This window comes from Geodermatophilus sp. SYSU D00814, assembly GCF_054050055.1.
The window spans coordinates 1-48,927 of record NZ_JBJGYP010000034.1 but is presented as its reverse complement, the minus strand read 5'-3'; the positions used below and the strand labels follow the sequence as shown (position 1 = coordinate 48,927).

Sequence of the window (48,927 nt, the reverse complement as noted above, 5' to 3'; positions counted from 1 at the left end):
CGTCGACGACGAGCATCGCCGCCTGCCGGCGGAACTCCTCGGAGTACTTGCTGACCCTCCCCAACCGGGGCCTCCTCCCTGGCTGCTGCCAAGTCTGGAGGTGTCCGGCCCACGGGGGTCACTTCACCCGGCCGTGCATGGCCGCACCGGCCGACCCCGCACCTCCGATCGGGACGTGCCGGAGGGCATCGCCTTCGTGCTGTCCACCGACCTCGGCTGGGCCAAGCTGCCGGTCGAGCTCGACTACGGCTCGGGCTGGACCTGCTGGCGGCGGATGCACGCATGGGCCGACGTCGGCGTCTTCGACCGGCCGCACACCGCCGTGCTCGACCGCGTGGGCGAGCAAGGCCGGCTGGACTGGTCCCGGGCCAGCCTCGACAGCGTCAGCATCCGAGCCAAGAGGGGGTGAGCTGACCGGGGCGAACCCCACCGACCTGGCCAAGCGCGGCACCAAGTACGACCTGCTCGTCGACGCGCACGGACTGCCGCTCAACGTGCTGGTCAACTGTGCTAACCGGCACAACAGCCTCTTCGTCGCACCCCTCCTCGACGGCATGTCGGCCATCTGCCGCGGCAGCCGCGGCCACCCGCGACGAAAACCGGTCAAGCTGCACGGGGACAAGGGCTACGACATCCCGCGGGTCCGCCGTTACCTGCGCCGCCGCGGGATTACCGCGCGGATCGCCCGCCTCGGCCGGGACCCCAGCACTCGTCTGGGTCGGCACCGCTGGGTCGTCGAACGCACGCTGGGCTGGCTGCTGTCCTACAAACGCCTGGCCCTGCGCTACGACCGCAGCGCCTCGACGATCACCGCGCTGGCCCGCCTGGCCGTCACCCTCATCTGTGCTCGCAGGCTCCCGACGAACTCACACAACGTCTTCCAAAGCTTGCCGACCGAGCCGACAGCCCTGGGTCCGTCGGCCGGGGATGGCAGGAGCCGGTGGAAGATCGAGCCGTGAGAGCTATAGCCAGCTGCTCCACTACCGCTCGACCTCATGAGGAGCCAAGGACCTTGATGCACGACAGGGAACTAGCCGCCTGGCATGAGGCCGGGCACGCTGTCGCGGCGGTGATGCGCGGGGACTCCCGGCTGATCACCGTCGGCCTCGGCGACCGCCACGGGGAAGGCACGACCTGGCGGCGGGGAGCAGCCTGGGATGGGCCCTTCGTTGCCTACGCCGGCCCCTGGGCGGAAGCCCGTCGGACGTGGGGCGACCGCGACCTGGAGGACGAGGACGACGACGGCCTGACGTTCGACGACTACCTGCTGGGTGTGCTGCTTGAACAGAGGGACGATGCGGCAGTGCTCGATGCCGCCAGCCTGGAGGCGCGGGCCACCGGGCTGGCACCCGAACGAAACCGACAGACAGAGATGGTCTGGCGGATGGAACTGGAGCGTGTCTGGCCCACCATCGCGGCAGTGTCCAAGGCGCTACTCGCTGGCGCCACGGTCACGCATGAGCATGTGGACCGTCTGCTGGATGCCTCCTGGGAGGGCGTCGACCAGCTCCCATGAGGCTTCTTGCTGAGCCAGGCTCCTCCCCCACTGCAGTTCAGTTGCCTGCGGCGCGGAACTGGTCGACGACGCTCTGCGGGATGCGGCCGCGCGGCGAGACGTCGATCTTCTTCGCCTTGGCCCAGGCGCGAACGGCCTGCGGGCTGTAGTCCACGGGTGCGGCCGCCTTCGCGCCGGTGGCTGTGGCCCGGACCCGGTTCTGCCGGCCACCGACCTTCCGGGCGGCCCGGACGTAGCGGTCGAGCGTCGCCCGCATCTCGCTCGCGTGGTCGTTGGTCAGGTCGATCTCATACTGGCGGCCGTCGAGAGCGAAGTTGACAGTCTGACCGCCATCCTGCCCGATCTCGGTGTCGTCCAGGTCGTCGACAAGACGGATAACGGTACGCTGCGCCATCGGTACTCCCTCATTCGGTGAATGCACCGACAATACCGCAGGGAATAGGCTCGAGCCTCGGATAGTGCCTCCAAGGAGTGAATGGATGCATGCCGCCCGCGACGCTCTGAAAGAGCCTTAGCGGCGCTAGGAGGCTGCGGCGATGTCCCGTCACCCAGCGTTCACTCAATTGCTGACGAGCTCGGCCTCGGCGGCTGGCTGCACTCCCATTGAACACTGCCTTGCCTGACCGGAATCAGTGGCGTGATGCAAACCGGCGGCCGCGGTCGCCGTGGCTAGCACTACCGCCAGCGAGACGAAGGGCCATCAAAGGGGCCCGCCCAGAATCCAGAGGAAGACAGCCACTCGGCTGACAGAGGCACTACTGGCAACCCGCCTCCCACTTGGTGGCGCCAGAGCCTAGAGCCGGCGTCACGTCCGATGCGGGGCTGCCGCGAGAAGCCGCGTCCGCGCGCGAGGCGACCGGACACTCCAATCGACGCGGAGGGCCTGGCCGTCGGCGTGGATACGGAGCGCCAGGTTTTGCGACGCGCATCGGGCGGCGCGCAGCGGCCGAGGCCAGCGTAGGCGTGGTGCGGAGCGGACGATCACTGAGGAGTCCAATGCCGTGCCCCCGGCCGGCAGCCCGAGGAACGGAACCTGGTGGAAGGTCAAGCGGAGCTACCCGGGTCGGCCGAGAGCGTTCTTCACCTTAAAGGCTACTCGCTGACGGCTCTCAAGAACGCGCCCCAAAGTGGCCCGTCAAGGACATTGGCCGCCGCATGGGCCAGCCTGATCAATGAGCGAGGAAGCTCGACAGTCATCCAATCTTGAATCCCCTCTCATTGATGTTCTTCGTCAAGCGGGCTTCGCACCCGGCTCTGCAGATCCACCGTCAATTCAGTTCGAAGCGAGGAGAAAGCAGTGTATAGCCGTTCGTAGTCCGCTTGGGCGCTAACCCACATCTCCCCGGGGCCATCGTTCTCTGCAACAGATGCAAGCTCCTCTTGCAGTCTCCGATAGGCCAATTGCGCCTCCTGGGAGAGATACATTCCTCCCTGGTCCGAGAAGTACCAGTCTTTGAGCTTTAAGGCCAGCGCTCGTGCATCGTTGTACGTAAAACGGGGGTTGGGAGGATAGCGCGACAGTTGCTTTCCTAGCTCCCACAGTGGGCGATACGCCGAGTCGCGCTTATTTCTAAGGTCGAGGTCGACCTGCATCAGCCGGTCAAGGCGCCTCGCCAACGCCGCCTCGGCCTGAGATAGTTCGCTCCTGACCGTATCCTCAGATGACCGCAGCGAGCTCTCCACCTTCCTTTCCGAGACGTTCAGGGAACTTTGAAACTTCCTCTCGACACCGCCCACTATCGCCCGCTGCACCAAGAAAAAGGCGAGAATGATGACGATAGTCCAAGCGCCAGTCAATCCGGCATACCCCAAGAGATCTGGCAATTCCTCGCTCCGTTCCTTGACGCGGCCTGCAGGACGAATAGGCTGGCGGCGCGTGTGGCGATGCGGCCGCAGCTCAGTCGAGGCTCACTGGGCGCCACCTTCCTGGCTTCTTGCGTGCCCGGGCAGCAGGCGCCACTCTGTCGTCTCTTCGACCTCTGCTGGGACTTCCGCAACGGGCGCGAAGTCGGCGGCGGCCCACATCGGCTTCTGGTCGGCGGGCACGTCACCCACATCCACCAGCTTCGATGAAGACGGGGCGAAGTCATTCAACTGAGTTTCGATGAACTGCAACTCGCTGACAGATGCCCGGCCCACCCTCCAGCAGATCCGCACCCTGCCCGCGACGTCGAATGGCCAAAGAAGCGCCATGCGCCCATGGAACATCTTCGCTTCGTACGGCTGCTGACCGTCCACCATTCGCTCGAAGCCGAAACCCTTGGGAAGCAGAGCAACGAGCACACACTGGGCGCCGGTCGCCAGTCCGCCCTCGGTCCAGCACAGCACCAGGCGATCGCTCATTCGTCGAGGACGAGCCGTATACTGCGCGGGTCCAGTGGCATGAGGAGGCGCGGCAACGTAGACCACCCCACCGGCCACAGGGTGATATGCCGGGTCATCGGCGCGCTCGGCACTCCAGGAGACTCTCAGCGGCTCGGGACCAACAGCATCCCAGTGGTCAACGAGACAGAAGAATCCGGCTTCGTCCTCTCGGAAGTCCAGCACCACGCAGTGTGAGACAGTCTCTGGCGCCATGTTGCCCCCTTCGTCGCTCAGGCGGGACGGACCTCCGCCCACTGAAAGGGTGACGGGGCCGAAGTCCCCCCGCCAGGGGCTCTGCACGCTCCGTACCAGCGGGAACCGCCGAGACACATCTGACGCTCAGTGATTGCGGACGCGCGACGCTGCGTGTGTCCGAGCGGCCACTTCCGGAGGAAGGCTGCCAATCGCAGCACTGCCCGAAGCTCACACTCAGCCTGCAGATCGCCCGAACCCCTTTCGGGGTGCAGGCGGTCGCAAGTCCCCCAGGCGCCTGGCCGGGCACATCGTCAACGCGGCTCCGCTAGACAGCCCCACCGAGCCTGTCAGGGCTGGCGGAGGCGAGGCCAGCGCTCCGGGTGTCCCGCCCACCAGGCCACGATGTCGACCGCGCGGAGCAGCGAGATCGGCGGATCCACTGCAAGCGCGGCGACGTCCTCGAAGAACCCGCGGTCGGCCTCGATGTCCGCCCGGACGGCGTCGGAGAAGACGAGATAGAACTCCCCCCAGGACCGCCCCGGCAGCGGCGGGATCCGTGGCGCCGCCCCGTACTGGTACACGTTCTCGACGTGGCGGTCCCACAGCGGAATCAGGTGCGGCCGCTTGCGGTGCAGCACCTTGGACAGGATGGTGCCCTTGACACCGGGAATGCCGCGGCGGTCGAGCAGCGTGAGCATGTGGCAGACGCGCGCGCGCTCGTCGTCGGTCGCGTCGAAGATCGAGGCGGCCGGCCGGATCTGGTCCAGGGACTCCTGCAGCTGTGGCCTGACCGCTTGCAGGCTCTCGTAGACGCCCAGGTCGAAGTGCTGGACGTTGAGCAGTGGCGGGCTCAGCAGATCGGCGTCGGTCAGCGGCCCCAGCGCCCGTCCGGCCTCGTACCGCTCATAGGCCGGGTAGCCCCACCCGGACCCGTCGGTGAGGTAACTCCGCGCATGCTCGAGCACCTCGGCCTTAAGGACCCGGATCCCGCCCACGCGCACTGTTGTCACGGCCCGGCAGCCTGGCATGCGGGAAAGCCTAGGGCCGTGATCCCCCGTCCTCTGCGTGTCCGGGACGCGTCCGGTACACCCGAGCTCCTGCGGCCATGCCAGGTTCTCGGTTTGATCATCTGGCCAGGCGCTGCACTGCGTTGAAGCGGCCACTCACGCTCAGGGGTCGATGAGGAACTGTGCGATCAATTTCTGCCCGTCCTTGGAGAATGGGGTCATGCTTAATCTGAGACCCCCGGGGCTGCGGCCGGTGCGTGCGGGACCTTTCGTTCCCAGCTCATTACGGCGCCATACCGGCGCGATGGGCGAGGTCCCCTGGCGTCGCGGTCCCGCCCAGGGTGAACTGCTCAAGAGGTCAGGTGAGTTCCGCACGTGCACCGGAATCCTTCTCTGCTCCGCCGTGCCGGTCCTCGATGTCGCATGGCCGAGCTCGCGGTGCCGTATGCGGCGTAGCTCGAGCAACGAGCCCAGCAGGACTTGCAAGATCTTGCAGCCTCGGTGGCGGGCAGGGGGGACTTCCTGACTGTGCTGCGCAGGAGTTGGGGCTGTAGCGCACCGGATGACTGGCCCATGAGGCGTCTCCTCGAGGCAGCCGCGGTCTCGATGCCAAAGATGGCCCTGTAGATCCACTACAGCAGTGGCTCAGTCGAGTCGGCTTTCAGCGTCGTTGCCACCCCGCATCGAGCTGCTGTATCGGATCACCCGTTCTAGGTGTTCGGTCATCCGATGGCTGGGGCCGAGCACGCGCCGGCAGCGTCGCAGGGTGTCCTCGCCAAGGGCGCGGGCCGGTTCAGCCTGATCAAGCAGCTTGTGGACTTCGGTGAGCGCAACCGCAGTCCAGAGGGCGATTGCGTGGTCGGGGCCAAACACCCGGCGGGCACGCTGCAGCGTGTCCTCACCGAGGACCTGAGCTGACGCCACTTCACCTAGCTGGACAGATGCGTGCATCAAGGCGACCGCCCCTACCACAGTGGTGGCGTGGTTCGCGCCGAGCAGCTGGCGGCTGCGCTGCAGGGTGTCCTGTCCCAGGACACGAGCTGACTCCGCCTCGCCCGCCTCGGTAAGGGCGATGCTCAAGGTAGCCGCCGCCCAGAGGGTGAGGAAGTGGTCCTGACCATGCAGCCGACGGCAGTGCTGCAGAGTGTCCTCACTCAGGACACGAGCCGACTCCACCTCACCCATGAAGGTTTGGGCGACTGCCAATGCATCCGCCGTCCACAAGGTGAGGAAGTGATCCGGACCGACCACCCGACGACAGCGCTCCAGCGTGTCCTCGCCCAAGTGCCGGGCGGCCGCCAACTCGCCTATCCTGGCGAGGGTGCCAGTCAAGGCGGCCGCCGCCTCCAGGGTGGTGGCATGGTCCGGACCAAGCACCCGGCCGCAACGCTCCAGGGTGTCCTCGCCCAGGGCACGAGCCGGCTCGACTTCACCGAGTGAGGCATGCAGGCCGGTCAGGGTAGCCGCCGCCTCCAGGGTGGTGGCATGGTCCGGACCAAGCACCCGGCGGCAACGCTCGAGCGTGTCCTCCCCAAGGTGCTGGGCGGCCACCGTCTCGCCTAGTCCGATCAGGGCCAAAGCAAGGGCGATGGCTGCCCGCAAGGCAGTCGCGTGATCCGGACCGAGCACCCGGCGGCAGCGCTGCAGAGTGTCTCTGCCCAGGACGCGGGCCTGGTCCGCTCCCCCCACAGCGACCAGAGAATGCGTCAGAATGCTGGCAGCGGTCAGGGTGTCGGCATGATCGGGGCCAAGCATCGATTGCCAGCGGTCGAGTAGCTGCTCGCAGACGGTCCGGCTGGCCGGACTATCGCCCTTCGCGCGCAGATATCGAGCGGTTTCCAGGACAAGCTGCCGACCGGCGGATGAGGTGTCCCCTAGCGGCGCAGCGGTGAGCACGTGCGGAGCTAGCTGAGCATGGAGAGCCCAGTTGACCGGATTCTCTGCGTCGCCTGGGGCTGCAGCGGTCAGCAATGCCACCACCTGCTGGGCGATGACCCGCTGCCGGTCGGAAGGCAGTTGCTGGCGGATCACCGCTTGGACGAGCCGGTGAACCTGGAAGCCGTCCGGGTGGCGGCGGGCCAGGGAGTAGCCAACGAGCGCTCCGACAGTGTCGGCGAGAGCATCGGGATCTGCAGCGGCGCTACGGAGCGGCTCGACGAGGGACTGCGTGTGGCTGCCGATTAAGGCCAGCGGGATAGGTTCCGGGGCGAGATAGGCAGCCAGTTCCAGCAGCTGAATCGCGGCCGGGTCCTTGCCGCGCAGCCGCTCTAGCGACAGGGCCCAGGTGGTGTCAACCCGCCCCTGATAGCCGAGCACCTCTCCGCGAGCAAGCAAGGTCGCACGGTGAGTACGGAACCGGCGCAGATAGTCCGCCGCAGGCAGACCGGTCTGCTCGAGAAAGGCGGCAGCCTGGGCAGCAGCCAGCGGTAGATCGCCGAGCTCGGCGGCGAGCTCGGCGGCCGCCTCCTCAGTAAGCGCCGAGATCCGGGCTTGCAGCAGTGCCACCGTCTCTGCCCGCGTGAGGACGTCGACCTCCAGCCGCCCGCCGAGCGCTCCCCAGCCGGGCGAGCGGGAGGTGATCAGCAGGTGCCCGCTCCCATCCGGCCGATAGGCAGCGACGTCCTGCGGTCGTTCGGCGTTGTCGAAGATCAGCAGCCAGCGGTTCCGGCCACGCAGCTCGGCGAGCAGCCGGTCCACAGCGTCAGTCACCGTGGGTCCGGTCGGCAGCCTCAGCCGGGTCGCGAGGCCGGCGAGCTGCTCAGGGATCAAAATCGGCTGCCCGGCGTCGATCCACCACACCACGTCGTAGTCGGCGGCGAACCTGTGCGCGTACTCAATGGCCAGCTGGGTCTTCCCCACTCCGCCCAAGCCGAAGAGCGCCTGAGCCATCAGGCTCTTGCTCGCGTGCAGTCGCTCATGCAGGCGGGCCAGCTCTCCCTCACGGCCAATGAAATGCGGATTCCGTCCCGGCACGTTCCAGGCCTCCAGTTGGCCAGCACCTTGACCCGGCGCTCCTCCTGTCGGCCCTCCAGGTCTCCGCGGCTCATTCGCCCGGGCCGAGGAGCCTACGGACGGTGGCGTCCAATCCAGTCCCGGATCGTGCGCCAGGATTGCGGCCTCGAGCTCCTGCAAGGGTCGGCTCGGATCCACGCCCAGGTCCTGGGCAAGGTCACGTCGGGTTCTTTGGTACTCCTGGAGGGCCTCGGCCTGCCGCCCGGACCGGTAGAGGGCCAGCATCAGCTGTGCGCGTAGACGCTCACGCAACGGAAACTGCGTCACCAGCTCAGACAGCTCGGCGATCAGGTCGCTATGTTCGCCTAGAGCCAGATCCGCCTCGACTCGGGCCTCGAGCGCGGCCTCCCGGGCCCTCTGCAGCCGGGTGGCACGCACCCGCAGCCCGGCCAGGTGGCCCAGGTCGCCGAAGGCTGGCCCGCGCCACAGTGACAGCCCACCCCGCAGCAGCTCGGCCGCCCGTGCCGCCTCACCCCGCGCCAGTGCGGCCCGTCCCGCGGCCGTGAGTGCGGTGAAACTTTCGGCGTCTAGCTCCTCGGGGTGCATCGTCAGGAGGTAGCCCGGCGGGCGATGCCGGATTCTCTGCGCATCCCGCATCTCCCGGCGCAGGTGATACACGTGCAACCGCACATTGTCCGCAGCCGTCCGCGGGGGGTTGCTCTCCCACAGCGCCTCGATCAGCTGATCCACTGGGACCGCCGTGTTGGCATGGCACAGCAGAACCGCGATGAGAATGCGCCGCTTCTCCGACCGAAGCTCTATGGGCCGCGCCCCATCGGCTATTTCGACAGGGCCCAGAACGCCGAATCGCATGGCCACTTCCCCCGGTGCCACATGCCTGCGTCGCACGACCGTGCAGCCTGAGCTGCGCAACCGACTGTATACCTTCAGTCAACACCGATATACCGCGGCGATATGCATCCTCAACAGAGTCCGTTCAGTCTTGACTTAGCGCTCGAAGACAAGGCGGGAAAGAGCGCCGGCTGGCCAGCTCATTACTGCCGCCCCCCGCCATGACAGAGGCAAGGAGACGCCATGACCGCCAAGCTGCGGGCCGAGGTCGGCCCGGTCGATGACGAAGGCTACCTGTACGTCGATGGACAAGAGGTGGTGGCCCTGAGCCTGAATGGATCCAAGACTCATCGTCAGGATCTAGAAGATGGTGAGCACGAGGTCCGTTTCGTCGCGCGCAACACAGGAGGTTTCGCGTGGAAGGCGAAGCTACGGCTCACCGTGGACGGACAGCTCATCTCCAACATCGACCGAAGCGGCTTCGAGGGGCCTCTCGGGAGCAACCCCGTGTACGAGAAAGCATGGCAGATCGGCATCGTGAACGGTCAGCTGGACACGTTCTGAGAGCGCCGATCGTGCTTCTGCATACCTCGACGGCCGTTGAATTCCGGCCTGCACCCCCGCGTCGTGCTGGGGCAAGCAGCGCCTGTAGTCCAGTGCAGGTGCGTCACACCTCAGAGGCGACGCGCTGAGCATCACACCACCCCAGGGCGGCACTGGGCCGCAATCATGCACTTGCGGCCCAGTACCGCCCCACTCGCAGGAATTGCAGATTGAGCGACTCGGCAGACATGAACCGAAGGCCCATGCTCAGCCGGTTGCGCCGACGTCGACGCGTCCGGGCTGTGGCCCGGCAAGGTCGTCGCCGAGGTGACGGCAGCAGGCCCGTTCTGGGAGGCCGAGGAGCACCAGGACCACCTGCAGAAGTACCCGTACGGCTACACATGCCACTTCGTGTGGCCCTGGCTGAGTGCTGCCGCGCCGCCGGGAGCTACCCGGTCGCCGCTCCTTCCAGGGTCTCCTCCGCGGGTCCTGGACGGGATCGCTCGCACCACCGATGCGCGGTCCCCGGGCACGGACGGGACGACCCTGTGCGGGGCAAGGTGGCGGGTGCTTTCCGGGCACCCGCCGCCGGCTGCGCAGGTCCCGGAGTCAGGGGCCGAGCCACACTCGCACGACCCTCAGCGGCAGCCGGCCACCCGTCCCTGGGCGTTCGCGACGGCCTGGTCGAATCCGCTGGACGCGGCGGCTCCGGCCTCGAGCGAGGGTCTCCCCAGTCTCGCGGCCTCCTGCGCGCTGATCTCCTCGCGCTCCAGCTGCTGCATGACCGCCAGGTGTGTTCGCATGGCCTCGCTCAGGTCCCGCGCGTAGCGGAGAGCGCTGATCCAGGCATCGGCGGCCCCGGTGCAGTCGGCCGCGGGTGTCCCCTCGGTCACCTCGATGGCGCTGCAGTCGGCGAGCACGGTGTCCGTGAAGTCGACGTAGACGCCGAAGGCGTCAGCCGCCGCCACGCCGTCCGCGAGAGTCGGCCCGTCGGGCACTTGGTCGTCGTCGGAACCCTGCATCTCGACCTGGTGCCGGAGGAACGCCCCCTTCATGTCGTTCACTCCCTGCGGGTCGTCGACGTAAAAGCCCATCAACGTGTCAGCCCACTCGAGCGCAGGTTTACACAGCTGGAAGGCGGGGCTGGTCAACGGGTGAACTTGCGGCGGGGCCGGCACCGTGAATGCTGCAGCCTCCTCGACGGTCGTAAGCGGGACCTCGTCTGAGGCCCCGGTGCGGGAGAGCCCATAAAACTGCGCCATGTCCGCCCCGTAGTCGGCTTTTTCCTGGTATTGGCGCTCGTAGTCGTTCGCTACAGCACCGTGCTTATCCGCGAGGGAGTACCACATCCCCGGACAAACGGTGGTCGGGTCACGGCGGATCTCCGAGTCGCGGTCCTGGCCCGCCAAGGTGCCGGCGGGATTGATGCACGTGACCAAGTCGATGAGTTCATATTCCATGAGGGCCGAGAAGTGCGGGCCGGCGAGCGCCGCACCCGGTGCCAGGGGGTTGTACGTGCGCATACTGAGCACTCGGACCGTGTTGACGACCTGAGAACCCGAGACAAGTCGGTGGACGGTGCTCAGGTCGGAGATCGGCCACTCGACCACGGTGTAGCGGTGCGGGTAGGGGCGTGGTGCAATTTCAGGCGCCGACAACCCAAGGGACGCTTCGTCGTGAGGCGTCGACATTGTGAGCCTCTGAAAGTACGCCACTCGCTCCTTCGCACTCACTTCTACGGTTTCCGAACCCACCTCCTCAGTTCCATCGATTTCGGCCGCTGCCACCCTCTCGGGGTCCATAACATCCCTCTGGGCTTGCGTGTAGTCACGGTATTCCTCGTTGCTCATGAGGGCCTCGGTAACCATCTCTGGCCCGTGGCTCGGAACCGGCTCGAGAGCAAGACGGGATCCCTCGGCAACAGTCAGTAGAGCCGATAGCTCCAGTGTCCTCAATTCATCCGGCCGACTCGCCCCCGCTTGCTCCGTCGGGACATGAACGAGCACGTTGTGCTCAAACTCCTCCTGGGGCTCGAGCCAGGAGCCGTCCCCGACGATCTGGCCCAGCTGGAGAATCTGGATCGCCGCGATTTGGCTGGTGCGGGAGCTTAGAGGATCGCTCGAGGCCCTCGGATCCTCGGCGCTGGACTCGCCGTACTCACGAATACCGGACTCGTTGCACTCCGGCGTCGTCACGGGCGCGATTTCCTCAAAGAAGCAAGCCATCGCCTGCCGCTCCGCGTCAACTGCGTTGATTCCTGCGGATTGAGCCCGAGGAACATGGGTCACCTTCGCTACCTGGTAGAGGGAGGCGACAATCAAGACCTTTACGGCACTGACATTCCTTACCGTGATGGTGCCCTCAAAAAGGTACGGGCTCGACGTGTCGCTCGAACTCGCCGCCGGCTGTAACTCGGTCGTGACCGTGAGTACCGCCGCGCTCATTCCAGGCTGGTACTGCTGCGTGTACCACCAGTGCACTCCACTGAAGAGCACGGTAACGGACAGGCCTCCGGCGACCAGGCGTCTACCCAGCGCAGTCCAGGTAACCTGTTCGTCGGCGTAATCCTTGGTGCTCCGCCATCCGAGGATCGCTCCTGCTACGGAGGCAACGACGATGCTGGCCCATGGAGCCCATGCCGGGAGCGGTGGCAGTCGACTCGGCGCCTGGGCAGGTGCCCGGTACTGCATCAGAAGCAGATAGCCACCAACAAGCGCGCCGGCGATGCCTGCGGCGACCGCCGCGACTCGCCCCGCTTTCCACCGCCACGGCTCCCGCAGAAGCACCGCGCACCCGGTGAGCAGGAGTATTCCGAGGACGGTGAACGCGAGACCGATCAACTTGTACCGAAGGCCAGCGGCGGACATGGTGTCCAGGAGACCCACCCAGAGGGCGAAGGTGCCGACTACTCCAAAAGGGACGGCGGCTGCTCCTGCGACAACGGGCACACGACGCCACGCGGCCCGCTGTCCGAGAGGACCACTGGCCGTCTGCTCCCGGGGAGTGGCAGAGGCTTCCTCATCACGATCCTCGGGGCCACGCTCAGAAGGCGGACCTGGAGTCACGGACCATCACCACTCCGCTCGGCCTTGTCACACACCCGGATCGGCGCGCCGCTGGCGACGCTACGTCCGCATCGTCACCGCGTCGTCACCCGACTGTCACCGGATGCCCTGCGCTCATCGGAGCACCGCCGCACAGGGACTGAATCGGTGACGCTCCCGTTGGTGGTGCAAGTCCAGGTCACCGAGCGCGTGGGTGATCATCATCGAGGGGCCATCGTGTGATGGTCAGCGAGACCACGCGAACGATTACCGCGGATGGACACAACACACGATGGCCCAGCGCGAGACCGAGCCAGGCCGGCGGCGGGCTGATGCACCTGTCCGACCGCGGTCTCGTCGGACCTCGGTGATGTCCTGCTCGGGTGCTCTCAGCGACCACCGGACGACAGCAGGCGATCGGCCGCGACCTCGTCCGGTCGTACGAGGCGTCCCAGGGACGGACCCTGCGGAGTATCGAACTCGGGTGGGACCCCACCACCCCTGGCCTTGGCGACTGGACGGCTGCCCACACCGACGGCAGGACGGCACCACGGATGAGCGCCGACTACGTCTCCTACCGGGCGGACGGGTCAATCGACCGGGTCATCGAGGTCAAGACCAGGCGCCGAGCGCACGCGTCCGGCATACGATGAAGGAGCGCCAGCTGACCGCGGCCAGAGGGCTAGGCGGGGACTTCTGGTTGTACGTCGGCTTTGGCTGCGCCGGACCGGAGCCATACCTCGTTGTCGGGCAGGATCCTGCCCGGCTGGGTTGGCGCCTCGTCTCGGATGAACCCGCTGTTCCGGGGGCGAAGAAGGGGTCGATCGGGGCGGCGCGGGCATTCTTCATCGGGCCCAGTGAGGCAGAGGCTGCCGACGAACGAGTCTGAATACCAGTAGCCCAGTACCCCTCTCACGCGACTCAAGCGGATGCCGCCCGCCCGCCCGGCGATGCGTGGCGGGCTATTCGACCTCCTTTGAGAGCATCGTGAGGTGTTGACGCGAACGGCTGAGGACGTCTGGTCAGAGATCCGCGCTCGAGCTTTGCGGCTGATGGAGACGCAGACTCCCCTGCCCACACTCAGCCGCGGCACAGCCAACCTGATCACCGCCGTCAACGAAGACGAGATCCGTCGGCGGTCAGAGCTCCCAAGGGGGCGTGACGACGACTCGGCCGTCTCCCGCTGGGAGGTCGAGCACCTGTGGGGCGAGCTCAGCCGGCAAGGCCTGACAGGTGAGGTTGTGGTCCTGCGGTTCGCCTACGCGTTGGTGGGCCACCTGGTGGACGGCATCCGGTTCGAGTCCGCTCCGTACCGGCTGGTGGTCGCCGACGAAGATCTGGCCGGCGTCACGTGGGAGTCCAGGTTGATGAGCGAACCTCAACTTGGGCAGGCCCGGGAACGGCTCCTGGACGCCATCCGGGAGCTGCGCGTGTATCAGGAAGGAGACGTCCGGGCTCCGCACAAGCCCCTCCTGCTGGCGCTGGTACTGGCTGGCTACGCAAAGGGGACGGCTAAGCGGTGGGTGACGTACTCGCAGGTTGAAGGTGGCCTGCGCTCACTCATCAGGCAGTTCTCCTTACTGAGCCCCGATATTGAGGCACAGGAGCCCTTCTGGCGTCTCAAGTCCTCCGGCGTGTGGACGCTCGGGGCGGACGGCGAGCTGGACTTCACACACACGTCGCCGCCAGCCATCCAGCAGCTGCGTACTCACAACGTCCGGGGTGGGTTTGACGACCTGACCGATCGGGCCTTATGGACCGATGACACGCTGGCCGCAGAGGCGATCAACGAGATCCTGCAGGTCCACTTTCCCTCCGAGCGCCATGAGGAATTGCGCGAGGCGCTCAGCCTGGTCGTCCCGGAATCTGCTGGTCTTGACAGATTGCTTGCCTCGGCCACGGGCCAGCCGGACTTACATGTGCTGCTTCGCTGGCAACCGTCGCAGAACCCCAGCACGGTCGCTGAGCACCGCGCCGTGGCCGACCGGGAGGGCTCGGTCTGGTGGGGAAAGATCGGTGACCCGGCCCGTGCGGCGATCTCAGCCGTCAATCTGAAGCGACTTCGCAATCAGATGCAGGCCGGGCGCGCTACGCATGTGTACCTGTACAGGCCCGGTGAGGTATGGAGGACCGACCTGCAGCAGGTGGAGACCGACAAGTCGGCCATCGATCCGGCCCTCGTCCCCGGATACTACGAAGCTCAGACGACGCATCACCTGTGGCTGCGGCTCGCCAACTTCACCCACCTCCCGGACACGGCGACCGGCGACCTCGTCCTCGCTTCCTCGGGTAAGGCGCTGAACTTTGCGGGGCAGAGCTCGATATTTCTGGTCAACGAGACCGCAGCTCGTGGAGATGGCGTCGCGGCCGCCTCTGATGACCGCTACTTCATCCTTGTCACCGGAGCGGACCAGCACAATGAACAGTACGGCGACCGCCTAGGGGAACGCCTTGGCTTCGACGCGGACGTGCCCGGCAGGAATCGCCTGCTAAGCGCCGGTCAGGGGCAGTTCATCTACTACCAGTCCGGCCGCGGAACGCCCGCGCATCCAAGCTGTTTCATCGGCAGCGGCCGTGTCTCCGAGGTGCTTGAGAGGGAGCCAGGCGAGGACGGCAAGAGACAGTGGGGGGCCGTTCTGGAGGGCTACATGCCCTTCCCGTCTCCGGTTCCGAGGACGGTGTATGCCCCGTCGCCGTGGAGCTTTCAGCACGGGATCGCCGAGATTACGAGGGAGCAGTTCGAGCACATCATCGCCCTGGGCTCGGGCAGCCCGGCGGCTTCGGGCGCTACGGCGGAGCTGACTGCCGCTGCTCTGGAGGCCGCTGCCCTAGGAAGGGGGCTGCGCATCGACCGCGGCGTGTATCAGGCCCTCGTGGCAGCACTGCGAAGCGGCAAGCATGTGATCCTCACCGGGCCGCCCGGCACCGCCAAGACCACCCTTGCCGAGGTAACCGCGCAGGTAGCGCGGCGCGCGGGCCTCTGCGCCGGCCACACCCTCACCACGGCGACCGCCGACTGGACGACGTACGAGACGATCGGCGGGCTGGCCCCTTCGGCGAGCTCCGGTCAGCTGGTGTTCCGGCCCGGGCACTTCCTCACCTCGGCCGTGGAGAACAAGTGGCTCGTCATCGACGAGCTGAACCGGTCGAACTTTGACCGGGCCTTCGGTCAGCTGTTCACCGTGCTCTCGGGTCAGAGCGTCGCCCTGCCATACGAGGACGAGACGATCCACAAGCCGATCGCCCTCGTTAGGCACGATGATGTGACCTACAGCGACAAGGACTACAAGCTGATCCGCATACCGGCGGACTGGCGAATTGTTGCGACGATGAACGTGTTCGACAAGTCGCTGCTCTTCGAGATGTCGTTCGCGCTCATGCGCAGGTTCGCCTTCGTGGAGGTTCCCGCACCAGAGGAGCAGGTCTTCAAGACCCTGTGGGAGCCGTACGTCGAAGACTTGGAGGACAGCCTGGCCGCCGATGTGCGGGATACCCTGGCGAGCCTTCTTGCGGTTCGCGCAATCAAGGACGTCGGCCCGGCCGTCTTTATCGATATGGCCCGCTTCGCCGCCGAGAAGCCTGGCTTCGCACGTGACCGGCTCGCCTACCAGCTCTTCTACAGCTACCTCCTCCCCCAGTTCGAGGGCATCGACAACAAGACCGGCCAGCGGCTCTACAGGCTGATCGCGCCCCTGGTCGGCACCGAACTCCGGCCCCGGCTACGCGCAACGCTCAGGGACGTCCTGGGAGTCACGGTCGCGGAGGCGCCGCCATCCAGCGAGGGCGAATTCCCGCCCGAGCCAGACGGTGCAGAAGCGTGAGAGACCTCCCTTGGCAGCGAGCCACAAGGATCTCAGAGATCGGCAGCCGGATCTGGCGCTACGTCACACCGTCCGCCCGGTTCGAGGACGACGCCCTGATCACCGCGGCTGCTCTCCTGGGCTGGCCCGCAGAAGACGTCACCCGGCTCGGCACCATCCACTTTCTGCTCAGCTCCGAAGTCGAGCAGTTCCTGACCGACGTCCCGGCCCTCCTTCGGCGCCTGACGACCTCGAGTAACCGCGAGGAGGAATGGAGCCACGAGCGCCTGCGCGGGCCGGTCATGTGGAACCGCACCCTCGCCATGCGGGCAGCGGGAGCCTCCCCCGGACTCTGGATCACCGCGCCGGCGCGCCGGGTGTATCAGACACCCGAAAACCAGATGCTCGTCCACCTGCTGGACGCCATCGTCGTGCTGGCACGAAGCACCGGCTGGGAGAACACCACGGGCAGAGCCGAGCTTGCGCGGCTCATCGACGCCCGCATGGACACAGCCGAGTACTGGCATCAGAGCCGGCTGCTGCAGACGGTCGAACGCGATCCCCTCACCCCTCGCGAAGTCATGCGAGTCCGCTCAGGCCGGGCACGCGTCAGGTACGCCTCGGTCATCGCCGCGCATGACCGCTACCAGTCACTGGTGAAGGAACTGGACCGGGAGGCGGTGCGGGAGGCCGTCGAGCGGCTTGCCCTCGTCTCCGCATCCGAAGGCACGCTGTTTGAGCTGCTCTGCTTGTTCGGCGTCATCGACGCGCTCAACGAGCTCGGCTGGCACACCTCCGCAATACGGCTCTTCCAGGGAACCCTCCTCGTCCGGGCCCGACGAGCCGACGGCAGGTCGCTGGAGCTTCGCTATCAAGCCGTGCCCACCTCTCTTACGGCGGCATCGATCTACGGCCAGGTGCTCCTGGCACATGGCTTCCCGAGTCAGGTCCCGCTGCGTCCTGACATGGTGCTGCGCTGGTTCGACATATCGGGCCAGGAACGACTGCTGTTGGTGGAGTGCAAGCTCAGCGAGACCGGCGGTGTTCGGCATGCTGCACGTCAGGCCCTGTTCGACCTGCTCGGCTATCGCCGTGCCTTCGAGCCGTCACTGTCAAGCCAGGCGCCTTACGGGCTAGGGCTGGCCTGGGGCGAGGGCTTGGTTCCCGAGCCCGGCAGCGAGGTGCTGCTGTGCACCCCGGAGCATGTCGGCTCCGCATTGGCGGCAGTCATCGCCTGAGGGCGACTCCGCCGTCTCTCGGGACGGCTGCCAACCTGCCATCAGCGGGCCGCCAACGCGCCCGGCGAGACAGCGCCGTCCTGTCCGGGCAGCCGTAGTGCCAGACATGGAGATCGGGGATGTTTTCGGCACCGTCGGTGAACCCCTCGGGGCCCTTGGCGATCAATTTGGCCCAGTCCGACGCACCCGCGTGACGGGCGTCAAAGAAGGCGTTGCATCAGTTGGTCGGTAGGCGTCGCGCGCAGATGGGGGTGACCGCGAATTGGGCCAGCGCGGTGATGGTCGCGGCGCTTCGGTCGTGGCGCAGGGCGAGGCGCTTGTAGGACAGCAGCCAGCCCAGTGTGCGTTCGACAACCCAGCGGTGCCGGCCGAGGCGGGCCCTGGAGTTGTGGCCGATGCGGGCAATCCGGGCAGCGGTGCCGCGCCGGCGCAGATAGCGGCGGACCCGCGGATTGTCGTAGCCCTTAGTGGGACAGCGACGCGTAGTCTGATGTTGAGTAGCCACGGCTCTACTTTCACGCCGAGTCGTGGCTACAAAGCATGGTGAGGACATGTGCTGCAGGATCGCGCTACGAGGCCTTGGCACGCTCCATAACGATGTGAGCAGCAGTGTTTGCGGCCGCGGGGACGCCCTGCCGATCGAACGAGAATAGGATCATGCCGTTAGCGTCCGCCCAGTCGACGGCCCCCGGGGTGTAGCCGGCCAGGGAGAAGAAGACTGGCTCCTTGCCTTGCGCCTGGCAGACCCCGAGGTGCTGCTGAATGTGGGGTCGCGTGGTTGGACTGGCCTGAGCTTTCACCTGAGCCAATGCCTGATCACTGTATATGTCGACTCCGCCGTCCGGCCCGATGGGCATAACCCCGACATTCGAATAGCCGAAGTAGCTCATCCACTCCGCCGCGACCCGCTCAGAGTCGTTGAAGTCCCGGATCAGCTGAGGCCGCGGACGAACCCGTCTGGTCTGAGCCCGACTCGGGCTCTTCTTCTCCTCTTGCAGCCGCTCTTGCAGCCAAACAGCCAACAACATGTTTCGAGACCAAGAGTTGCCACCTGCCAGCGGCAGCTGAAGGCGCGGCGGCCGAGGCCCGGTCGCCGCATCGTCGAGCCCCAGGTCGAGCACGGCTCGCGCTTCAGCCCGGTCCACGCGATAAGAACCACCTTGGTCGGGACTCACAAGGAAACCAAGATCCGTGACGAATACGAAAACCGAGTAGTACGTGAGGGGGCGGCCGCTGTTCACACGAACCTGCCCCCGGGTCACTTCGAAAGTCTCGAGTCCAATGATCTGCTCGCCCGGCCGACTTAGCTTCTTCACCATCTTCGTGAGCTCTGGTCGGATCACGGGACGGGGGTCCTGAAGGGGGACACCATTCCAAGACTCGGTGGGGAACTTTAGTTTCTTGAGCCAATATGATACTGATTCATCGATCGTGGTGCCTTGCGGTCGGAGGTTCTTCCGGTACTTCTGGAGCTCGGCTTCGAGGGCCTGTCTTTGCTTCTCGATCCGCCGCTGGTTCTCCTGCAGCTTCCGTTCCCGCGCCGCCTGGGCTGCGAGCGATGCAGCCCGCGCCTTTTCCCGCTCCTGCTGGAGCGCCTCCACCCGTCGCCGCTCCGCGTCCTCACGCTCAAGTTGCCGCCGCTGCTCTCGTGCGGCCTTCCAACTCTTCAGCACCTACGTCGTCCCCATCCACGCCGACTACATACCGGCCGCCATGATGAGGTGTCCCCGCGTCTGGGTGGGCGCGACGCGCGCCAGCGTGACCCGATGGTGGCGGACCCATGTAAGAAGCTCTGGGTCGTGTCACTGAATACTTGGTGGTCTGAGGACCCGGATCAACGCTACTGGATGGCGATCACTGATCGCCCTGGTCGCGCGGGCCCGGCAATTCGCACCTCTGGCGGTCGGCGACGAGTTTGGACGGACTGGACTCCCGCGGAGGACGCTCTTCAAGCTCGCAAGTTCGGTCACCTCCTGCCGACGTCGAAGGCGTAGCAGATTGCGCAAGACTGTTGCGCGGGGCTTCCGCTCGCTGAAGTCGGCTCGCGGCCACAGAGTGTCCGATCGACCGTGCGGACACGTAGGTCAACTCCCGCTGTGGACGCTCCGTGTCTCCCACCGAAGTTTCGGTCGGGGAAGACGGGCGCCCCACTAGGTCACAACGTGCGCGTGTGGGCCCGAAGGACCGCCTCGGGCGGAAGATACGCCTCGCCGAAAATGCGCGGAGGGTCTAGCTCGATGCGAGCACGCTGTCGAAATATGCGGCGCCCGAACCGCTCCATAGGCGGCTTTCTGCCATCCGGGCCGCTCTTGTAGGTGTCGTTCCTGACGAGGAGTTCCCAGCTCTCCCCTCTTGCCCAGAAGTCCGTGCGAAACAGAGTGTCTGCCAGTGGATGCATGCGAAGGTGAGGACGATAGCGTCGCAAGATCCCATATACATACAGTTCACGGAGGAATGAATAGTAGGCGCAGCCCAGGCGCCAGCGGAACGCCTTCTGCAGCAGCTCCTCCAGCTTCGCCCTGTCCTCCGGGTCCGTCTCAGTCGCCGCAAGCTCAGCGAAGAGGGCATCAGCGCTGTTCTCAAGCAACCGCTGCAGGGTGTCGTCTTGCTTGCAAGCCTGACGGAACTCTGGAAAAGTGAACAGCCGACCGTCAAACTGCTCGAGCAGGTAGTGGAACGCGTGATTGAAGGCTAGCGGCGGGCTCCAGTCTGCGACCCTCTTGGTGACTGATCCCTCTCGCGGCTTAACGTCTCCAGAAGCGATCCTCCCCAGCGGGTGAAGGGCCTCAGGATCTTGTGTTGGCCACGGCCCCCGCTCGCGCTTGAGGGAGTCGGACTTAATCCGACGGTTGAAAGCAAGCACGTCGTCGGGTCCGATAGCGTAGGCATGCCGAACTTCATGGCCAAGCACCACACGGTGCACTCCCTCGCGCCGCGAGTCCTGTCTCCATGCTTGGAAGGCGAGCAGCGCCTCATCCTGCCCTTGAAAGAGCTCAAGGACCTCGTCGCTGCGCGTCGTCATGCCAGGACCAGACACACAAATCGCCTTTCCGCCAATAAGCCTTCAGGGCCTGGCAAGCCCGCCATCTTTGACTCAGCAGCAGAGGCAGTAGTCGGCCAGGCTCAGGCGAGGGCACCCCGGCGCTCCGCGGCCTTACGGCGCTTGCGCTCGCGCTCGTAGCGGTTCACGGCCTCCTTCGGCCCCTCCGGCGGCCACGGCTTGGCCTCGATCAGCTCGTACTCGACGACAGTTCGTCGGCCCTCACGGCGCTTGCGCACCTTGTAGGTCCATCCGAGCACCACATGCAGGTCGCGAAGGCGGCGCGCCGGGTCACCCTTGTGGCTCTCCAGTCCCACGATCGGCAGCAGCTCGGCCGGCACCCGCTTGCCGATTTCCCGCATGGCGATCAGGAGCTCGCCGATCCGCTCCCACGGGGTCTCGAGCTTGATGGCCCGGGTGATCGCGTCGGCGTAGGGGTTCAGCGACTCGAAGAAGGCCTGCTTGCCGTGGTTGTGCGCCACGCACAGCGGCTCGAGGTTCTCCAGCGTCGTCTCCCCGCCCCAGTCCCTCGGGATGATGTGGTCGATCTGCAGCTTCACACCGTCCGCGGGGCCCAGGCCGCACATCTGGCAGAACCGTCCCTTGACCGTGAAGACCTCTGCCTGCAGTCGCGGGGAGATCTTCGCGCCTGCGTCGGCAGCGGCCTCCGGCTTGCGCCGTTCGAGCTTATAGACCCAGTCGGAGCCCTGCTTGTGCGTCGTGACGATAAAGAAGTCTCGGACGTCCCTCAGCCGACGCTGGGTGTGCACGTTGGCCTTCCCGAGCACGCGCTCGGCCCGGTCGATCCACTCCGCCATCGTCGGCAGGGGCGCAGACCGGTGCTCGTAGAGGAACCGGCGCTCCAAGAGGAAGCGGTACGCCTCGCGGGTTTCCCGGTTGCTGAACATCTCCCGGATCTCGTCGCTGTCTGGGTCCGGCAGGCCGAACAGGGGGCCATCTGGGTCGCTCGTGGTCACGGGCTTCCTCCTCGCGCGCAGTGGGCTGTCGGTCGGACTCGGGCCGACGTCGATCACTGTAGGCGGCATGATCGACAGCTGTCTATGCCGACCTCGTCGTTGAACCTGAGACCGCCTCATGCAACTGCCAGTACGTTGAGATGTTGCCGCCAACGAGCTGAGGCTGACACCCTGCCTTTCCTCAAGCTTGGCGGCAACATCGGGCAAGCGACCTGCCGACGGCGAAGCGCCGCGCTTCGCAAGGAGAGTTAGAAGGGCCGCAGGAGGCACCCCAGGGGCGGCACCCTTCTGGCCATCCGGGCGGGAGCCGCTGCCCTGCAAGGTGGAGGGCTCGATGCGGGACTCCTGGAGCCAGGGACGCGGGCCAGAGGACCCCACGCTGGCGAGCTGACCAACAGCTCAGCAGCTTTGGGGCGTAGTGCCGTCGGTGGGTTCGCCTACCGTCGCGTCATGCCACACAGTGATGAGCAGGTATACGCCCGGCTCTGCGGGCTCATGCAGAACTACATGCGGGCCTACGCCCATGCCCAAGAGCCACCTGCGGGCGACCCTCGAGGTGTAGTTGAGCAGGACGACGCCCTGGACGCCGTCATGCAACTCGCAGCCGTGCTCGACGAATTCACCCAGTCCGGCGCCATCCCGACTGACCGTGGGATGCATGCGACCGCGTGTCTGATGGTCCTCCGCGAGTACGTCCGACTAGCGCCGCCCAGCGAGGAGGACGGCCGGGATCTCCTGGCTGAGGATCTCGCCCGGATCGTCGGCGCCCACCGCGAGGCCCGAGAGCAGTACGTGCCGCCCGCAGGCTGAACCGCCTCCGACCATCACTTTGCAGCAGGCTCCATCAACCGGCGAGGGCGTCGCACGCTCATCCGCCACGCAGCGGTCCTGGCCTCGCCGGCAGATGTCTGTCCTGATCCCTTGGGCCCTGTGCGCCGTCTTGGCTGCTGCCCTTGTCGTGATTCTGGTGCGCCCGCTGGGCGAGACCGAGACCGAGACCAAGACCGAAGGTCGCGGAGCCCTATGACGTCGCAGTCACCTTCGTCCTCTACAACTACGAGACCTTCTACAGCGACTGCTTCGGGGAGGGCGGCTACTCCGAGATCGGTCCGGGTACGCAGGTCGCCATCAACAACGCAGCCGGCGAGATCCTGGGCGTGGGCAGCCTGGGACCCGGAGACCCTCAGCGCGGCTCCCCCGAGGCTCGGTGCACGTATGTGGCAACCGTCAACGATGTCCCAGCGGGCGAAGGCTTCTACTCCGTAGAGGTCGCCGCACGAGGAGAGATCACCCAGAGCGAGGCGGAGCTCAAGGCCAACGGCTACCGCTTCGAGGTGAGCCTGGGCTCCTAAAGGTAGGGCCCCACGGCGCCAAGCCTCGAGGGGTTAGCGGCGTCCAGGGTTCGCTACTGCGGATGTTCGCCGACCAGTCGGCTCAGATGTTGCCCTGACCCCTAATCGCCTCGGCTTGGCCGGCGATGGATATCGCCGCCTTGCGGGCTGTGGCGGCCCCCCGCAGCTGTTGCGACCGTCGTCCTACGGCGCCTCCGCGCATCCGCTGGCCGTGCGAAACGACTCTCGCGGGCCGTCCAGGTGCGGCTTGACGGCCGGTGGCGGTCGGCTCAGGAGCCTCTGAGATGTCCTCAGTCAGGCCTCTCGGGCGGATGATGGGGCATAGGTGCGCTCGCGGGCGCAATCCCTCTGAGATCCCAAAAACCCGAGCACGGACGCCAACACAGGCACGTTGGGGGGTAGCTCGGCTCCTTTCCTTCGGGCATGGAAAAGGAAAACTCCGACACCCGCGCCAAAGGGTCACGCGGCCGATAAACGAGGCTCACCTCGTGCAGGTTTACGTCAGCAATCATCACCGATGGCGTCAATAGGATCGTGTCGCCAACTTCATGACCACAATCGCGTTCTCCGCAGGCGCTACAAGTGTCGCCTATGCGGTCGACCTCAGCGGCGTACGTCTCCCCCAACAGGTGTTCACACTCATCGAGGGGCTGGCGACAGACGGAGCAGAGCCTCGCCGCCGTAAAGCCCATCGACATGCCCATCCGAAAATGCAGCAATGACAATGGGCAGTTGTTGATCAGCTTGCGGTCCCTGACCTCAACAGGACAACCGAACAATCCACTCCGGAGCTCGCCAATCGCATGGGCGAGCGTGTGGACAGAATCTTCCTCAGGCTCGTCTTCCAGAAGGTTGTACGCCGACACTGCTAGCTTCAACGCACCTTCTAGCTGTCCGCGCACGTCGGCCAAGGTGGACGCATCGGCCTTCGATAGCTCCTTCAGGTGCTTGCGCGCATACAACCATGCGGTTCCCACCCGGGCATACTCGTTCTGGGCAAGCGCCGATGCTGGCCACCTATGGAGGGCGCTGTACGGAGCGTGCGTCAGAATGTCGGGTGACAATTCTTCCAGGACTCCCAGGGCCCTACCAAACTCACGCTTGGCATGACGCAGTGCACTTGTCCCATCCCGCCTCAGCATCGCGGTCCGCACTGGCCCGGCAGCGGGAGGTAGGGGGACACCCGTGCGCACTATCAGTCCAGAAAACTGGACACCTCCGTCACTCTCAAGCACTGGCGGTGTCCGTGTTGCCCTTCGCGCCCGGCTTGATCACCGCAGTGAGAGCCGGAACAACCCCTTCCACCGTGCCAGTGTAAGAGAGACCGCGGAGCTGAATTGCCCCCTTCTCCGAAATGCTCAGTTCGTCCAGACTCAACTGCACTTGAGCCTTATCGACAGTCTTGTTGCCACCGTGCAGAGCATTCAACACCCGAAGGCGAACCAGGGTCGAAATGGTCTTGATTGTGTCGTATGTGAGATTGCCTGCGACGCCGAGCACGATCGAAGAGACTATCTCTGCGGTGACCCCGTACTCACTAATGTACTGTGCTGAGCCTGAAATGCTGGCCGCTTGGACATTGTGGCCCTGGGCCCGAAGTGTTTTCACGACCCCGACCGCGTCGTCGTGGTACACCGGTCCCGCCGTCTCGTCAATCCGGTCCGGCAGCATAACGACGGCACCTTCCGGCGTGGACGGGTCCACGAACCGAACCACCTGCCCACTACCCGCACTAACAGTAGCCTGAGGCGGCAGGGGCTCACCCTTGCCACCTTCGACGTCGTACTTCACCTCGCGCCTGTCATTCACGTCACCCATCTTCTAGTACGGGTACGACTGCCGTCGCAGCACGACGCGAACTTCAAGACCGTCTCAAGATCAACGACGGCTGGCATGATCATTGCCGACTCCGTTCGGCGGCGTTGGTCCGTGGTCTCACTGGACGAGTCGTTGCGCGCTTGCGGCGCACCCGAGGGTCCGTGGCCCGAGGGATTACCTCGATCACATACCGGGGCAGACTCTCGGAGCCAGCACGCATGACCCTAACCACCAGCGCCGCCGTGGCCCTCCTGACCCCAGAGCAGGTCGAGAGCCTGCTCATCAAGCCCGTCCTCACCACCGCGTGGCCGCTCAGCCCGTAGGGTTCTCGGGTGCTGCGGCCCGGCCACCCCCTCCGTTCGACCGCCAACCGTCACCGCCAACCCGACCGCCGCGTGGGTCGCCGAGGCTGCGGAGATCCCAATCTCCGACCTGACCATCGCTGAGGTTGACGTGGCCACCTGCAAGGTGACCGGCCTCTCCGTCGTCACCTCCGAGCTGGCCGAAGACTCCTCCCCAGAAGCCACCGCTGAGGTCGGCCGGGGTCTGGCCCGCGACATTGCCCGCAAGGTTGACGCCGCATTCTTCGGTGACGGAACCGCCCAGGGCGGGAGCGGGAGCAGCCCGAACGATTGGCCGCCCTTCCCGTCGGCGCGGGTCCTGTGCAGGAGATCGCCGCCCGAGACCAGCCCCACCGACATAGACGCCTTCGCCGAGGCCCAGATGCCCGCCGCCAACGTCGGCGCACAGCTCACTGCCTTCGTCACCAACCCGGCGACCGCGCTGATCCTGGCCAACATGAAGGAGGCCACAGGGTTGGGCAAGCCGCTGCTGTCCCCGGACCTAACCCAGCCGGGCCAGGCGGGTGATCTTCGGCGTGCCGCTGCGGACCTCCGGAGGCTCTGGTGGGCACGGTATGGGGCCCGCCGGCCGAGCGCGTAATGACCGCCGTCCGGCGAGACTCTAAGGTCAGGGCTGATCGGTCGGTCTTCACCAGCGACCAGGTCGCCGTCCGGGCCACCTGCCGGGTCGACTTCGCCTTCCCGCACACCGCCGCCCAGATCCGCATACGGTCGCCGCGAGCTGACCTGAAGGCACCCGAATCGGGAGCGGTCCCCAAGCAGGTGCCACCCGTCTCAGTGGTCGCTAGGTTGTGAGCGTGGAATCCGAGCCCGTGAGGCCCGACTTTGATATCGCTTTATCCTTCGCTGGCGATCATCGCCCGTTCGTGGCTGAGGTCGCCGCTGGCTTGAAGGACCGTGGGTTCAGGGTCTTCTACGACCAGTACCGTCGCGAAGACTTACTCGGACAAGAGCTCATTGCATATCTGCAGGAGGTTTACGGCCGACGCTCAGCCATGGTGGCAGCCTTCATCAGCGAGCAGTATGTGGCACGCAATTGGCCACGACACGAGCGTCAGTCCGCACTCGCTTATGCGCTTCTGCGAGTTTCGGCCGGCGTGCCGTTTCTGCTCCCGCTCAGATTTGATGACACTGTTGTCCCTGGGCTACAGCCAACGGTCGGATATGAGGACCTTCGCGAACTGCAACCCGGCGAACGTCGGTGGCGGGACGACCGACGGTACAAGCACCCTAAGCATGTCGTATCGCTGCTCACCAAGGTGCTTGCAGCGCGTGGCCTTGGGCCGAAGGAGTCGAACTTTACAGTCGAGGAGTCGGACCCTCATATCCTGGTCCACTTTGTTTGGTTCTCGGCCGGAGGGACCCATCACGGTGATCGCCTGATCCCCGTTGAAGATTATGAGGACGCGGTAGCCGAGTTGGCCGAGGATGAAACCGACAGAGACGGGCCAGCCCCCGGTCGCTATGTCCGCATTAGCGAGCACCTGGAAGTCATCGTTAACCCGGAGAGGCGCTTGCCAGTCTTTATGATTGACACGCATCACGCAACCCAGAAAGCCTGGGTCGCCCCATTACCCGACCTGAATCAGGAATTGGCCGTCGTGGAGCACGTTAAGCGACAGGTACAGCAGGCGGTCGACATGGAAATCAAGGCAGGCGGCCTGCCGATCAGCTCGACTCAGACCATCGCCGCCGACGACTCACCGCTCGGGCCAGGCCGTGCCGTGACTGGAATTTGCGTCGTTGCCGTACCCAAGTATGGACTGACGTCCGAGTCAACTACGACCCCTTGACTTGGATCGGAAGACCGCGCTCGTCGCGTCAGTTGCGCGCCTTCGACGCAAGGTGAAGCGCGCCGACGCGATGATCGAACCCTGCGGACCCAACTGTGGGCGTGGCGGTGCCACTCCAGTCTCGTCGCGCTTGGTACACCTTGACCGTGCCAGAAGAATCGTCGAACGCTTCCCGCCACCTTGATCCCAGATTGATTGACGACCTCTTCAGGTCAATCAACTCATTGGTCGCCTTGTGGAAGCACCCTGAACTCGGCCCCCCCAAATCTCGTAGCGCTCCCGCCGTGCTACGCATCTTGCAGGAGTGGCAGCGAATCAACGATTGGCGCGAGATCCTCCCGCGCAGCTCTGGAAATTTGACCGCACGGACAGTCATGATTAAACCCGACCCGAAGCGGTTCGCCGCTATCTCGGGGAAGGTTGTTCCACTACTGGCGGCTATTGACGCCGTGGTCAAGCGAACCCCTGACATCAACCCAGACAGCCTGAAGGAGGTCATTGTGCCACTTGCGCGAGCCGGAGAGGAGCTAATCGACGCCATGGTCGACGGCCTCGACAGGCCTGAGATTAGCCAGGACTTGGCTCGGACGTGTGAGCGAGATGCCGAGGAAATTTCAAACAACTTGGCACGTGAGATTGCCTTCGATCGCATGCTCAAGGCCGTCGATTCGGCTGAGTCGTACGCTGATAAGGCGGAAGCCGCAGTCAAGAAGACTCGAAGCGCCCTGGGTGAGGAAGGGTCACTCAATCTCGCCGAGCATTTCCAAAGCTACCAGCGGACTGAGCGTCGATCCGCCGAGGCACTTAGAGGGTTTGCCGTTGCCTTAGCTATAGTGGCAGTCGTGGTCCTCGCTCTGCTTCCACACGAGGACTTGTCGATTGCCGACGTCCTGCAGCGGGCCCTGATTGCTATCCCCGCCTTCGGTCTCGCGGGCTACTTGGCGGCCGAGGCGGCGCGCCATCGCCGGGCCTGGCAGTGGGCAGCAACGCTAAAGGTTCAGCTTTTGACCATCGATGACTATGTGCAACCACTGGATGCCACGGACGCGGTTGAAATTCGTCAGCTGCTCGCTAAGCGCGCCTTCGGGGAGCTGCCCACGGTGGCGGCAGGGGATACGACCGATGCAAGTCCCGACGCCGTGATGCCGATCGGTGTCGCCTCAATCGTCGAGAAGGTGCTGACGGAGCTCAAGCCCAAGCCAGGGCCATGAGCGCGGCCCGACAGGTGATGGGACTCGCCTGTGATGGCGACCTAAACTGTGACTCGCCTCGTTGGTCGTGGCCAGCCGGCCTGATCTGCGACAACCTTCGCCTTCACCACTACCTGATATTCGTTAAGCCTATTGACTTCGGCCGCAGAGGACGGTCATCGAGGACCATGTCAACCTCGGCTGGGGGCGGCCGCAACCGGCCGCGACAGCAAGACGCCCTGGTCGGCGATCAGCCGACCAGGGCGCGCATTCGGGGCGAGCTACTCGCCGACCAGGATCACGAGGATTGTGTAGACGCCTCTCGCATCAAGCTCAAGAGCGCCAGCAAGAGGATGCAGCTCAACTGCGGGCTAACGCTCTGCGTGAAGACGGCGATCTCAGTCACGATCCCGTCCCACCCTCGATCGTTGACGTACTCAACGAGTCTGAGCGTCGCCCAAACAGCAAGGGCTAGAGCTCCTACGACGCGTAGCGTGGCATACGCCCAGCGGAGGATGCTCCAGAGATGGTTGAACGCGGTCATGGCGTGGCCTTTCTCGGTTGTCAATAGAAGTTCAAGGGAGGAGCTCCTCATATGTCTGGCGTCGGCGGGGGCTATGGGATGCCGACGCTTGGTCTTGGCGTGTTCGGGGGGCGCTCGTGCTGGCACTGGCTCCCTCTCCTCGATGGGCGCTCCGTGAGCGTAGCGGAGTAACGGACTCGTCGCTCGGTGTAAGGCAAGGACAGCAGAGGCGTCAGCCAGGACGCAACTCCTTGCGCCATCACTTGTCTTCCCGAAGTCGAAGATCTCCTCGCAGGTGATGACCCGCTCCCATGCCGGGATCGCCGCGCAGAAGGTGTTGAGGAACGTGATCTTGCCGGGCCTGCGTGCCGCCGGAGACCAGCACGTTGAGCCCTGCGGCAACCGCGGCCTCCAGGAACCGGGTGGCCTGCACGGACAGCGTCCCGGTGGCCACCAGCTCGTCGAGCGAGCGCCTGGGAGGTGCACCTTTCCGCCCTGATCCCGGCCTGTGAGCCTCCGCTAGAAGGACTACCCCTCAGTTCGACGTGTCTGCCAGCCGAGTTGTCATGGGGATGACCACGTGCAGCCGCGACCCGTCGGGCAGCATCGCGTCGACGAAGGGCTGGCTCATGTCGATGCGCCGTCCCGAGGTGCGCAGCATCCGCTCCACCAGGTCGGCCAGCTCCCCGGCGCCCAGGATGGTGGTGGTCAGCTCGCTGCGGCCGCGGCGGGCGACGAACACCCGGCCCGGCTCGTTGACCCAGATCTCCTCGACCTCGGGGTCGTCGAGCCAGCGCTGCAGCGGCCCGAAGCCGGCCACCCGGTCGAGCACCTCGCGCACCACCGCCTCGGGGTCGCCGACCGGCGGCAGCGCGGAGGTGAGCGACCGCTCGGAGTAGTCGGCGACCACGTCGCGCACCAGCACCCGCACCGGCCCGGGGTCGGTGAAGGGGTCCAGCCCCCGCCGGCGGATCAGCTCGCGGACCTCGCCGTCGACGACGTCGAGCGCACTCGTCGCGGTCGGCACCGCACCCCCGTCACACCCCGTTGCAGAACGGGAGGGACCGTAGGTCGACGACGGCGGTCCGCGGGAGCCCGCTCAGCCGATCTGTGGACAACCCGCGACCCGCCCGTGCACGCCGGCCACCCGCCCGGGTGAGCGCACCCACCACCCGAGCGGGTGCGCCGGCGCCGCAGGACGGACTCCGGAACCCGGCGTACGCGCACGCGCTCGGACGGTGAGGTCCGGGGCGGCAGCGGGTGACCGGCACGCCCATCCCCGCGCCACGGGTGCCGGCCGGGATGGACGTCCCCCCACCCCGGGGTCATGATCGCTGCGTGTCCACGCGGTCGGGACCCGAGCGCGCCGGGCCCGGGCCGGGTCCGGTCACGGTGACGACGGACTCCGTGCGGCCCGCCGAGGCGTTCGCCTTCTGGCAGGACCTGATCTGCGACACCTTCGTGCAGCTGTCGGCCTCGCCCACCACCGAGCTCCCCTTCCGCGGCCGGATCTCCCACGGCGTGGTCGGCGACGTCGAGCTCACCACGGTCCGGGCCGGCGGCCAGCACGTCCGGCGCACGCCCCGGCTCATCGCCCGCAGCCGCGAGGAGTTCGTGCTCACCAGCATCCAGCTGGCCGGGCAGGGCATCGTCGCCCAGGACGGGCGCGAGGCCCGGCTCACCCCGGGCGCGATGGCGTTCTACGACAGCACCCGGCCCTACACGCTGCACTTCGACGGCGCCTTCGAGCAGCTCGTGGTGCAGGTGCCGCGCCGCATGCTGCCGGCCTGCACGCTGGCCGGGGCGACCGCGGTGACCCTCGGCGCCGACTCCACCGCCCGGCTGGTCGCCGACTTCCTCCGCGGCCTGGCCCGGCAGCAGGCCACCGACCCGGCCGGCGTCGCGGCGCTGGCCCCGCACGCGGTGGCGCTGCTGACCTCCGCGCTCGCGCTGGCCTCCGGACCGCCCGCGCCGAGCCCGGCGGCGCTGGACCGCGAGCGGGTCATGGCCCACCTGGCCGCCCACCACACCGACCCCCGGCTGGGCGCCGACGCCGTCGCCGACGCCTGCCACCTGTCCCGGCGCACGCTGTTCCGGCTGTTCGAGACCGAGCCGGAGGGGCTCGGCGACGTGCTCCGCCGGCTGCGGGTGACCTCCGCCCAGCGGCTGCTTCGCGCGCAGCCGGCGCTGCCCCTGACCTCGGTCGCCGCCCGCTGCGGGTTCGCCGGGGATGCCTCCTTCCACCGCGCCTTCCGCACCGTCACCGGCACCACCCCGGCCGCCTACCGCCGGGCGGCGGGCGAGCGGTCCTGAGCCGGCCGGGCTGGCACGCAGCGACAGGGAGCTGGCACGGACGGCGAGTCCGCCCCTTCCCGGCCGCCCCACCGTGGTCGCACGTCCCGCCGACGGCGGGCCCGTCCCGGGAGGACCGCATGAGTGCGCCCGACAGCACCCGACCCGGCGGCCCGGTGCGCGTCGCCGCCGTCCAGGCCGAGCCGCGGTGGCTCGACCTCGACGCCGGGGTGGCGCAGGTCGTCGACCTCGTCGGGGAGGCCGCCGGCAACGGCGCCCAGCTGGTCGCGTTCGGCGAGACGTTCGTCCCCGGCTACCCGTGGTGGATCTGGCTGGACTCCCCCGCCTGGGGCATGCAGTTCGTCGCCCGCTACGCCGCCAACTCCATGACCCGCGACGGCGAGCACATGCGCCGCATCGCCGCCGCGGCCGGGCGGCACGGCGTGCACGTCGTCCTCGGCTTCGCCGAGAAGGCCGGCGGCAGCCTCTACATGTCGCAGGCCTTCATCGACGACACCGGCACCGTGGTCTCGGTGCGCCGCAAGCTCAAGCCGACCCACGTCGAGCGCAGCGTCTTCGGCGAGGGTGACGGCAGCGACGTCCAGGTGCACGACACCAGGCTCGGCCGGCTCGGGGCGCTCAACTGCTGGGAGCACTTCCAGCCGCTGACCAAGTACGCGATGTACAGCATGGGCGAGCAGATCCACGTCGCCTCGTGGCCGAGCTTCTCGGTGTACCGCGGCGCGGCCACGGCGCTGGGCCCGGAGGTGAACACCGCGGCCAGCCGGGTGTACGCGGTGGAGGGGCAGACGTTCGTCGTCGCGCCCTGCTCGGTGGTGGGGCAGGCGGCCCACGACCTGTTCGCCGACACCGAGACCAAGCGGCAGCTGCTGCTGCAGGGCGGCGGGTTCACCCGGATCTACGGCCCCGAGGGCACCGAGCTCGCCGAGCCCCTGCCCGAGGACGCCGAGGGCATCCTCTACGCCGACCTCGACCCGGCCCTGATCGCGATCGCCAAGTCCGCCGCCGACCCGGTCGGGCACTACTCGCGCCCCGACGTCTTCCGGCTGCTGTTCAACGGGGCGCCCAACAGGGTCGTGGTGACGCCGGACCAGGCCGCGGCACGCCCGCCGGTGGAGCTGCCCGAGCCCAGCGACCTCGTCCCCGTCGACGCGTCGGCCCTCGAGCAGGTGGGCCGGCCGTGACCCCCGAGCCGGCGGTCCCGGCACTGCCCCCTCCCGACCTCGTCCTGGTGGTCGCCTGCTGGATCGACGCCGGTCCCGCACCCCGCGTGGGCCGGCCCCGGGTCCTGCGGCGGCGCGCACGGACAGGAGGGCAGGCCGGCCGCCGGGTCGCCCGCTGACCTCCGGGCCGCCCGGCCGCGGCGTGATCCCCCTCCGCCGCGGCCGGGTCCGGACGGCCCGCTCCCGCCCCGCCCGACCGGCCGCGGTCAGGCGCGCCGGACGGTGAGCCGAGGCGGCTGCGCCAGGGACTGGGCCACCACGCAGTACCGCTCGGTGAGCTGCGCCAGCCGCTCCAGCGTGGCGTCGTCGGCGTCGGTGTCCAGGACGGCGTCCACGGCGATGGCGCCGAACCCGACCGGCACGTCCCGGGCCACCCCGAGCGTGCCCCGGGCGTCCATGTCGCCGCGCGCGGTCAGCCGGGCCGAGCGGACGTCGACCCCCATCGCCGTGGCCACGCTGCGCATGGTGACGCCGGTGCAGGCCAGCAGCGCCTGCAGCAGCATGTCGCCGGAGCAGGCATCGCTGCCGTCGCCACCGGTCGAGGGGTGCAGCCCGGCGCGGACCGGCCCGGCCCAGGTCTGCACGGTGGCGGTGATCCCGGGGTCGGAGAAGTCGGCCTCGGCGTGCATCTGCGCGCAGGCCGTGCCCGGGTCCTCCCGGTAGCGCTGCTTCAGCGGAGCCTGCATCTCCCGCAGCTGGGCGGCGTCCATCCGACCTCCGTGTGTCCTCGGGGACCTCATGCTCGCACCGCGCGTTCGAGGCGCCGGACGGGGACCGCCGCGTCCGGGGATGCTCAGGCGCGACGGCCGGTCAGCACCCACCGCAGCCCCACGAACCGCGCCAGCCCGACCACACCGGTCACGGCGACGACGACGGCCACCGACGCCAGCGGTCCCGAGGCGGCGGTCCACCCCTCCAGCGCGGCCAGGGCGAGGCTGGTGGCCGCCAGCCCGGTGAGGGCGAGCCCGCCGCCGGCCCACTGGGCGGCCGCCCACCCGACCCGCTGGCCGGCGCGGAAGGTCAGCCGGCGGTGCAGCTCGTTGGCCAGGGCCGTGGAGGCGACGACGCCGACGAGGTTGGCCGCCTGGTCGCCGAGGCCGGCCAGCAGCAGGAACAGCCCGACGTACACCACGTTGGCCGAGCCGCCGACGAGCACGAACCGCGCGAACTGCGCCGGCACGTGGTCCTGCGCCACCCAGCCCGGCCAGGAGGCGGACCGGTCGAGGACCGCTGCGGTCATGCCAGCAGGCTCGCCGAGACGCCCCTCCGGTCACATCGGGGATGACCCTGGACCGGACCCTGATCCGTTCGTCCTCAGCGGCGGGCGCCCGACCGGGCACCCCGCGGCGACGGCACGGCAGCCGCACGGCGCCGGCCGGTGCGCCCGAGCAGCAGTGCCTCGGCGTCGGTGCGCTCGAGCGGCCGGGCGAAGAGGTGACCCTGCGCGGTGTCGCAGCAGCCCTCGGCCAGCAGCCGCGCCTGGTGCTCGTGCTCGACGCCCTCGGCCAGCACCTCCAGGCCCAGCGTGCGGCCCAGGTCGATGGTGCCGCGGACGATCGCCGGCAGCGGCTCGGCGTCGGCGATGCCCCCGACGAACGAGCGGTCGATCTTGAGCACGTCCACGGTGAACTGCCGCAGGTGCGCCAGCGAGGAGTAGCCGGTGCCGAAGTCGTCGAGCGCCAGCCGGACGCCGAGCGCCCGCAGCGCCGCCAGCGACGCCGCCGCCCGCTCCGGGTCGTCCACCAGCGCGGTCTCGGTCACCTCCAGCACCAGCGCGCAGGCGGGCAGCCCGCTGTCGGCCAGCGCCGCGGCGACCGAGCCGGCCAGGTCGGGCGAGCGCAGCTGGGTGGCCGACACGTTGACCGCCATCGACGTCGCGCCCGCGGCCGGGTGGTCGCGCCGCCAGGCCGCGGCCGTGGCGCACGCCTCGCGCAGCACCCACACGCCGATCTCGTCCATGAGACCCGCGGCCTCGGCCACCGGCACGAACCGGTCGGGACCGACCGCGCCCAGCCGCGGGGAGTCCCAGCGCAGCAGGGCCTCGAAGCCGGTCACCCGGCGGTCGGCCAGCGCCACCACCGGCTGGTACACCAGCCGGAACTCGCCGCGGTCGAGCGCACCGCGCAGCTCGTCCTCCAGCTCCCGCGCGGCCCGCGCCGCCGCCCGCATGCCGGGCTCGAAGCGCACCGTGCGGCCCCGGCCCTCGAGCTTGGCGGTGTACAGCGCGAGGTCGGCGTCGGCGACGAGCGACTCGGCGCCGGTCGCCCCGCGGCCGACGGCCACCCCGACGCTGGCCGACACCGCCACCGGCCCGCCGGCGAGCAGCACCGGGCGGGACAGCGCCGCGCGCACCCGCTCGGCGGTGGCCACGGCCTCGTCGTCGCCGCTGCCGGACTGCTCCACCAGGACGGCGAACTCGTCGCCGCCGAGCCGGGCCACCGTGTCGTCGGCGCGGACGGCGCCGCGCAGGCGGGCGGCGACCTCGCGCAGCAGCGCGTCGCCGGCGGCGTGCCCGAGACCGTCGTTGACTGCCTGGAACCCGTCGACGTCGAGGCTGACGACGGCGACCGAGCCGCCGCCGCGCACGGTGCGCAGCAGCGCCTGGCCGACGCGGTCGGCGAACAGCACCCGGTTGGCCAGGCCGGTGAGCGCGTCGTGCAGCGCGGAGTGCGCCAGGGCCTCCTCGGCCCGGCGGCGGCCGGTCACGTCGGTGACGTGGACGACGACGCCGCCCACGTCGGGGTCCTCGCCCAGGTCGACCAGCCGGACGCCGAGCCAGCGGTCCTCGCCGCGGTACCGGGCGGGCAGCTCGGCGTCCACCACCGTGCCGGGGGCGGCCAGCGCCCGGTCGAAGACCCGCTGCGCCTGCTCCGGGTCGACGCCGGCGAGCCGCACCGCCTCCCCGGCGCTCCGGCCGGACAGCGGGGCGGTGCCCAGCACCGCCGCCACCGGCGCCGGGTCGCCGAGCAGCCGGCCGCCGCGGGAGACCACCAGCACCGCGTCGGAGGAGTACCGGGCCAGCGTCGCGGCGTGGCGCTCCTGCGCGCGCAGCTGCGCCCGGGCCGCGGCCTCACCGCGCAGCAGCAGCGCGGCGCGGAGGAAGACCAGGACGGTGAGCACCACCGTGCCGGTGAGGATCGACACCGGGTTCCCCGCCCCGCCGGTCGCGTGGACGACGAGGTCGGTCGTGGGCGGCACCAGGAGCGCGCCGAGGCACACGGCCAGCCGCGCCAGGCCCGCCCGTGACGACGGTGCGGGGACGCCCGCCGGCGCCGGCGGGGAGGCCGGCGGCCAGGCGGCGAGGGCCAGCAGCAGGCTGCCGAGCACCCAGCCGGCGTCGAGGAGGGAGCCGAAGCTGTCGGCGTCGGCGTGCAGCAGGTAGGCGGTGTCGGAGACCAGCCAGCACGCGCAGGCGGCCGCCACGACCAGCGACGTCCGCTCGCCCTGCCGCCGGGTGGCCAGCAGGCGCACGACCAGGCCGATCAGCGCGGCGTCGATGGCCGGGTAGAGGGCCAGGGTGGTGCGGGTGAGCACGCCCAGCGACGCGTCCTCGACGGTCGCGGCGATCGACACCTCCCACACCACCAGCAGGACGGCGACGAAGACGACGAGCGCGTCGATCCACCCGGCCACCCGCTGGTCGCGGTCCTCGGTGTGCGTGCGCGCCAACAGCGCGAGCCCGAGGGCCACCGCCGCGTAGCCGGCGAGGTAGACCGCGTCGGCCGGGCCGGCACCGGAGCCGGACCCGGTGAGGGCGGTCTGCAGCTGCCAGAGCACGTCCCCGACCGCGGACAGGGTCACCCCGGCGGCGGCACAGATCGCCGCCGGTCGGCGGCTCCCCCGGCCGGCACCCGCCCAGGCGGCGACCACGGCCAGGCCGGTGACGGCGAAGTACAGGACCGTGCCGGCGGTCGTACCCGACCACGCGGCCAGCGCCCACAGCACCGCCGCCACCAGCGCGACGCCGGCGCAGCCCAGGACCGCACGGGGGACGGCGGGGCCGCCGGCACGCACGCTGGTCGAGGACACGGGATGCGCATCGGCCCGGAACGGAACGGTCTGGAACCGTTCCGCCCGCCGGTCCCCCGCGGGGGTGAGCCGCGATCAGCCCGCCGGGCGCAGCACCGCCACCACCACGTGCGGCCCGGGCTCGCGCAGCGCGGTCCCGAGCTGCTCGGCCAGGTCCTCGGCGGTCTCGGCGCGGGTGGCCGGCACCCCCATCCCGGTGGCCAGCGCCACGAAGTCCAGCGCCGGGCCGCCGAGGTCGAGCAGCTGCCCGGCCCGCTCCCCGCCGCCGGTGGCGCCCACCCGGGACAGCTCCCCCTGCAGGATCGCGTAGGAGGCGTTGTCGTAGAGGACGACGGTGACGTCGAGCTGCTCGCGCGCCATCGTCCACAGCGCCTGGATCGTGTACATGGCGCTGCCGTCGGCCTGCAGGACCACCACCGGCCGGTCGGGGCAGGCCACGGCCGCGCCGACCGCCATCGGCAGCCCGTCGCCGATCGCGCCGCCGGTGAGCGCCAGCCAGTCGTGCCGCGGCGCCCCCGACGTCAGCTCGGCGAGCCCGATGCCGGAGGTGATGGCCTCGTCGACCACCACGGCCCGCTCGGGCAGCAGCGCGCCGACCACCGCCGACACCGCCCGCGGCTCCAGCCGCCCGGCCGGCAGCTCCGGGCGGGAGGCCTCCAGCAGCTCCGGCTCGGCGCCGTCGGCCACCTGCCCGGCCAGCTCCTCGAGCGCCGCGACGCCGTCCTCCCCCGGCTCGGACAGCACGTGCACCGTGCAGTCCTCCGGGACCGGCGTGCCCGGCACGCCGGGGTAGCCGAAGAAGTGCACCGGCGAGGTCGCCCCCGCCAGCACCAGGTGCCGGGTGCCGGCCAGCGCCTTGATCGCCACCTCCGGCGGGTAGGGCAGCTTGCCGACGCCGGGCAGGCCCGCGCCGCGCACCATCCGCGCCGGGAAGGTCTCGGCCAGCAGCCGCACGCCGGTGCCGGCGGCGACCCGTGCCGCGGCGAGCAGCCCGGCCTCCGAGGCCACGACGTCGTCGCCGAGGAACAGCACGGTGGACTCGCCCGAGCGCAGCACCGACGCCGCCTCGTCCACCACCGCGGACGCCACCCGCGGGCGGGGCCGGACCGGCGGCGGGTCGGCCACGGCCGCGCCGTCGGACCACGAGACGTCGGCGGGCAGCACCAGCGTGGCGATCTGCCCGCGGGCGGCCGCGGCGACGGCGTCGGCGGCGTCGGCGGCGACGTCCCCGGGGGCCAGCGAGCGGCGCACCCAGCCCGACACGGTGCCGGCCAGCGCGTCGACGTCGGACTCCAGCGGCGCGTCCAGGCGCTTGTGCGAGCGGGCGTGGTCGCCGACCACGTTGACCACCGGGGTCCGGCCACGGCGGGCGTTGTGCAGGTTCGCCAGGCCGTTGCCCATGCCCGGCCCGAGGTGCAGCAGCGTGGCGGCGGGCCGGCCGGTCATGCGGGCCCAGCCGTCGGCGGCGCCGGTGGCCACGCCCTCGAAGAGCGTGAGCACGCCGCGCATCTCCGGGACGTCGTCGAGCGCGGCGACGAAGTGCATCTCCGACGTGCCGGGGTTGGCGAAGCAGACGTCGACCCCGGCGTCGACGAGCGTGCGGATGAGTGCCTGGGCGCCGTTCACCGGGAGACGTGCACCTCGGTCACCTCGAAGTGGGTCATGGTGACGCCGCCCGAGGCGAAGGTGGGCACGTCGGCCGCGCTGGCCCTGCCCTCCTCGGAGGCGAACGCCGCGCCCATCGCCTGCTCGGAGTCGAAGTCGAGCTCGGCGACCCAGTAGGGCGCGGGGGTGCTGGGGTCCAGCGGCTGCGGCCTGCCCGTGGTGAAGCGCACCAGGCCCGGCATCCTCACCGTGATCGGGATGTGGGTGTCCCGGTAGTGGGCGTCGAACGCCGCCGGGTCCTCGGGCTGCCCGTAGCTGACGACGAGCCTGTGCACCATCTGCGCCACCCCTGGGGTCGGCCGGGCACCGCCGCCCGGGTCCGCCCTCACCCTGTCAGGGGTGCACCCGTCGGCGCGACCTCAGAAGGTGACCACCAACCGGCCGCGCACCCCGCCGGCGGCGAGCACCCGGTGGGCCTCGGGCGCCTCCTCCGCGGCGAACGTGCGGGCCACCCGCAGCGTCACCGCGCCGGACTCCGCCTGCTCGCGCAGCCGGTCGAGAGCATCGGCGTTCTCCGCGTAGTGCCGCACCCGCGTCGGGAATGCCTCGACCCGGCCCGAGCCGTCGCCGCGGTACCCGCGGACGGTGGCCAGCCGCCCGCCGTCGCGGATCGCGGGCAGTACCAGCGCGTCCTGCACCGAGCCGTCGGCCAGCCCGTCCACGCCGTCGGGGAACTCCGCGCGGATCCGCGCGGCCACGTCGTCGCCGCGACGGACGACGACGTCGGCGCCCAGGTCGCGCACCAGCTGCTCGTCGGCCTCGGCGGCGTCGGCGACCACGGTGAGCCCGTCGGCCTTCGCCAGTTGTACGACGTAGCCGCCGTAGGCACCGGCCGCGCCGGTCACCGCCAGCACCGAGCCGGGCGCGAGGTCGAGGTGGTCGAGGGAGAGCCGGGCGGTGAGGCCGTTCATCGGCAGGGTGGACGCGGCGACGGCGTCGGCGCCGGCCGGCACCCGCGCCACCGACGCCGCCGGCAGCACGAGGTCCTCGCGGTAGCCACCGTGCGCGCCGGTCGGCACGACGATGCCCATCACCGCGTCGCCGACCGCCACCCGGTCGACGTCCGGCCCGACCTCGACGACCTCCCCGGCGGCGTCCATGCCGGGCACCCACGGCGGGGCCTTCACCGGGTCCCGGCCGGCGTAGGCGCCCTCGCGCAGGTGGGTGTCGGTCGGGCTGACGGCGGCGGCCCGCACCCGCACCCGCACCTGACCGGCCCCGAGGGGCTCGTCGGGGACGTCGAGGACGGTGAGGGTCTCGGGCCCTCCGAACCGGGTCACTCCCACGGCGCGCACGCCGTCGACCCTAGAAGGACCCTCCTGCCCCCCGCCGCTCGCATGCTCGCGACGGGACCCTGCAGGAGGGCCGCTCCAGCACGTCGCCTCTCACAGCCGATCGGCAGCGCCCGTCCCGGGGCGGTCCAGCCGCGGGACCGACGGTTCGAGGCATGCCACCGCTCCTGCACGGCGCGCACGACCGCGCCGGTGCCGGCGGCCGCGGACGGCCCGTCCTCGACGTCGTCGTCCCGGTGCACGACGAGGAGACCGACCTCGAGCCGTGCCTGCGCCGCCTGCACGCCCACCTGACCGAGTCCCTCCCCTACCCGTTCCGCATCACGGTCGCGGAGAACGCCAGCACCGACCGCACCCTGGAGGTGGCGCACCGCGTCGCCACCGAGCTGCCCGGCGTCGAGGTCCTGGCGATCCCGGAGCCCGGCCGCGGCGGCGCGCTGCGCACCGCCTGGCTGGGGTCGGACGCGCCGGTGCTCGCCTACACCGACGTCGACCTCTCCACCGACCTCAACGCCCTGCTCCCCCTGGTCGCACCGCTCATCAGCGGGCACTCCGACCTGGCGATCGGCACGCGGCTGTCGCGCTCCTCGCGGGTGGTCCGCGGCCTCAAGCGCGAGGTCGTCTCCCGCGGCTACAACCTGCTCCTGCGCCGCACGCTGGCCACCTCGCTGTCCGACGCCCAGTGCGGCTTCAAGGCCATCCGGGCCGACGTCGCCGCGCAGCTGCTGCCGCTGGTCGAGGACACCGGCTGGTTCTTCGACACCGAGCTGCTCGTGCTGGCCGAGCGGGCCGGGCTGCGCATCCACGAGGTGCCCGTCGACTGGGTCGACGACCCCGACAGCCGGGTCGACCTCGTGCGGACCGCGCGGGCCGACCTGGCCGGCATCGCCCGGGTGCTGCGGGCCCTGGCCACCGGGCGGCTGCCGCTGGCGCGGCTGCGCGCCACCATCGGCCGGCAGCCGCTGCCCGACCCGCTGCCCGGCGTCCCCGGCTCGCTGGCCGCCCAGCTGGTGCGCTTCGCCGTCGTCGGGGTGCTCTCGACGCTGGCCTACCTGGTGCTGTTCGTCGTCCTGCGCGAGGTCGTCGCCGCCCAGCCGGCCAACCTTCTCGCCCTGCTGGTGACCGCGGTGGGCAACACCGCCGCCAACCGGCGGGTGACCTTCGGCGTCCGCGGCCGCCCCGGCGCCGCCCGGCACCAGCTGCAGGGCCTGGCCGTGTTCGCCCTCGCCCTGGCCCTCACCAGCGGGTCCCTGGGCCTGCTGCACCTCGCCGACCCCGCGCCGGCCCGCGCCGTGGAGCTGACCGTGCTCGTCGGCGCCAACGCCGTCGCGACGCTGCTGCGCTTCGTGCTGCTGCGCGGCTGGGTGTTCCGCCCCGACCGCACCCCCGGCACGGCCGGCGCCGTCGCCGCGCCCGAGATGGAGACCGCCCGATGACCGCCACCCTGCCGGCCGTGCCGGCCCCGCCCGCCGTCTCCGGGACGCCGGCGCGCCCGCGTGCCGGGCGGGCCGCCCGGCTCCTCCGCGGCGCACCGGCCGACCCGGGCTGGGTCCGCCCGGCGCTGCTCGGCCTGCTGGCGGCCACCGGCGTCCTCTACCTGTGGGACCTGTCGGCCTCGGGCTGGGCCAACGCCTTCTACGCCGCCGCGGCGCAGGCCGGCTCGCAGAGCTGGGAGGCGTTCTTCTACGGCTCCTCCGACGCGGCCAACGCCATCACCGTGGACAAGCCCCCCGCCTCGCTGTGGGTGATGACGCTGTCGGTGCGCCTGTTCGGGCTGAGCTCGTGGTCGCTGCTGGTGCCGCAGGCGCTGATGGGCGTGGCCACCGTCGGGCTGCTGTACCTGGCGGTGCGCCGGGTGTCCGGCCCGGGCGCCGGGCTGGTCGCGGGCGCCGTGCTCGCGCTCACCCCGGTGGCGGCGCTGATGTTCCGCTTCGACAACCCCGACGCGCTGCTGGTGCTGCTCATGACGGCCGCGGCGTACGTCCTGACCCGGTCGCTGGAACGGGCCTCCACCCGCGGCCTGGTCGGCGTCGGCGTGCTGCTCGGGTTCGCCTTCCTCACCAAGACGCTGCAGGCGGTGCTGGTGGTCCCCGGCTTCGCGCTGGTGTGGCTGGTGGCCGCCCCGACGACGCTGCGCCGCCGCGTGCTGCAGCTGCTCGGCGCCGGGGTCGCGATGGTCGTGGCCGGCGGCTGGTGGGTCGCCGTGGTCGAGCTGGTGCCCGAGTCGTGGCGGCCCTACGTCGGCGGGTCGCAGACGAACTCGGTGTGGGAGCTCATCTGGGGCTACAACGGGCTCGGCCGGCTGACCGGCGAGGAGACCGGCAGCGTCGGCGGGGCCGCCGGCTGGGGCGAGACCGGGCTCGGCCGGCTGTTCGGGGCCGAGGTCGGCGGGCAGGTGGCCTGGCTGCTGCCGGCCGCGCTGGTGCTGCTGGCGGCCGGGCTGGCCGCCGTCGCCCGGGCGCCGCGCACCGACCCCCGCCGGGCCGCGCTGCTCACCTGGGGCACCTGGCTGGGCGTCACCGGGCTGACCTTCAGCCTGATGGCGGGCATCTTCCACGCCTACTACACCGTCGCCCTCGCCCCGGCGATCGCCGCGCTGGTCGCCGTCGGCGGTGCGCTGGTCTGGCGGCGGCGGGACCGGGTGGCGGCCCGGCTGGTCCTGGCGGTGACCACGGCCGGCACCGCGCTGTGGGCCTGGGTGCTGCTGGGCCGCTCGGCGGACTTCCTGCCCTGGCTGCGCTGGTCCGTCCTCGCCGCGGGCCTGGTGGCGGCGCTGGGACTGCTCGCCGTCGACCGGCTGGGGCGCGCCGTCGTCGCCGGGGTGCTGGCCGTCGGCCTGCTCGCCGGGGTCGCCGGCCCGGCCGCCTACGCCGTGCAGACCGCCGCCACACCGCAGACCGGCTCCATCCCCAGCGCCGGGCCGGCCGTCGCCGGGGCCGGGTTCGGCGGTGGCCCGGGCGGGGGCGCCCCGTTCCGCGGCGGGCAGCCCCCGGCCGGCGGGCCGGCCGCCCTCCCCGGCGCCGCGCCGCAGGGCACCGTCACCCGCGGCCCGGGGGGCGGGACGGGCGGCCTGCTGGGCGCCGCGGACGTCAGCGAGGAGACGGTCGCCGCGCTGACCGCCGACGCGGACGGGTACACCTGGATCGCCGCCGCCGTCGGCTCGAACACCGCGGCGGGCTACCAGCTGGCCACCGGGCTGCCCGTGATGGCGGTCGGCGGGTTCAACGGCAGCGACCCCTCGCCGACCCTCGAGCAGTTCCAGCAGTACGTCGCCGACGGCGAGATCCACTGGTTCGTCGGCGGCGGCACGGGGATGGCCGGCGACGGCGGCAGCTCGGCGTCGGCCGAGATCGCCGCCTGGGTGGCGGAGAACTTCACCGCCCAGACGATCGACGGCGTCACCGTCTACGACCTGAGCCGGCCGACGGGCTGACACCGCGGGAGGGCGCCGGGACCCCCGGGCCCTCCCGCGTCCAGCGGGTGGTCTCCCGCACCACCACCCGCCACTCGTCCGGCACCGGGTCCCCGGGCTCGAGGCCCAGCGCGACGAGGGCGCAGCGGGACCCCTGCCGGCGCAGCGACTGCGCGAGGGTGGTCAGCCCGGCGCGCCCGGCGGCGTCGCTGTCGTCCCAGCCGGTCACCGCCACGTCGCCGGGGGCGTCGAGTCCCGCGGCCGCCACGGCACGCAGCGCCCCGAGCGCGAGTTCGTCGCTCATCGCGGCGACGGCGTCCGGGCGGTGCGGGCCGCGGAGCAGCTCGGCGGTGAACGCCTCCCCGTGCCCGGCGTCGTTGACCGGGCAGACGGCGAACCGCAGCTCCTCGGGAGCGTGCCCGGCGCCGGTCCAGGCGTCGCGCAGGCCCTCCCACCGGTGCCGGGTGACCGGGAAGCGCACCGGCCCGACCGCCGGGCCGGCGAGCAGCCGGCGGGTCCGGTCCCGGTCGAGCGGGAAGCCGAGCACCACCGGCCGGCGCGCACCGGCGAAGGCCACCCGGCCGATCGCCGTGGCGGCGGCACGGTCGTCGATGCCGACCACCGGCAGTCCCCGCCGGTGCGGCCCGGCGTGGACCACCGCGGGCAGCCCGGTGTCGGCCACCGCGTCGAGCACCGGGTCGTCGTCGCTGGTGGTCCAGACGACGAAGCCGTCGACCAGCGCCCGGGCGACCCGCTCGGGATCGCTCGGGGCCCCGGTGATCGGCACCAGCGTGAGCCCGACGCCCTGCGCCGCGCAGACGTCGGCGACGCCGGCGAGGAACCGGGCCGCCTGCGGGTCGTCGAACGCGTAGGCCAACCGCTCGCCGAGGACGACGCCGAGACTCCCGGCGCGGCCCCGGCGGAGCGAGCGGGCAGCCGGGTGGGGACCGGGGTAGCCCAGCTCCTCGGCCGCGGCCCGCACTCGGGCCGCGGCCTCCTCCGACACCCGTCCGGGCCGGGAGTAGACGTAGGACACCGTCATCGGGGACAGGCCCGCGGCCCGGGCCACGTCCCGCATCGTCGGACGCCGCGCCGGGTCGCCGCCGGTCCTGTCCACCCGTAGATTCTAGCTGTGTATCGATACACACGGCGGGCAGCGGACCCGGCGTCCGAGGTCTCCCCGACCCCCGGACCGGACGCGGCGAGCGACTCCGGCCCCTTCGTGCGGGACGCACCGACCGTGGTCGCCTACGCGACGCTGGCCTGCTTCACCTTCTGGCTGTACGCCTTCGGGCCCGCACTGACCCTGCTGCGCGAGGAACTGCACTTCTCCTACACCGTGCTGGGCCTCTACTCCGTGCTGTGGTCCGGCGGCGCCGCGCTGGCCGGCGCCGGGTTCGCGGTCGCCGCGCGCCACCTGCCGCGGGCCGCGCTGCTCTGGGGCTCGGCCCTCGCCACCGTCGCCGGCGCCGCGCTGTTCACCCTCGCCTCCGGGATCGCCCCCACTCTCGTCGGCGCCGTGGTGCTGGGGGTGGCGGGGACGACCCTGCTGGCGGTGGTCCAGGCGGTGCTCTCCGACCGGCACGGTCCCCGGCGGGACCGGGCCCTGACCGAGGCCAACGTCGGTGCCGCGGCCTGTGCGGTGACCGCCCCGCTGGCCCTGGGCGCACTGGCGGGCAGCCCGGCCGGCTGGCGCGCCGCCTTCGCACTGCCGGCGGTCGCCCTCGTCGCCCTGTACCTGCGGTACCGCCGCCTCCCGCTGACGGCGACCCCCCGGCCCCGCGACGACGGAGGCGCGCCCACCGCACCCCGGACCCCGGGGCGGCTCCCCGTGGCCGGCTGGCTCTTCGCCGCGCTCACCGCGGTCGGCATCGCCGTGGAGTTCTGCCTGGTCTACTTCGGCACCGAGGTGCTCGTCGGCACGGGCCTGACGACCGCCGCGGCCGCCACCGCCCTCAGCAGCAACTACCTCGGCCTGCTGGTCGGCCGCCTCGCCGGCGCGGCACTCACCCGCCGCCCCGGCCGGACCGCCGCGCTGCTGCACGTCTCGCTGGCGGTCACCGCCGCCGGGTTCCTCCTGTTCTGGCTGGGCGACCACCCGGCACCCGCCGTCCTGGGCCTGTTCGTCTGCGGGACGGGCATCGCCAACCTCTATCCGCTCTCGGTGGCCCTGACCCTGGGCGCCGCCCCCGGACAGGAGGACCGGGTCCAGGCCCGGACGCAGCTGCTCGGTGGCGTGGTCACCGCCGCCGCGCCCTTCCTCCTCGGCAGCCTCGCCGACGTCCACGGGCTCACCGTCGCGTTCGTGCTGGAGCCCGTGCTCATCGGGACCGGCGTCCTGCTGCTGCTCACCGGCCGCCGCGCGCAGGAGCGGCGGAGCTGACACCGCGCGACACCACGAGGACTTGCGCATGACGTCACAGTGGTGTCATCGTGACGTCATGGATCTGACGCCGTTCGTCGACCAGCTCCGCCGGGAGCTCGCGCTGGCCGCCGCACCGGGCGGTGAGGAGGCACAGGCCCTCGCCGAGCGGCTGACCGCCCCGCTGGAGTCCTCGGTCCGGCTGGCCCTGCTCAGTGCGCTGTCCGCGGCGGCGGAGGAGCTCACCGGTCAGCTGGCCCCCGGCTCGGTCGACGTGCGGCTGCGGGGCAGCGACATCGGCTTCGTCGTCACCCCGCCGCCGGACGCGGAGCCGCACGCACCGGCACCCGAGCCCGGCGTCCCGGACGCCGACGACGGCACCACGATCCGCATCACGCTGCGGCTGCCCGAGCCGCTCAAGGCCCGGGTCGAGGAGGCGGCCGCCCGCCTCGGCTCGTCGGTGAACACCTGGCTGGTCCGCGCCGTCAGCGACGCGCTCACCCGCGTCGAGCGCCCGGCGGGCGAGGCCCGCCGCTCCCGGTGGTCGTCGGGCCAGTCCTACACCGGCTGGGTCCGCTAGCCCCGCTCGCGCACACCTGCACCGCACCCCCGGCCGACCGGACGGGGGCCGACCCGGCACGCCCAGGAGGCGCCGCCATGCCCACCTTCGACACCCCCGACCCGATCAGCGCCCGCATCGACGTCGCCGCCGGCGGCGTCCGCGTCCGGGCCACCGACCGCGCGGTCACGGAGGTCACCGTGCGCCCCCGGAACGACCGCAGCAACGCCGACGTGCAGGCCGCCGAGCAGGCGACGGTGAGCTGCGCCGACGGGCACCTGCTGGTCCGCTCCACCGGCCGCCCGCGGCTGCTCTTCCTCGGCTCCGGCGGCGAGGTCGACGTCGACGTCGTCCTGCCGGAGGGCTCGGCGCTCGACGTGCGGACGACCGCGGGCGACGTCTCCTGCTCCGGCCGGCTCGGTGCGGTCACCCTCGAGACCCGCTACGGCGACCTCCGGCTCGACACCGCGACCGGGCTCCGCGCCCGCACCAGCAGCGGCGGCGTCACCGCCGGCGCCGTGGACGGCGACGCGGTCGTGCGCACCGACTACGGCGACGTGCGGGTCGGCCGCACCGACGGCGACGCCCGGCTGCACACCTCCTGCGGCGACGTCACCGTCGACCGCGCCGCCGGCTCCCTGCTCGGCAGCACGAGGTACGGCAGGGTCCGCGTCGGCGAGGCGGTGCGCGGGTCGGTGGTGCTCGAGACCGCCTACGGCGAGGTCGAGGCCGGCGTCCCCGCCGGCACCGCGGCCTGGCTGGACCTGCAGGCGGCCTCGGGCAGCATCCGCAACGAGCTCACCTCCGCCGACGGTCCCGACGACGCCGCCGGCACCGTCGAGCTGCGGGCCCGCACCGGCTACGGCGACATCCTCGTCCGCCGGGCGTGAGGGGACCTGCCGTGATCTCCGTCGCCGGACTCCGCAAGGCCTTCGGCTCCACCGTCGTCCTCGACGGGCTGGACCTCGCCGTGCCCGAGGGCAGCGTCTACGCCCTGCTCGGCCCCAACGGTGCCGGCAAGACCACCACCGTCGACATCCTCTCGACGCTGCTGCCCGCCGACGGCGGCGAGGTGCGCGTCGCCGGGCACGACCTGCGCCGGGAACCGGACGCGGTGCGCGCCGCGATCGCGCTCACCGGCCAGTTCTCGGCGGTCGACACGCTGCTCACCGGCGCCGAGAACCTGCGGCTCATGGCCGACCTGCACCACCTGGGCCGGGAGGAGGGCCGTCGCCGCGCCGCCGAGCTGCTCGAGCGCTTCGACCTCGTCGACGCGGCCGGCAGGCCGCCGGCCACCTACTCCGGGGGCATGCGCCGCCGGCTGGACCTGGCGATGGGTCTCGTGGGCCGTCCGCGGGTCGTCGTCCTCGACGAGCCGACGACCGGGCTCGACCCCCGCAGCCGGCGGGCGATGTGGGACGCCGTCCGCGAGCTCGTGGCCGACGGCGTCACGGTCCTGCTCACCACGCAGTACCTCGAGGAGGCCGACCACCTGGCCGACCGCATCGGCGTCCTCGACGGTGGCCGGCTGGTGGCGGAGGGCACCGCCGAGGAGCTCAAGCGGCTGGTCCCCGGCGGTTCGGTGCGGCTGCGCCTGCCCGACGCCGCCGCGCTCGAGCGGGCCCGCCGCGCCCTGGGCACCGGTGCGGCCGACCCGGCGGCACTGGTCCTCGAGGTCCCGGGCGACGGCAGCGTCCCCGCGCTGCGGGCCCTGCTCGACCGGCTCGACGACGCCGGCGTGGAGGCCGCCGGCCTGACCGTGCACACCCCCGACCTGGACGACGTCTTCCTGGCCCTCACCGGCCGGCCGGCCCCCGAGGAGGTGCCCTCGTGACGACGCTGGGCCTCACGCTGAGCGACTCCGCGACGATGCTGCGGCGCAACCTGAAGCGCGCCGCGCGCTACCCGGGGCTGACGCTCGTCGTGGCCGCGCTGCCGATCGTCTTCCTGCTGCTGTTCGTCTACGTCTTCGGGGGGACGCTCGGCGCGGGGCTGGGCGGCCCGTCGGGCGGCCGGGCGGAGTACGTCACCTACGTCGTCCCCGGGATCCTGGTCCTGGCCATCACCGGGGGCGCGCAGGGGACGGCGATCGGCATCGCCATGGACATGACGGAGGGGATCATCGCCCGCTTCCGGACCATGTCGATCGCGCGGGCGTCGGTGCTCACCGGGCACGTCGTCGGCGCGGTGGTCCAGACACTGGTCGGCCTCGCGCTCGTCCTCGCCGTCGCGCTGCTGGTCGGGTTCCGGCCGGACGCGAGCGCGCTGGAGTGGGTCGCGGCAGTCGGGGTGCTGGCGATGACGAGCTTCGCGCTGTCCTGGCTGTCGGTGGCCATGGGCCTGTGGACGAGGACGGTGGAGGCGGCCAGCAACCTGCCCATGCCGCTGATGTTGCTGCCCTTCTTCGGCAGCGGCTTCGTCCCGGTCGAGTCGATGCCGGGCTGGCTGCGCTGGTTCGCCGAGCACCAGCCGTTCACGCCGCTGATCGAGACGCTGCGCGGCCTGCTCACCGGGACGGCGATCGGGTCGGCCGCCGCGCTCTCGGTGGCCTGGTGCGCCGGCATCGCCCTGGTCGGCTACGTGTGGGCCCGGGCGAACTACGAGCGCCGCCCGGCACGTTAGGACGACGCGCCGCCGCCCGGGAATGGCGGCGGCGCGCCCGACGCTTCCCGGATCGGCACCGTCCGCGCACCAGCACCGCCCCGGTCCAGCATCGCCCCGGTCGAGCACGCCCCCCTCCCCCGCCCCGAGAGGCCGCGCATGCCCACGCTGCTGTCGCCCCGCCCCGCCTCCTCCGCCTCGCCGCCGGCTCCGCGCCGTCGTCGCCGCGGCCTCCTCCGCCTCGCGGCGGCCGGTGCCGGCGCGGCCGTGCTCCTGCCGGTCGGGCTGCAGGTCGCCGGCTGGCTGCCCGAGGACCCCTTCGGGCAGGACGAGGTCGACCGGAGCACGACCCCGCTCCTGCTCGCCCTCGAGGACCTGCACGAGTACCACGCCGCGACGGGCGCCTTCCAGGTCGTCGTGGACCGGGAGGTGGACACCCGGTACGTGCCGTCGGCCATCAGCGGCGAGCGGGTCCAGCTCCTCGCGACCGGGACCGCGGACGCCTACGTCGACTTCTCCGGCCTGGACGCCGGCGCGGTGACCCTCTCCGACGACGGCACCGTCGCGACTGTCGAGCTGCCGGCGCCGCGGCTGGACGAGGTCCGGATCGACCCGGAGGAGAGCCGTGTCCTCGACCGGGACCGGGGGCTGGTCGAGCGGATCGGCGACGCGCTCGGGGACGACCCGGTCGACGACAGCGAGCTCTACGCGCTGGCCGAGGACCGGCTCACCGCGGCGGCCGCCGAGAGCGACCTGCGCGAGCGCGCCGAGACCAACACCCGCGAGATGCTGACCGGCCTCGCCCGCTCCTTCGGCGTCGACGAGGTCGAGGTCCGCTTCGCGGAGACCGCCGACAGCGCCGGCTGACCGCACGGGCGGCCCGGGACCGCGGTGGTCCCGGGCCG

38 protein-coding genes and 3 pseudogenes are annotated in these 48,927 nt (G+C 70.2%); 20 read left to right on the top strand and 21 right to left on the bottom strand.

Annotated features, from left to right (window positions below; genetic code table 11):
• Positions 1–82 precede the first annotated feature (82 nt).
• Positions 83–866: pseudogene (locus ACI780_RS20925) on the top strand (IS5 family transposase); the annotation flags it as partial.
• A gap of 149 nt (positions 867–1,015) precedes the next feature.
• The gene (locus ACI780_RS20920) at positions 1,016–1,516 is read left to right on the top strand and encodes a hypothetical protein (protein ID WP_457005503.1); all 501 of its coding nucleotides are present in this window, start codon (positions 1,016–1,018) and stop codon (positions 1,514–1,516) included.
• 37 nt (positions 1,517–1,553) lie between these two features.
• Here the strand turns inward: ACI780_RS20920 and ACI780_RS20915 are convergent, their stop codons facing one another.
• From ACI780_RS20915 to fxsT, 5 genes are all read right to left on the bottom strand, one after another.
• On the bottom strand, positions 1,554–1,910 hold the full coding sequence (locus ACI780_RS20915) for a histone-like nucleoid-structuring protein Lsr2 (RefSeq protein WP_457005501.1): 357 nt from the start codon (positions 1,908–1,910) through the stop codon (positions 1,554–1,556).
• A gap of 821 nt (positions 1,911–2,731) precedes the next feature.
• A complete protein-coding gene (locus ACI780_RS20910; protein WP_457005499.1) occupies positions 2,732–3,253 on the bottom strand; it encodes a hypothetical protein in 522 nt (173 codons plus the stop codon).
• 171 nt (positions 3,254–3,424) lie between these two features.
• The gene (locus tag ACI780_RS20905) at positions 3,425–3,859 is read right to left on the bottom strand and encodes a hypothetical protein (protein WP_457005497.1); all 435 of its coding nucleotides are present in this window, start codon (positions 3,857–3,859) and stop codon (positions 3,425–3,427) included.
• 563 nt (positions 3,860–4,422) lie between these two features.
• Positions 4,423–5,085 carry a DUF6308 family protein gene (locus ACI780_RS20900; protein WP_457005495.1) on the bottom strand — a complete coding sequence of 221 codons (663 nt, stop codon included), beginning with the start codon at positions 5,083–5,085 and terminating at the stop codon, positions 4,423–4,425.
• A 642-nt stretch (positions 5,086–5,727) separates the two neighbouring features.
• A complete protein-coding gene (fxsT, locus tag ACI780_RS20895; protein WP_457005493.1) occupies positions 5,728–8,907 on the bottom strand; it encodes an FxSxx-COOH system tetratricopeptide repeat protein in 3,180 nt (1,059 codons plus the stop codon).
• Between the two features lie 222 nt (positions 8,908–9,129).
• Here fxsT and ACI780_RS20890 point away from each other — a divergent pair, with 222 nt between their 5' ends.
• Positions 9,130–9,450, top strand: a complete 321-nt coding sequence (locus ACI780_RS20890; protein ID WP_457005491.1) for a hypothetical protein — start codon at positions 9,130–9,132, stop codon at positions 9,448–9,450.
• Positions 9,451–10,067: 617 nt separating this feature from the next.
• On the opposite strand, the gene ACI780_RS20885 is transcribed toward ACI780_RS20890, so the two are convergent.
• Positions 10,068–12,314 (bottom strand): hypothetical protein, encoded by a 2,247-nt coding sequence (locus tag ACI780_RS20885; protein WP_457005489.1) that lies wholly within the window; start codon positions 12,312–12,314, stop codon positions 10,068–10,070.
• Between the two features lie 1,211 nt (positions 12,315–13,525).
• Here ACI780_RS20885 and ACI780_RS20880 point away from each other — a divergent pair.
• Positions 13,526–16,294: an AAA family ATPase gene (locus ACI780_RS20880; protein WP_457005487.1), complete on the top strand. Its 2,769-nt coding sequence runs from the start codon at positions 13,526–13,528 to the stop codon at positions 16,292–16,294.
• Complete coding sequence (locus tag ACI780_RS20875; RefSeq protein WP_457005485.1) at positions 16,291–17,511, top strand: hypothetical protein; 1,221 nt, start codon at positions 16,291–16,293, stop codon at positions 17,509–17,511. The genes ACI780_RS20880 and ACI780_RS20875 overlap by 4 nt, the downstream gene beginning before the upstream one ends.
• A 217-nt stretch (positions 17,512–17,728) precedes the next feature.
• Here the strand turns inward: ACI780_RS20875 and ACI780_RS20870 are convergent.
• From ACI780_RS20870 to ACI780_RS20855, 4 genes and pseudogenes are all read right to left on the bottom strand, one after another.
• A pseudogene (locus ACI780_RS20870) lies at positions 17,729–17,977 on the bottom strand (transposase); the annotation flags it as partial.
• 103 nt (positions 17,978–18,080) lie between these two features.
• Positions 18,081–19,112 (bottom strand): restriction endonuclease, encoded by a 1,032-nt coding sequence (locus tag ACI780_RS20865; protein WP_457005483.1) that lies wholly within the window; start codon positions 19,110–19,112, stop codon positions 18,081–18,083.
• Between the two features lie 554 nt (positions 19,113–19,666).
• The gene (locus tag ACI780_RS20860; RefSeq protein WP_457005481.1) at positions 19,667–20,533 is read right to left on the bottom strand and encodes a hypothetical protein; all 867 of its coding nucleotides are present in this window, start codon (positions 20,531–20,533) and stop codon (positions 19,667–19,669) included.
• Positions 20,534–20,634: 101 nt separating this feature from the next.
• Entirely contained in the window at positions 20,635–21,528 is an 894-nt protein-coding gene (locus ACI780_RS20855) for an HNH endonuclease (protein ID WP_457005479.1), read from the bottom strand.
• 450 nt (positions 21,529–21,978) lie between these two features.
• On the opposite strand from ACI780_RS20855, the gene ACI780_RS20850 reads away from it, so the two are divergent.
• Positions 21,979–22,338 carry a hypothetical protein gene (locus tag ACI780_RS20850; RefSeq protein WP_457005477.1) on the top strand — a complete coding sequence of 120 codons (360 nt, stop codon included), beginning with the start codon at positions 21,979–21,981 and terminating at the stop codon, positions 22,336–22,338.
• An 832-nt stretch (positions 22,339–23,170) separates the two neighbouring features.
• Here ACI780_RS20850 and ACI780_RS20845 read toward each other — a convergent pair.
• A complete protein-coding gene (locus ACI780_RS20845) occupies positions 23,171–23,857 on the bottom strand; it encodes a hypothetical protein (RefSeq protein WP_457005475.1) in 687 nt (228 codons plus the stop codon).
• A 250-nt stretch (positions 23,858–24,107) separates the two neighbouring features.
• Complete coding sequence (locus tag ACI780_RS20840; protein ID WP_457005473.1) at positions 24,108–24,671, bottom strand: hypothetical protein; 564 nt, start codon at positions 24,669–24,671, stop codon at positions 24,108–24,110.
• Positions 24,672–25,058: 387 nt separating this feature from the next.
• On the opposite strand from ACI780_RS20840, the pseudogene ACI780_RS20835 reads away from it, so the two are divergent.
• The 3 genes and pseudogenes from ACI780_RS20835 to ACI780_RS20825 form a co-directional block, all read left to right on the top strand.
• Positions 25,059–25,640, top strand: a pseudogene (locus tag ACI780_RS20835) (phage major capsid protein); the annotation flags it as partial.
• A 217-nt stretch (positions 25,641–25,857) separates the two neighbouring features.
• The gene (locus ACI780_RS20830; protein WP_457005471.1) at positions 25,858–26,853 is read left to right on the top strand and encodes a TIR domain-containing protein; all 996 of its coding nucleotides are present in this window, start codon (positions 25,858–25,860) and stop codon (positions 26,851–26,853) included.
• A gap of 146 nt (positions 26,854–26,999) precedes the next feature.
• Positions 27,000–28,064, top strand: coding sequence for a hypothetical protein (locus ACI780_RS20825; protein ID WP_457005469.1), 1,065 nt, complete (start codon positions 27,000–27,002; stop codon positions 28,062–28,064).
• A gap of 761 nt (positions 28,065–28,825) precedes the next feature.
• Here the strand turns inward: ACI780_RS20825 and ACI780_RS20820 are convergent.
• Positions 28,826–28,999 carry a hypothetical protein gene (locus ACI780_RS20820; RefSeq protein WP_457005467.1) on the bottom strand — a complete coding sequence of 58 codons (174 nt, stop codon included), beginning with the start codon at positions 28,997–28,999 and terminating at the stop codon, positions 28,826–28,828.
• 102 nt (positions 29,000–29,101) lie between these two features.
• The gene (locus tag ACI780_RS20815) at positions 29,102–29,593 is read right to left on the bottom strand and encodes a hypothetical protein (protein ID WP_457005465.1); all 492 of its coding nucleotides are present in this window, start codon (positions 29,591–29,593) and stop codon (positions 29,102–29,104) included.
• A 311-nt stretch (positions 29,594–29,904) separates the two neighbouring features.
• On the opposite strand from ACI780_RS20815, the gene ACI780_RS20810 reads away from it, so the two are divergent.
• From ACI780_RS20810 to ACI780_RS20800, 3 genes are all read left to right on the top strand, one after another.
• Entirely contained in the window at positions 29,905–30,879 is a 975-nt protein-coding gene (locus tag ACI780_RS20810; RefSeq protein WP_457005463.1) for an AraC-like ligand-binding domain-containing protein, read from the top strand.
• Between the two features lie 119 nt (positions 30,880–30,998).
• On the top strand, positions 30,999–32,063 hold the full coding sequence (locus ACI780_RS20805) for a carbon-nitrogen hydrolase family protein (protein WP_457005461.1): 1,065 nt from the start codon (positions 30,999–31,001) through the stop codon (positions 32,061–32,063).
• The gene (locus ACI780_RS20800; RefSeq protein WP_457005459.1) at positions 32,060–32,221 is read left to right on the top strand and encodes a hypothetical protein; all 162 of its coding nucleotides are present in this window, start codon (positions 32,060–32,062) and stop codon (positions 32,219–32,221) included. Before ACI780_RS20805 ends, ACI780_RS20800 begins: the two co-directional genes overlap by 4 nt.
• Before the next feature lie 87 nt (positions 32,222–32,308).
• On the opposite strand, the gene ACI780_RS20795 is transcribed toward ACI780_RS20800, so the two are convergent.
• The 6 genes from ACI780_RS20795 to ACI780_RS20770 all read right to left on the bottom strand — a co-directional run bounded on the left by ACI780_RS20795 (position 32,309) and on the right by ACI780_RS20770 (position 39,091).
• Positions 32,309–32,812: an OsmC family protein gene (locus tag ACI780_RS20795; RefSeq protein WP_456869699.1), complete on the bottom strand. Its 504-nt coding sequence runs from the start codon at positions 32,810–32,812 to the stop codon at positions 32,309–32,311.
• Between the two features lie 83 nt (positions 32,813–32,895).
• On the bottom strand, positions 32,896–33,342 hold the full coding sequence (locus tag ACI780_RS20790; protein WP_457005457.1) for a GtrA family protein: 447 nt from the start codon (positions 33,340–33,342) through the stop codon (positions 32,896–32,898).
• 74 nt (positions 33,343–33,416) lie between these two features.
• Positions 33,417–36,131 carry a putative bifunctional diguanylate cyclase/phosphodiesterase gene (locus tag ACI780_RS20785; RefSeq protein ID WP_457005455.1) on the bottom strand — a complete coding sequence of 905 codons (2,715 nt, stop codon included), beginning with the start codon at positions 36,129–36,131 and terminating at the stop codon, positions 33,417–33,419.
• Positions 36,132–36,206: 75 nt separating this feature from the next.
• On the bottom strand, positions 36,207–37,757 hold the full coding sequence (locus ACI780_RS20780) for an acetolactate synthase large subunit (RefSeq protein ID WP_457005453.1): 1,551 nt from the start codon (positions 37,755–37,757) through the stop codon (positions 36,207–36,209).
• A complete protein-coding gene (locus tag ACI780_RS20775; RefSeq protein WP_457005452.1) occupies positions 37,754–38,074 on the bottom strand; it encodes an EthD family reductase in 321 nt (106 codons plus the stop codon). The genes ACI780_RS20780 and ACI780_RS20775 overlap by 4 nt, the downstream gene beginning before the upstream one ends.
• An 81-nt stretch (positions 38,075–38,155) precedes the next feature.
• Positions 38,156–39,091: an NADP-dependent oxidoreductase gene (locus ACI780_RS20770; protein WP_457005450.1), complete on the bottom strand. Its 936-nt coding sequence runs from the start codon at positions 39,089–39,091 to the stop codon at positions 38,156–38,158.
• Between the two features lie 152 nt (positions 39,092–39,243).
• On the opposite strand from ACI780_RS20770, the gene ACI780_RS20765 reads away from it, so the two are divergent.
• Complete coding sequence (locus tag ACI780_RS20765) at positions 39,244–40,524, top strand: glycosyltransferase (protein ID WP_457005448.1); 1,281 nt, start codon at positions 39,244–39,246, stop codon at positions 40,522–40,524.
• Entirely contained in the window at positions 40,521–42,521 is a 2,001-nt protein-coding gene (locus ACI780_RS20760) for an ArnT family glycosyltransferase (RefSeq protein ID WP_457005446.1), read from the top strand. Before ACI780_RS20765 ends, ACI780_RS20760 begins: the two co-directional genes overlap by 4 nt.
• Here ACI780_RS20760 and ACI780_RS20755 read toward each other — a convergent pair.
• Positions 42,487–43,617: a LacI family DNA-binding transcriptional regulator gene (locus ACI780_RS20755; protein ID WP_457005444.1), complete on the bottom strand. Its 1,131-nt coding sequence runs from the start codon at positions 43,615–43,617 to the stop codon at positions 42,487–42,489. The genes ACI780_RS20760 and ACI780_RS20755 overlap by 35 nt on opposite strands.
• A 105-nt stretch (positions 43,618–43,722) precedes the next feature.
• Here ACI780_RS20755 and ACI780_RS20750 point away from each other — a divergent pair, with 105 nt between their 5' ends.
• The 6 genes from ACI780_RS20750 (at position 43,723) to ACI780_RS20725 (ending at position 48,889) form a co-directional block, all read left to right on the top strand.
• On the top strand, positions 43,723–44,883 hold the full coding sequence (locus tag ACI780_RS20750) for an MFS transporter (RefSeq protein ID WP_457005442.1): 1,161 nt from the start codon (positions 43,723–43,725) through the stop codon (positions 44,881–44,883).
• A gap of 58 nt (positions 44,884–44,941) precedes the next feature.
• Entirely contained in the window at positions 44,942–45,442 is a 501-nt protein-coding gene (locus tag ACI780_RS20745; protein WP_457005440.1) for a hypothetical protein, read from the top strand.
• Positions 45,443–45,519: 77 nt separating this feature from the next.
• The gene (locus tag ACI780_RS20740) at positions 45,520–46,311 is read left to right on the top strand and encodes a DUF4097 family beta strand repeat-containing protein (RefSeq protein ID WP_457005438.1); all 792 of its coding nucleotides are present in this window, start codon (positions 45,520–45,522) and stop codon (positions 46,309–46,311) included.
• A gap of 11 nt (positions 46,312–46,322) precedes the next feature.
• On the top strand, positions 46,323–47,255 hold the full coding sequence (locus ACI780_RS20735) for an ATP-binding cassette domain-containing protein (protein WP_457005436.1): 933 nt from the start codon (positions 46,323–46,325) through the stop codon (positions 47,253–47,255).
• Positions 47,252–48,043 (top strand): ABC transporter permease, encoded by a 792-nt coding sequence (locus ACI780_RS20730; protein WP_457005434.1) that lies wholly within the window; start codon positions 47,252–47,254, stop codon positions 48,041–48,043. Before ACI780_RS20735 ends, ACI780_RS20730 begins: the two co-directional genes overlap by 4 nt.
• A gap of 138 nt (positions 48,044–48,181) precedes the next feature.
• Complete coding sequence (locus ACI780_RS20725; protein WP_456869685.1) at positions 48,182–48,889, top strand: DUF4230 domain-containing protein; 708 nt, start codon at positions 48,182–48,184, stop codon at positions 48,887–48,889.
• The last annotated feature ends 38 nt before the right edge of the window (positions 48,890–48,927 follow it).

Coding starts and splice junctions, on each gene's coding strand:
- ACI780_RS20890 (WP_457005491.1), top strand. CDS start 9,130: ATGACCGCCAAGCTGCGGGCCGAGGTCGGCCCGGTCGATGACGAAGGC.
- fxsT (WP_457005493.1), bottom strand. CDS start 8,907: ATGCGATTCGGCGTTCTGGGCCCTGTCGAAATAGCCGATGGGGCGCGG.
- ACI780_RS20880 (WP_457005487.1), top strand. CDS start 13,526: ATGGAGACGCAGACTCCCCTGCCCACACTCAGCCGCGGCACAGCCAAC.
- ACI780_RS20740 (WP_457005438.1), top strand. CDS start 45,520: ATGCCCACCTTCGACACCCCCGACCCGATCAGCGCCCGCATCGACGTC.
- ACI780_RS20795 (WP_456869699.1), bottom strand. CDS start 32,812: ATGGACGCCGCCCAGCTGCGGGAGATGCAGGCTCCGCTGAAGCAGCGC.
- ACI780_RS20920 (WP_457005503.1), top strand. CDS start 1,016: ATGCACGACAGGGAACTAGCCGCCTGGCATGAGGCCGGGCACGCTGTC.
- ACI780_RS20725 (WP_456869685.1), top strand. CDS start 48,182: ATGCCCACGCTGCTGTCGCCCCGCCCCGCCTCCTCCGCCTCGCCGCCG.
- ACI780_RS20915 (WP_457005501.1), bottom strand. CDS start 1,910: ATGGCGCAGCGTACCGTTATCCGTCTTGTCGACGACCTGGACGACACC.
- ACI780_RS20765 (WP_457005448.1), top strand. CDS start 39,244: ATGCCACCGCTCCTGCACGGCGCGCACGACCGCGCCGGTGCCGGCGGC.
- ACI780_RS20805 (WP_457005461.1), top strand. CDS start 30,999: ATGAGTGCGCCCGACAGCACCCGACCCGGCGGCCCGGTGCGCGTCGCC.
- ACI780_RS20745 (WP_457005440.1), top strand. CDS start 44,942: ATGGATCTGACGCCGTTCGTCGACCAGCTCCGCCGGGAGCTCGCGCTG.
- ACI780_RS20775 (WP_457005452.1), bottom strand. CDS start 38,074: ATGGTGCACAGGCTCGTCGTCAGCTACGGGCAGCCCGAGGACCCGGCG.
- ACI780_RS20760 (WP_457005446.1), top strand. CDS start 40,521: ATGACCGCCACCCTGCCGGCCGTGCCGGCCCCGCCCGCCGTCTCCGGG.
- ACI780_RS20860 (WP_457005481.1), bottom strand. CDS start 20,533: ATGACGACGCGCAGCGACGAGGTCCTTGAGCTCTTTCAAGGGCAGGAT.
- ACI780_RS20905 (WP_457005497.1), bottom strand. CDS start 3,859: ATGAGCGATCGCCTGGTGCTGTGCTGGACCGAGGGCGGACTGGCGACC.
- ACI780_RS20850 (WP_457005477.1), top strand. CDS start 21,979: ATGCCACACAGTGATGAGCAGGTATACGCCCGGCTCTGCGGGCTCATG.
- ACI780_RS20790 (WP_457005457.1), bottom strand. CDS start 33,342: ATGACCGCAGCGGTCCTCGACCGGTCCGCCTCCTGGCCGGGCTGGGTG.